The 56,385-nt window shown below is 67.6% G+C and carries 49 protein-coding genes (2 of these 49 only partly in view); 27 read left to right on the forward strand and 22 right to left on the reverse strand.

The features are described 5' to 3' along the window. The 6 genes in view from AC3WLC_RS21035 to AC3WLC_RS21060 are tightly spaced (at most 5 nt apart) and all read right to left on the reverse strand, a layout consistent with a single transcriptional unit that may run on beyond the window. Positions 1-595, reverse strand: the 5' portion of a protein-coding gene (locus tag AC3WLC_RS21035; RefSeq protein ID WP_493685860.1) for a 2-hydroxychromene-2-carboxylate isomerase. 17 nt of this gene lie to the left of the window's left edge; the window shows 595 of its 612 coding nt (coding positions 1-595); its start codon is at positions 593-595; its stop codon lies beyond the left edge, outside the window. 3 nt (positions 596-598) lie between these two features. Then, positions 599-2,206 (reverse strand): acyl-CoA carboxylase subunit beta, encoded by a 1,608-nt coding sequence (locus tag AC3WLC_RS21040; protein WP_493685861.1) that lies wholly within the window; start codon positions 2,204-2,206, stop codon positions 599-601. Between the two features lie 4 nt (positions 2,207-2,210). Next, complete coding sequence (locus AC3WLC_RS21045) at positions 2,211-2,708, reverse strand: acyl-CoA carboxylase biotin carboxyl carrier protein subunit (protein WP_493685863.1); 498 nt, start codon at positions 2,706-2,708, stop codon at positions 2,211-2,213. Between the two features lie 2 nt (positions 2,709-2,710). After that, entirely contained in the window at positions 2,711-4,207 is a 1,497-nt protein-coding gene (locus AC3WLC_RS21050) for an acetyl-CoA carboxylase biotin carboxylase subunit (protein ID WP_493685864.1), read from the reverse strand. After that, entirely contained in the window at positions 4,207-6,030 is a 1,824-nt protein-coding gene (locus AC3WLC_RS21055) for an acyclic terpene utilization AtuA family protein (RefSeq protein ID WP_493685865.1), read from the reverse strand. The genes AC3WLC_RS21050 and AC3WLC_RS21055 overlap by 1 nt, the downstream gene beginning before the upstream one ends. Before the next feature lie 5 nt (positions 6,031-6,035). Next, entirely contained in the window at positions 6,036-6,818 is a 783-nt protein-coding gene (locus AC3WLC_RS21060) for an enoyl-CoA hydratase-related protein (protein ID WP_493685866.1), read from the reverse strand. A 207-nt stretch (positions 6,819-7,025) separates the two neighbouring features. Here AC3WLC_RS21060 and AC3WLC_RS21065 point away from each other — a divergent pair, with 207 nt between their 5' ends. Continuing rightward, positions 7,026-8,279: an acyl-CoA dehydrogenase family protein gene (locus AC3WLC_RS21065; RefSeq protein ID WP_493685867.1), complete on the forward strand. Its 1,254-nt coding sequence runs from the start codon at positions 7,026-7,028 to the stop codon at positions 8,277-8,279. After that, positions 8,272-9,156 carry an SDR family oxidoreductase gene (locus tag AC3WLC_RS21070; protein WP_493685868.1) on the forward strand — a complete coding sequence of 295 codons (885 nt, stop codon included), beginning with the start codon at positions 8,272-8,274 and terminating at the stop codon, positions 9,154-9,156. Before AC3WLC_RS21065 ends, AC3WLC_RS21070 begins: the two co-directional genes overlap by 8 nt. 9 nt (positions 9,157-9,165) lie before the next feature. On the opposite strand, the gene AC3WLC_RS21075 is transcribed toward AC3WLC_RS21070, so the two are convergent. Beyond that, on the reverse strand, positions 9,166-9,900 hold the full coding sequence (locus tag AC3WLC_RS21075; RefSeq protein WP_493685869.1) for a TetR/AcrR family transcriptional regulator: 735 nt from the start codon (positions 9,898-9,900) through the stop codon (positions 9,166-9,168). Between the two features lie 307 nt (positions 9,901-10,207). On the opposite strand from AC3WLC_RS21075, the gene AC3WLC_RS21080 reads away from it, so the two are divergent. The 9 genes from AC3WLC_RS21080 to AC3WLC_RS21120 all read left to right on the forward strand — a co-directional run bounded on the left by AC3WLC_RS21080 (position 10,208) and on the right by AC3WLC_RS21120 (position 20,699). Beyond that, positions 10,208-11,170, forward strand: a complete 963-nt coding sequence (locus tag AC3WLC_RS21080) for an NAD(P)H-dependent flavin oxidoreductase (RefSeq protein WP_493685870.1) — start codon at positions 10,208-10,210, stop codon at positions 11,168-11,170. A gap of 334 nt (positions 11,171-11,504) precedes the next feature. Beyond that, entirely contained in the window at positions 11,505-12,344 is an 840-nt protein-coding gene (locus tag AC3WLC_RS21085; protein WP_493685871.1) for an ABC transporter ATP-binding protein, read from the forward strand. Beyond that, on the forward strand, positions 12,341-14,293 hold the full coding sequence (locus AC3WLC_RS21090; protein ID WP_493685872.1) for an AMP-dependent synthetase/ligase: 1,953 nt from the start codon (positions 12,341-12,343) through the stop codon (positions 14,291-14,293). The genes AC3WLC_RS21085 and AC3WLC_RS21090 overlap by 4 nt, the downstream gene beginning before the upstream one ends. 232 nt (positions 14,294-14,525) lie before the next feature. Then, entirely contained in the window at positions 14,526-15,413 is an 888-nt protein-coding gene (locus AC3WLC_RS21095; RefSeq protein WP_493685873.1) for a branched-chain amino acid ABC transporter permease, read from the forward strand. Between the two features lie 4 nt (positions 15,414-15,417). After that, entirely contained in the window at positions 15,418-16,491 is a 1,074-nt protein-coding gene (locus AC3WLC_RS21100) for a branched-chain amino acid ABC transporter permease (protein ID WP_493685874.1), read from the forward strand. Positions 16,492-16,528: 37 nt separating this feature from the next. After that, on the forward strand, positions 16,529-17,791 hold the full coding sequence (locus AC3WLC_RS21105; RefSeq protein ID WP_493685875.1) for an ABC transporter substrate-binding protein: 1,263 nt from the start codon (positions 16,529-16,531) through the stop codon (positions 17,789-17,791). Between the two features lie 52 nt (positions 17,792-17,843). Continuing rightward, positions 17,844-18,635: an ABC transporter ATP-binding protein gene (locus AC3WLC_RS21110; protein WP_493685876.1), complete on the forward strand. Its 792-nt coding sequence runs from the start codon at positions 17,844-17,846 to the stop codon at positions 18,633-18,635. Positions 18,636-18,644: 9 nt separating this feature from the next. Beyond that, complete coding sequence (locus AC3WLC_RS21115) at positions 18,645-19,877, forward strand: phenylacetate--CoA ligase family protein (protein ID WP_493685877.1); 1,233 nt, start codon at positions 18,645-18,647, stop codon at positions 19,875-19,877. Between the two features lie 33 nt (positions 19,878-19,910). Next, complete coding sequence (locus AC3WLC_RS21120; RefSeq protein ID WP_493685878.1) at positions 19,911-20,699, forward strand: enoyl-CoA hydratase/isomerase family protein; 789 nt, start codon at positions 19,911-19,913, stop codon at positions 20,697-20,699. On the opposite strand, the gene AC3WLC_RS21125 is transcribed toward AC3WLC_RS21120, so the two are convergent. Continuing rightward, a complete protein-coding gene (locus AC3WLC_RS21125; RefSeq protein ID WP_493685879.1) occupies positions 20,696-21,058 on the reverse strand; it encodes a hypothetical protein in 363 nt (120 codons plus the stop codon). The genes AC3WLC_RS21120 and AC3WLC_RS21125 overlap by 4 nt on opposite strands. Continuing rightward, entirely contained in the window at positions 21,058-22,635 is a 1,578-nt protein-coding gene (locus AC3WLC_RS21130) for an FAD-dependent monooxygenase (protein ID WP_493685880.1), read from the reverse strand. Before AC3WLC_RS21130 ends, AC3WLC_RS21125 begins: the two co-directional genes overlap by 1 nt. A gap of 168 nt (positions 22,636-22,803) precedes the next feature. On the opposite strand from AC3WLC_RS21130, the gene AC3WLC_RS21135 reads away from it, so the two are divergent. After that, positions 22,804-23,238 (forward strand): MarR family winged helix-turn-helix transcriptional regulator, encoded by a 435-nt coding sequence (locus AC3WLC_RS21135; protein WP_493685881.1) that lies wholly within the window; start codon positions 22,804-22,806, stop codon positions 23,236-23,238. Positions 23,239-23,354: 116 nt separating this feature from the next. After that, a complete protein-coding gene (locus tag AC3WLC_RS21140; protein WP_493685882.1) occupies positions 23,355-24,428 on the forward strand; it encodes an ABC transporter substrate-binding protein in 1,074 nt (357 codons plus the stop codon). Between the two features lie 29 nt (positions 24,429-24,457). Here the strand turns inward: AC3WLC_RS21140 and AC3WLC_RS21145 are convergent, their stop codons facing one another. Next, positions 24,458-25,168 carry an orotate phosphoribosyltransferase gene (locus AC3WLC_RS21145; RefSeq protein ID WP_493685883.1) on the reverse strand — a complete coding sequence of 237 codons (711 nt, stop codon included), beginning with the start codon at positions 25,166-25,168 and terminating at the stop codon, positions 24,458-24,460. Positions 25,169-25,407: 239 nt separating this feature from the next. Here AC3WLC_RS21145 and pyrC point away from each other — a divergent pair, with 239 nt between their 5' ends. Further along, positions 25,408-26,502: a dihydroorotase gene (gene pyrC, locus AC3WLC_RS21150; RefSeq protein ID WP_493685884.1), complete on the forward strand. Its 1,095-nt coding sequence runs from the start codon at positions 25,408-25,410 to the stop codon at positions 26,500-26,502. A 128-nt stretch (positions 26,503-26,630) separates the two neighbouring features. On the opposite strand, the gene AC3WLC_RS21155 is transcribed toward pyrC, so the two are convergent. Next, the gene (locus tag AC3WLC_RS21155; RefSeq protein ID WP_493685885.1) at positions 26,631-27,917 is read right to left on the reverse strand and encodes an amidase; all 1,287 of its coding nucleotides are present in this window, start codon (positions 27,915-27,917) and stop codon (positions 26,631-26,633) included. A 92-nt stretch (positions 27,918-28,009) separates the two neighbouring features. Beyond that, positions 28,010-28,957 (reverse strand): LysR family transcriptional regulator, encoded by a 948-nt coding sequence (locus AC3WLC_RS21160; RefSeq protein WP_493685886.1) that lies wholly within the window; start codon positions 28,955-28,957, stop codon positions 28,010-28,012. Between the two features lie 129 nt (positions 28,958-29,086). Between AC3WLC_RS21160 and AC3WLC_RS21165 the strand changes: the two genes are divergently transcribed. The 3 genes from AC3WLC_RS21165 to AC3WLC_RS21175 all read left to right on the forward strand — a co-directional run bounded on the left by AC3WLC_RS21165 (position 29,087) and on the right by AC3WLC_RS21175 (position 34,445). Further along, positions 29,087-29,923, forward strand: coding sequence for an alpha/beta hydrolase fold domain-containing protein (locus AC3WLC_RS21165; RefSeq protein WP_493685887.1), 837 nt, complete (start codon positions 29,087-29,089; stop codon positions 29,921-29,923). Between the two features lie 45 nt (positions 29,924-29,968). Then, on the forward strand, positions 29,969-31,186 hold the full coding sequence (locus AC3WLC_RS21170) for an efflux RND transporter periplasmic adaptor subunit (RefSeq protein ID WP_493685888.1): 1,218 nt from the start codon (positions 29,969-29,971) through the stop codon (positions 31,184-31,186). Positions 31,187-31,262: 76 nt separating this feature from the next. Next, complete coding sequence (locus AC3WLC_RS21175; RefSeq protein ID WP_493685890.1) at positions 31,263-34,445, forward strand: efflux RND transporter permease subunit; 3,183 nt, start codon at positions 31,263-31,265, stop codon at positions 34,443-34,445. Between the two features lie 51 nt (positions 34,446-34,496). Here the strand turns inward: AC3WLC_RS21175 and AC3WLC_RS21180 are convergent, their stop codons facing one another. Then, positions 34,497-35,795, reverse strand: a complete 1,299-nt coding sequence (locus AC3WLC_RS21180; protein ID WP_493685891.1) for a GNAT family N-acetyltransferase — start codon at positions 35,793-35,795, stop codon at positions 34,497-34,499. Positions 35,796-36,001: 206 nt separating this feature from the next. On the opposite strand from AC3WLC_RS21180, the gene AC3WLC_RS21185 reads away from it, so the two are divergent. After that, positions 36,002-37,102 (forward strand): ATP-grasp domain-containing protein, encoded by a 1,101-nt coding sequence (locus AC3WLC_RS21185; RefSeq protein ID WP_493685892.1) that lies wholly within the window; start codon positions 36,002-36,004, stop codon positions 37,100-37,102. A gap of 414 nt (positions 37,103-37,516) precedes the next feature. Further along, positions 37,517-38,326 (forward strand): DUF3108 domain-containing protein, encoded by an 810-nt coding sequence (locus AC3WLC_RS21190; protein WP_493685893.1) that lies wholly within the window; start codon positions 37,517-37,519, stop codon positions 38,324-38,326. A 33-nt stretch (positions 38,327-38,359) separates the two neighbouring features. Here AC3WLC_RS21190 and AC3WLC_RS21195 read toward each other — a convergent pair whose 3' ends face one another. From AC3WLC_RS21195 to AC3WLC_RS21210, 4 genes are read right to left on the reverse strand one after another with little or no spacing between them, the layout of a single operon-like run. Next, positions 38,360-39,625 carry an acyl-CoA dehydrogenase family protein gene (locus AC3WLC_RS21195; RefSeq protein ID WP_493685894.1) on the reverse strand — a complete coding sequence of 422 codons (1,266 nt, stop codon included), beginning with the start codon at positions 39,623-39,625 and terminating at the stop codon, positions 38,360-38,362. Between the two features lie 11 nt (positions 39,626-39,636). Further along, entirely contained in the window at positions 39,637-40,677 is a 1,041-nt protein-coding gene (locus tag AC3WLC_RS21200) for a phosphotransferase family protein (protein WP_493685895.1), read from the reverse strand. 47 nt (positions 40,678-40,724) lie between these two features. Next, the gene (locus tag AC3WLC_RS21205) at positions 40,725-42,125 is read right to left on the reverse strand and encodes a protein kinase domain-containing protein (protein WP_493685896.1); all 1,401 of its coding nucleotides are present in this window, start codon (positions 42,123-42,125) and stop codon (positions 40,725-40,727) included. A 9-nt stretch (positions 42,126-42,134) separates the two neighbouring features. Continuing rightward, complete coding sequence (locus tag AC3WLC_RS21210) at positions 42,135-42,875, reverse strand: metallophosphoesterase family protein (protein ID WP_493685897.1); 741 nt, start codon at positions 42,873-42,875, stop codon at positions 42,135-42,137. A gap of 292 nt (positions 42,876-43,167) precedes the next feature. On the opposite strand from AC3WLC_RS21210, the gene AC3WLC_RS21215 reads away from it, so the two are divergent. Both AC3WLC_RS21215 and AC3WLC_RS21220 read left to right on the forward strand, forming a co-directional pair. Further along, complete coding sequence (locus AC3WLC_RS21215) at positions 43,168-43,962, forward strand: phytanoyl-CoA dioxygenase family protein (protein ID WP_493685898.1); 795 nt, start codon at positions 43,168-43,170, stop codon at positions 43,960-43,962. A gap of 117 nt (positions 43,963-44,079) precedes the next feature. Beyond that, positions 44,080-45,672, forward strand: coding sequence for a CYTH and CHAD domain-containing protein (locus AC3WLC_RS21220; protein ID WP_493686101.1), 1,593 nt, complete (start codon positions 44,080-44,082; stop codon positions 45,670-45,672). 60 nt (positions 45,673-45,732) lie between these two features. Here the strand turns inward: AC3WLC_RS21220 and AC3WLC_RS21225 are convergent, their stop codons facing one another. Beyond that, positions 45,733-46,107, reverse strand: a complete 375-nt coding sequence (locus AC3WLC_RS21225) for a hypothetical protein (RefSeq protein ID WP_493685899.1) — start codon at positions 46,105-46,107, stop codon at positions 45,733-45,735. Positions 46,108-46,240: 133 nt separating this feature from the next. Then, on the reverse strand, positions 46,241-47,479 hold the full coding sequence (locus AC3WLC_RS21230) for an aspartate kinase (protein ID WP_493685900.1): 1,239 nt from the start codon (positions 47,477-47,479) through the stop codon (positions 46,241-46,243). Positions 47,480-47,628: 149 nt separating this feature from the next. Between AC3WLC_RS21230 and ubiG the strand changes: the two genes are divergently transcribed. Continuing rightward, positions 47,629-48,381 (forward strand): bifunctional 2-polyprenyl-6-hydroxyphenol methylase/3-demethylubiquinol 3-O-methyltransferase UbiG, encoded by a 753-nt coding sequence (gene ubiG, locus AC3WLC_RS21235; RefSeq protein ID WP_493685901.1) that lies wholly within the window; start codon positions 47,629-47,631, stop codon positions 48,379-48,381. 6 nt (positions 48,382-48,387) lie between these two features. Here the strand turns inward: ubiG and AC3WLC_RS21240 are convergent, their stop codons facing one another. Further along, complete coding sequence (locus tag AC3WLC_RS21240) at positions 48,388-48,750, reverse strand: DUF4180 domain-containing protein (protein ID WP_493685902.1); 363 nt, start codon at positions 48,748-48,750, stop codon at positions 48,388-48,390. 179 nt (positions 48,751-48,929) lie between these two features. Here AC3WLC_RS21240 and ccrA point away from each other — a divergent pair, with 179 nt between their 5' ends. After that, entirely contained in the window at positions 48,930-50,204 is a 1,275-nt protein-coding gene (ccrA, locus tag AC3WLC_RS21245; protein ID WP_493685903.1) for a crotonyl-CoA carboxylase/reductase, read from the forward strand. Here the strand turns inward: ccrA and AC3WLC_RS21250 are convergent. Beyond that, the gene (locus AC3WLC_RS21250; protein WP_493685904.1) at positions 50,171-51,406 is read right to left on the reverse strand and encodes an acyltransferase family protein; all 1,236 of its coding nucleotides are present in this window, start codon (positions 51,404-51,406) and stop codon (positions 50,171-50,173) included. The genes ccrA and AC3WLC_RS21250 overlap by 34 nt on opposite strands. 76 nt (positions 51,407-51,482) lie before the next feature. On the opposite strand from AC3WLC_RS21250, the gene AC3WLC_RS21255 reads away from it, so the two are divergent. Continuing rightward, positions 51,483-52,379: a LytTR family DNA-binding domain-containing protein gene (locus AC3WLC_RS21255; protein ID WP_493685908.1), complete on the forward strand. Its 897-nt coding sequence runs from the start codon at positions 51,483-51,485 to the stop codon at positions 52,377-52,379. A 10-nt stretch (positions 52,380-52,389) separates the two neighbouring features. Here AC3WLC_RS21255 and AC3WLC_RS21260 read toward each other — a convergent pair whose 3' ends face one another. Next, entirely contained in the window at positions 52,390-53,247 is an 858-nt protein-coding gene (locus AC3WLC_RS21260) for a YihY/virulence factor BrkB family protein (protein ID WP_493685909.1), read from the reverse strand. Between the two features lie 148 nt (positions 53,248-53,395). Here AC3WLC_RS21260 and AC3WLC_RS21265 point away from each other — a divergent pair, with 148 nt between their 5' ends. The 3 genes from AC3WLC_RS21265 to AC3WLC_RS21275 form a co-directional block, all read left to right on the forward strand. Then, positions 53,396-54,280 carry a DMT family transporter gene (locus AC3WLC_RS21265; RefSeq protein ID WP_493685910.1) on the forward strand — a complete coding sequence of 295 codons (885 nt, stop codon included), beginning with the start codon at positions 53,396-53,398 and terminating at the stop codon, positions 54,278-54,280. Positions 54,281-54,380: 100 nt separating this feature from the next. Continuing rightward, positions 54,381-55,148 (forward strand): fumarylacetoacetate hydrolase family protein, encoded by a 768-nt coding sequence (locus AC3WLC_RS21270; RefSeq protein WP_493685911.1) that lies wholly within the window; start codon positions 54,381-54,383, stop codon positions 55,146-55,148. 218 nt (positions 55,149-55,366) lie between these two features. Then, on the forward strand, positions 55,367-56,385 hold the 5' portion of the coding sequence (locus AC3WLC_RS21275) for an autotransporter assembly complex protein TamA (protein ID WP_493685912.1). The gene runs 952 nt beyond the window's last position; the window shows 1,019 of its 1,971 coding nt (coding positions 1-1,019); it begins with the start codon at positions 55,367-55,369; its stop codon lies off the right edge, out of view.

Genomic DNA, 56,385 nt, shown 5'->3' on the forward strand with positions numbered 1-56,385 from the left:
CGCCATGCTGCAGCCGCCAGGCGATCTGCGGCAGGCGGTCGGCGCCGAAGAAGCTCTCGCCGTCCAGCGTGACGAAGGGCACGCCGGTGATGTCAGCCGCACAGGCCTCGTCTATGGCTTCGACCAGGCGCTGGCGGCCCTCGGCCCCGTCGATCATGGCGCGGATCGCTTCCGGCGTCTCGCCTGCGAGGCAAGGCAGGGCGGCGAGCACGGCCGGGTCGGCGATATTCTCAGCCCTGGCGAAGAAGGCCTCGAAGATCTCGCCCGCCAGGCGCAAACCGTCCTGTGGCCGCATCGCGGTCCAGCCGTGATAGAGCCGGCCGGCGAGATGGGCGGAAATCTGCAGCGGCTCGGGGACACGGAAGGGCAGACCGAAGAATTCGGCCGAGCGGGTCACGTCCTCGAGGAAATAGCGCCGCCGTGCCGGCTTCTCCAGCGGGTTGACGACGCCCTGCTGCTTGAACACCGCCCAGAGCAGGATCGGCCTGAGATCCAGCGCCCGGCCATGCTCTTCCGCCAGTCGCACCAGCGGACGAAGCGCGAAATAGGAATAGGGCGAGGCGAAATCGAGATAGAGGCGCAGCGCTCCCGGCATCGATCAGAACCTGAAGACGCCGTAGCCGGGCGGGCCGAGCGGGGCGTTCAGCGAGGCCGAGATCGCCACGCCGAGCGCATTGCGGGTGTCGAGCGGGTCGATGATGCCGTCGTCCCAGAGCTCCGAGGTCGAGTGGTAGGCCGAGAGCTGCTCCTGATAGGCCTTGCGCGTCTCCTCCCAGAGCTGGTCGATCGCGCGCTGGTCGACCGTGCCGCCATTGCGCTTCATCTGGTTGGCCTTGACCTCGGCCAGCGTGTTCGCCGCCTGGTCGCCGCCCATCACGCCGATCTGGTGGTTCGGCCAGGAGAACAGGAACCGCCCGTCGAAGGCGCGCCCGCACATGCCGTAATTGCCGGCGCCGAAGGAGCCGTTGCACATCACCGTGAACTTCGGCACCCGCGAACAGCTCTGCGCCATGATCATCTTGGCGCCGTCCTTGGTGATGCCGCGGCGCTCGTATTCGCGCCCGACCATGTAGCCGGTGATGTTCTGCAGGAAGACCAGCGGCGTGTTGTTCTGGTTGCAGAGCTCGATGAAATGCGCGCCCTTGATCGACGAATCGTTGAAGAGCACGCCGTTATTGGCGAGGATTCCGACCTTGAAGCCCCAGATATTGGCAAAGCCGCAGACCAGGGTGGTGCCGTAGTTCGGTTTGTATTCATGGAAGCGGCTGCCGTCGACGACACGCGCGATGATATCGCGCATGTCGAAGGCCTTCTTGATATCGTCGGGCACGATCCCGTAGATCTCGGCGGGATCGTAGAACGGCTCTTCCGGCGCCTCGCGCTGCGCTTCCCAGCGCGGCTGCCGGTCCCATTGCGAGACGATGTCGCGGCCGATCTCGATGGCGTGCTCCTCGCTGTCGGCCGGGTAGTCGCAGGTGCCCGAGACGCTGGTGTGCATCTCGGCGCCGCCGAGTTCCTCGACCGTGACGTCCTCGCCGGTCGCCGCCTTCACCAGGGGCGGACCGCCGAGGAAGACCGCGCCGGTGCCGCGCACGATGACGCTGTAGTCGGAAAGCCCTGGGATATAGGCGCCGCCCGCGGTGCAATGGCCGAAGACCAAGGCGAGCTGCTTCACGCCCATCTTCGACAGCATCGACTGGTTGCGGAAGATCCGCCCGCCCATATAGCGATCCGGAAACAGTTCCGACTGGAGCTGCAGGAAGCCGCCGGCGGAATCGCAGAGATGCACGACCGGGAGGCGGTTCTCCATGGCGATGTCGAGGGCGCGGACGATCTTCTTGACCGTGAGGGGATACCAGGCGCCGCCCTTCACCGTCGGGTCGTCGGCCCGGATCACCACCTCGCGGCCTGAGACCATGCCGATGCCGACGATCGAGCTGGCCGAGGGCGATTCCCCGCCATAGGCCATATTCGCCGCGAGCGAGGACAGCTCCAGGAAGGGTGTGCCAGGGTCGAGCAGCATCTCGATGCGTTTGCGCTGCGGCATCTTCTGCTGGCGGGCGAGCCGGTCGAGGTCGCGCTGCGGGCGGGCGTGGCGCGCCGCCTCCTGCTTCGCCTTGAACTCGGCTACGAGGCGGCGGTTATGCGCCTCGTTGCGGCGGAAATCGGCGGAGGCGGTGTTGATCGAGGATTGCAATCTGGACATCGGGTCAGCCTTCCGCCGGAGCCGCGAGACGGGCGAGGACGGCGTCCTTGTCGAAGCCTTCGCCCTCGCGCGCCGCGATCTCGGCGATCTCGCCGTCGCGCGGCGCATCGAGCTTCATCTGCAGCTTCATGCTTTCGATGGTGACGACCGTTTCGCCACGCTGGACCTTGTCGCCGACGCGCTTGTGCACCACGACGACCGTGCCCGGCATCGGCGCGCGCACGACATTGGCGCCGCCACCAGCGGCCGAGGCTTCCGCGGCATCGCGCCGGCGCAGGGCGAAGCTGCGTCCGTCCAGCCGAATGATCGCGCCATCGGCGCTGCCGGCGCGGGCGAAGGCGACCGGCTCGCCATCGACAGTGAGCTGGCGACTGCCATCACCGGCTTCGTCTAGTGCTTCGACGACATGCCGGCGGCCATCGACCGAGAGGATGAGATGCGGCCGGCGCGCCAGGATGGTGACGTGGTGGACGGTGCCGTCGAGATCGAGCTTGAGGACCATGCTCAGTTCCTCCAGTGCCCGATCGAGGCCTGCGGCTCGGGCACGCCGAGGATGAGATCGCGGAAATCGCGCAGGCCGAGCGCCGCGGCGATCAGAACCTTGTCGCGTGTCGCATCATCCGGTTCGCCGGCGGTGAGCGCCGCCTTGTGCTGGGCGACGAAGCCGGTGTGCAGCTCGCCGGCGGCGAAGGCGGGGTGGCCGAGGACGCGGGCGAGGTAGTCGATATTGGTCTTGACCCCGAGCAAAGCGAGATCGTGCAGCGCCGCGATGGCGCGCTGCGTCGCGCCGGTCCGGTCCGGCCCATGCGCGACGAGCTTGGCCAGCATCGGATCGAAATCGGCGGTGACGCGCTGGCCGCGATCGAGCGCGTTTTCGAAGCGTAAGAATGCAGCCTGCGGCGCATCGAGATGCAGGATCGTCCCGGTCTCCGGCAGGAAGTCGCGCTCGGGATCCTCGGCGCAGATCCGGCATTCGATGGCGTGGCCATTGGCCGTGACTTCATCTTGCGCGAAGGGCAGGTCGCGTCCGGCGGCGATCTCGATCTGCATGCGTACGAGGTCGAGCCCGGTGATCATCTCGGTGACGGGATGCTCGACCTGCAGGCGGGTGTTCATCTCCAGGAAGAAGAAGCGGCCATCGGCGCCGAGGATGTATTCGACCGTGCCGGCATTGCGATAGTTCGAGGCCGCGGCGAGCCTGACGGCCGAGGCGCAGATCTCGTCGCGTAAGGCCACCGGCAGGTTCGCCGCCGGCGCCTCCTCGATGATTTTCTGGAAACGGCGCTGCACCGAGCATTCGCGTTCGAACAGATGGATCGCGCCACCCTTGCCGTCGCCGAAGACCTGCACCTCGATATGGCGGGGCCGCTCGACGAAAAGCTCGGCATAGACGCGTCCGTCGCCGAAATAGCGCTGCGCCTCGCTCGCGGCGAGGCGTGCCGCGCCCTCCAGCTCATCGGCCGAACGTACGATGCTCATGCCCTTGCCGCCGCCGCCTGCCGCTGCCTTGATCAGCAGCGGGAAGCCGATGGCCGTCGCCTGGCGAGTGAATTCGGCGAGGTCCTGCGTCGGCATCACCGAGGGCGCGACCGGCACGCCATGGTCGGCGGCGAACTGGCGTGCCGAGATCTTGTCGCCCATCAGCGCGATGGTATCGGCATCCGGGCCGATGAAGCTGAGCCCAGCCTCGGCCACCGCGCGGGCAAAGCGCGCATTCTCTGAGAGGAAGCCATAGCCCGGATGGATCGCGTCGGCCCCGACGGCGCGGGCGGCGTCGACGATCTGGGCGATGTCGAGATGGGCCGCGACCGGCGTCTCGCCGAAGATCTCGATCGCCTGGTCCGCCTCGCGCACATGCCGGGCGCGGGCCTCGACCGGGTGGTGGATCGCGACCGAGGCGATGCCCATCTCGCGCAAGGTCCGGATCACCCGGCAGGCGATCTCGCCGCGATTGGCGATCAGGACCTTGCGGAACGGCGGGTTGTCGTCCGGAGCCGTCATCATGCGTCGTCCGTGGTCTTGGAGCCGTGGAGGGGGCCGCCCGGTGCGAGCCAGGCGGCAGGGACGGGCACCGGCAGGCTCATCAGCACCTGCGCCATCGCCTTGCCCTGCGGGTCATGCCGCAGCGAGGCGATGCCGCCGCCGCCGAGCGCCCGATGCATGACGAGGTTGAATCCGACGAGGCCTGGCCAGTCGAAGCGCTCGACCTTGCCCGCGACATGGTGGACGAAGTGCTGGCTGACAGCCTCCGGCGTCAGCGCGCGCCGGAGCCAGGGCAGGAAGGCGGCATCGCGCGCGATCACGCCGATATTGGCGATGTCGCCCTTGTCGCCGCTGCGGCCGAAGGCGAGGGCGATGAGCGGGACGGTGACTGTCTCGCCGGTCGCCTCCACGACCTCTGCGTCTGCGCTGGCAGGCCAGGGCGCGTTCGCGATCGCCGCAGGAATATGCGCCGGCACCGGCAGGCTCGTCTCGCCGAGGCTCACAGTCGGGTTCAGCTCGGCCTTGTCGATCAGGAAGGAGAACAGCCGGATCACCGGCTGCGGCTCGGGCCGGCCACCGGCGAAGCCGGTCAGGCTCTGCGCCATCGCGGTCGCGGCCGGGTAGATCTCGCGGGCGAAGATCTGCAGCGCTTCCTTGGAAGGATGGCGCACGCCGATCTTCAGCACGACCTCACGCGTCGCCCGCGCTTGGCTCTGGGCGCCATAGCTCGCCTCGGCGCCGAGCGTCTCGACCGAAGTCTCGGCGAAGTCCGGGAAGCCGGCCTCGCGGATCAGCCGGCCGCAGCGGGCAAGGATCGCTCTCGCGACCGCTTCGGCCCGCTCGGCCGCCTCGTCGCCGACGATCATCATCGTCGCCGTGCAGCGATAGCCGTCGGCATAGGTGGCGCTGACCTTGTAGCTGCTGGACGGTCCCCGTCCGCGCGCACCGGAAACCCGGACGCGATCGCAGCCGGTCGCTTCGAGCCGCACCTGGGACCAGTCGCAGCAGACATCGGGCAGCATATAGGCGGCGGGATCGCCGACCTCGTAGACGACCTGCTCGGCGATGCTCGAAGGAATGACGCGCCCCCCGGTGCCTTCCGGCTTGCCGATTTCGAAGCTGCCATCGGCACGGCAATCGGCGACCGGGAAGCCCATATCGGCCCAGTCGCCGGCGACCTCGCGCCAGTCGGTGACGATGCCGCCGGTCGCCTGCGCGCCGCATTCGAGGATGTGGCCGGCAAGGCTGCCGGCCGAAAGCCGGTCATAGTCCTCCGGCGTCCAGCCGAATTCATGGATCAGCGGGCCGAGCACCACGGCCGAGTCGACGCAGCGCCCGGTCACCACGACATCGGCGCCGGCTGCGAGCGCGGCCGCGATCGGGAAGGCGCCGAGATAGGCGTTGATGCTGGCGATCTTCTCGGGGAAGGGCGCCCCGGAGAACATCTCGGTGACGCCGGCGGCGCGCAGCCGCTCGGCCTCGCCCGAGAGGTCGTCGCCGGTGACGACCGCGACCTTGAGGTCGACGCCGGCCTCCTTGAACGCGGCGAGCAAGGCGTCGCGGCAGGCTTCCGGATTGACGCCGCCGGCATTGGTGACGACGCGGATGCGCTTTTCCGCGATCTCGCGGGCGAGCGGCTTCATCACCAGCGAGACGAAGTCGGTGGCATAGCCGAGCGCCGGGTTCTTCGCCTTCATCCGGGCGAGGATCGACATGGTGATCTCGGCCAGATAGTCGAGCACGAGATAGTCGATGCCGCCCTGCCGGACGAGCTGGCGCGGCCCCTCCGGGCTGTCGCCCCAGAAGCCGGCGCCGCAGCCGATGCGGATGCTATCGCGCATGGCGCTCACCGCCCGGTCCAGGCCGGCGGACGCTTTTCCGCGAAGGCGGCGAAGCCCTCGCGTGCATCCTCGGTGCGGGCCATGTTGGCCAGCATGAACTGGGCGTATTCGAGCGCCGCGTCGGTCGACATCTCCCTGATCTTGGCGAGGCTCTGCTTGCCCAGGCGGATGCCGGTCGGCGACTTGTCGACGAGCCGGCCGACGAGCCAATCCGTCTTGGCATCGAGCTCGCCCGCCGGGACCGCGTAGTTGACGATAGCGCCGGCTTCGGGATCGCCCGCCCGAATGGTCTCGCCGGTCAGGCAGAGCTCCATCAGGCGGCGATAGGGCAGAACCCGCATCAGATAGGGCAGGATCATCATCGGGAAGAGCCCGACCTTGACTTCGGTCACCCCGAGCAGGGCGTCGTCGCGCGCCACCACGAGATCGCAGGCGCAGATCAGCCCGAAGCCGCCGGCGAGCGCGTGGCCGTTGACCCGCGCCACCAATGGCAGCCGGCAGGCATCCATCCGGCGCAGCAGCCGGGCGACGTAGTGGCGAGGATCGGCCGCCTCGATGGTGAAGGGCGTTCCGTCGGCGTTCGGCTTGAGGTCGCCGCCGGCGCAGAAGGCCTTGTCGCCGGCCCCGGTCAGGATGACAGCGCGCACCTCGGGGTCGGCCTCGGCCGCATCGAGCGCGGCGACGATGCCCTCGGCGACCGCCTCGTTCAGGGCGTTGCGGCGGCTCTCGCGATTGATCGTGACGACCAGCGCCGCGCCTTCGCGTCGGGTGATGACCTCTTCGCTCACGGTTCCATCCCTGCGTGGCTCGCTGAGGGAGCCTTCGCTGAATAAATGATTTCAATTCATTTGAGCTGTCAATAGCCGTTCTCGAAGCGGAGTATGTGAAACAGTGCTCAAATGGATTATCCGATTGTGCCGGGTCAGCCGTGCGTTGACAGCGTCGTGCGTCGCTGATGAAATAGGCTCAATAAGATCGAGGCACCGAATGGTGCGATGCCCGCACCGCTGCGTGACGAGGCGAGGGAGGAGATCGACGTGAACGCCGTGAACGGTAGCAACCGCGCCAATGCCTTCGGTCTCGACGAGGAGCAGAATGCGATCCTCGACGGCGCCGACCGCTATGCCCGCGCCGAGCTCTATTCGCTGTCGCAGCGCATGGACGACGAGGAGTGGTGGCCGGACGAGGCCTTCCGCCAGATCGGCGCCAATGGCTTCCTCGGCGCGACGATCCCCGAGCAATATGGCGGGGCGGGGCTCGACCTGCTTCAGGCCGGGCTGGTCCTGCAGGGTTTCAGCCGCTGGAACCACGCCATGGCGCTCTCGGTCGTCGCCCATGACAATCTCTGCGCCAACAACATCTATCGCAACGGCAACGAAGAGCAGCGCCGCCGCTATCTGCCCGATCTCTGCTCGGGCAAGACGATCGGCGCGCTCGGCCTGACCGAGCCGGGGGCGGGCTCGGATGCGCTCGGCTCGATGCGCACCACCGCCCGCCGCAAGGGCGACCACTACATCCTCAACGGCAGCAAGATCTTCATCACCAACGGCCCGGTCGCCGACGTGCTGCTGGTCTATGCCAAGACCGACAAGGAGCGCGGCGCCCACGGCATCTCCGCCTTCATCGTCGAGAAGGATTTCCCCGGCTTCAAGGTGGCGCAGAAGCTGGTGAAGATGGGCTATCGCGGCAGCCAGACGGCGGAACTGCTGTTCGAGGATTGCCGCGTTCCGGTCGCCAATCTCGTCGGTGCCGAGAACCAGGGCGTCGCCATCGTGATGAGTGGGCTCGACCTGGAGCGGGCGATGATCTCGCCGCTCTGCCTCGGCGTCGCCGAGCGGGCGCTCGAGCTCTCGATCGACTACGCCAAGACGCGCAAGCAGTTCGGCAAGCCGATCGGCGCCTTCCAGATGGTCCAGTCGATGCTGGCCGAGATGTATGTGCTGGTCGAGACCATGCGCAGCTTCAGCTACCGCACCCTGGCCGAGGCGGCGCCGCTCGAAGTCGGCGGCGGCGGGCGTGGTGATATCCATCGCCTGACCGCGGCCTCGGTGATGTATGCGGCGCAGGCCTGCCACGATGTCCTCGACAAGGCCGTGCAGGTCCATGGCGGCGCCGGCTATATCTGGGAATCGGAGATCAACCGGCTCTTCCGCAGCACCAAGCTGCTCGAGATCGGTGCCGGCACCACCGAGGTGCGCAAGATGATCATCGCCGGCGAATTGCTGAAGGGGATGGATCGCCATGGCTGAGCCAGTCATCGATCCCAGCGAGCTTGGGCTGGATGACGCCGATCTCGCCGTGTTGCCGACGGTCTATGGACCTGACGCGTTCGCCGGCAAGACCGTCCTGATCTCCGGCGGCGCCGGTGGCATCGGCCGCGCCACCGCCTGGCTGCTCGGCCGGATTGGTGCGCAGGTCATCATCGCCGGGCGCGACGAGGGCAGGCTGGAGGCGGCGGCTGAGGCGATGCGCGCCGCTGGCCTGAAGGCTGCGGGCAGGACAGTAAATGTCCGCGATCCCGCGACCATTGCAGCGCTGCACGACTGGATCGCCGGCGAATTCGGCGGCATCGACATCCTCGTCAACAGCGCCGGCGGCCAGTTCCCGCAGGCGGCCATCGACTTTTCGACGAAGGGCTGGAACGCTGTCGTCGACACCAATCTCAACGGCACCTGGTACATGATGCAGGAGGCCGCCCGGCGCTGGCGCGATGCCAAGCGGCCGGGCAGCATCGTCTCGATCGTGGTGGTGACGCGCCAGGGCCTGCACGGCGTCGCCCATACCATCGCGGCGCGCGCCGGCGTGGTCGGCCTGACCCAGGCTCTGGCGGTGGAGTGGGCGCCGCTCGGCATCCGGGTGAACTGCATCGCGCCGGGTGCGATCGAGACGCCGGGCTGGCGCGTCTATGCTCCCGAGCAGATCAAGGCCTATCCGCGCTCCAATCCGATGATGCGTACCGCGACGACTTGGGAGGTGGCGGAGGCCTGCGCCTATCTGTGCGGCCCGGCGGCCGCCTATGTCACCGGCGAGGTGCTCAATGTCGCTGGCGGCGCGCAGCTCTGGGGCGAGACCTGGACGATCCCGCGCCCGGCCTTCTTCGATGGCCCGGGCAGCACGGGCGGCTAGGTGATGATCTCAGCGCGGCCGAGCGGAAGCGGGCTTCGCCGGGATGATTCCGGCAGCAGCCTCGAGCCGGGCCGTCGCCGTCTCCAGCCGGGCGACCACGCTCTCCATCGGGGAAACCGGCTCATCGCCAAGTCCCAGGCCATGATGGACCAGGTTGGTGATCGCATCAGCCATCTCGGCCGGGTCGAAATCGCCTTCGCCACGCAGGAAGGCCCAGGTGCGATGCTCGATGCAGCCGAAGACGAGGTCGCGCACCAGGCTCGGCGAAGTCTCGGGCCGCAGGTCGCCAGCGGCAATGCCGGCTCTGACCACGTCGACCAGGCGATTTGTGTAGGCGCGGTTCAGCTCGAACAGATGCGAGCCGCGATAGTCGGGCGCCGGGCGGATTTCCTGGAACATCAGCCGCGACAGCGCCGGATCGCGATGGATCGAGGTCAGGTGCGTGTAGACGATGAAGCGGATCTGGTTCCAGCTGCCGCGCACCGCGGCGAACTGCTCGGCGTCGTCGCGCAGCATCTCCTCGAACCAGTGCTCGACGACCTTGACCAGCAATTCGCGCTTGTTGGCGAAGAAGCGATAGATGCTGCCTTCGACCACGCCGGCGCGCAGCGCGATGTCGGTGATCAGCGCGTCGTTGTAGCCCTTCTCGACAAAGACCTCCTTGGCGGCGGCCATGATGTCGGAAATGCGCCGCTCGGGCGGGAGCCGGTTGACCTGGCGCTTCAGGGCAGTGCGGGGCGGCATCGATGATCCTTGCTGAGACGAAGCGGCTGCGCGCTGGCGGGGCTCGTAGAACCGGTCGAGGGTGTTGCGCAAGGCCAAGCCGGCGCTACGCTAATAAATATCATTCATCACTATCGCGCCGCAAGCGGGAACGCGAGGTACGCCGGAAGGCCGGTCGGGGCATTGTCGGCGGAGATCCGGTTCGGGAGACGGTGCCGCGTTCTGTCGGCTGCGGCGTTCGCCGAGGACTTGATAAGTCGCATTCATTGATTCTGTGCCGCGCCGTCTTGCGTTGCGGCCGGATATCGCATCGCTAGGGGAGGGATCCTTGCCGCTGCCTGCCGCTTTTGCCGGACGCCTGCGCGTTCCCGTCATCGCTGCGCCGATGTTCCTGATCTCGGGGCCGGATCTCGTCGTCTCCTGCTGCCGGAATGGCGTCGTCGGCAGCTTCCCGGCGCTCAACCAACGGACCACGGCTGGTTTCGCCGACTGGCTCGACGAGGTCGCCGGGCGGCTGGATGGTGCGGACGGGGCTGCGCCCTTCGGCGTCAACCTGGTGGTCCATCGCAGCAACCCGCGGCTGGAGGCCGATCTTGCCGTCGTCATCGAGCGCAAGGTGCCGCTGGTCATCACCTCGCTCGGTCTCAATCGCGACCTGATCAAGGCCGTGCACAGCTATGGCGGATTGGTCTTCCATGACGTGATCAATCTCGCCTTCGCCGCCAAGGCGGCCGACGCCGGGGTCGACGGGTTGATCGCGGTCTCGGCCGGGGCTGGCGGCCATGCTGGGCCGCTCAATCCCTTCGCTGCATTGGCCGATATCCGCCGCATCTTCGGCGGCACGCTCGTGCTCGGCGGAGCGCTGAGCAATGGCGCGCAGATCGCGGCTGCCCGGATGGCGGGCGCGGACATGGCCTATCTCGGTACGCGTTTCATGGCGACGCAGGAGAGTCTGGCGCCGCAGGCGCTGCGCGGCATGCTGCTCGACGCATCGGCCGCCGACATCGTCTACACTCCCGCGATCAGCGGCGTGCATGGCAATTTCCTGCGCCCGAGCATCCTGGCGGCGGGGCGCGATCCCGACGATCTCAGCAAGCCGGCGAGCTATGATTTCGGCGCGACGGAAGCCAAGGCCTGGCGCGATATCTGGGCAGCCGGGCAGGGCGTCGGCGCGATCGATGACCTGCCTGTCGCGGCCGATCTCTGCCGGCGATTGGCCGACGAATACGAGGCGGCGCTGGCTGATGCCGCGCGCCTGTCGTGCCGGGCTGATACCGGGTTGGTGGGCTGAGTTGAATTCATTGAGTTGTTCGACGGGGATGGGTGTCAATGGTGGCGCACTGGCCGGCGCGAACGGGGTACTCCCGGGGTGCTCGTGCGAAAATTCGCAGCTGCCGACAGGGTGGAATCCGAATGTCCGGAGAGTTGACAGCAAGAGATGAATTCTATTCATTAGCTGTATCGAGCTGACGCCTATTGAGCCAACAAGCCAGCGCAGCCGGGGAGGATGCCGTGGGAGTCAACGCCGTACGCGCGGCGGCGCCGCATGCGCGCCGGGCGCCCGCAGATATCACGGTTGGGGTCGTCGATTGCGGCCTTCCGGCCGGCCGTTGCGGGTGTCTCGAATGAATGAGGTTCAATACCGCCCCGCCGCGAGCGTTGCAGGCGCGCCCGTCGCGCTGTCCTGCACAGGGATCGAGCGCGTCTTCGGTGGCCTGCGGGCGCTGAAGGGCGTCTCGCTCGACGTCCGCCAGGGCGAGATCCTCGGCCTCGTCGGCCCGAACGGCTCCGGCAAGACCACCATGGTCAACGTGATCACCGGCTTCTACCCGCCCAACGCCGGCAAGGTCAGCCTGTTCGGCGAGGACATCACCGCGCTGAAGCCGCATCGCGTTGCCGCCCGCGGCGTCGCCCGCACCTTCCAGAACCTGGCCCTGTTCAAGGGCATGAGCGTCCTCGACAACATCCTCATCGGCCGCCACACCCACATGAAGCCGAGCGCGCTCGGGTCGCTGTTCTACTGGTGGTGGGCGGAGCGCGAGGAGCTGGCGCACCGGCGTGTCGTCGAAGAGATGATCGAGTTCATGCAGCTCCAGGACATCCGCGACGAGCCGGTCGAGGTCATCCCGCTCGGCCTACAAAAGCGCGTCGAGCTGGCGCGCGCTCTCGTCGCCGAGCCGCGCCTGCTGATCCTGGACGAGCCGATGGCCGGCATGAACCAGGAGGAGAAGGAATACATCGCCCGCTTCATCCTCGATGCGCGCGAGGCGCACGGCGTCACCACCCTGATCATCGAGCACCACATGGATGTGGTCACCTCGATCTGCGACCGCGTCGTCGTCCTGAGCTATGGCGAGGTGATTTCGGAAGGCGAGCCGCAGGCGGCGATCTCGCATCCAAGCGTGGTCAGCGCCTATCTCGGCGAGCGCGCGGCCAAGCGCCATCAGGCCGGGAGCGCGGCATGACGGTGGCTCCGGGCAAGATCGGGGAGGGCGCCCATTGGCCGATCGCGGCCAATGGCGAGCCGGCGACGCTGATCGCAGCACTCGCCCGCAATGCCGCCGAGTTCGGCGATCGCGTCGCCTTCCGCGAGCGGCGCTACGGCATCTGGCAGGAACAGAACTGGCGCGAGGTCTTCGCGGAGATCGCCGCCATGGCGGCCGGGCTCGAGGAGGCCGGGCTGGTCGCGGGCGCCGCGATGACCGTGATCGGCGACAACCGCCCGCGGCTCTATTACGCCATGCTCGCCGCCAACATGCTGCGTGCCTTTCCCTCGCCGGTCTTTCCGGACGTGCCCCTGGAGGAACTGATCGTCGCGACCCGGCACGGCGCGCCGCCCGTCGGCATCGCCGAGGACCAGGAGCAGGTCGACAAGCTGCTGCAGCTCCGGGCCGCGACCGGGCGCGTCGCCACCATCCTCTATGACGACGAGCGCGGCCTCGACGGCTACGATCTGCCCGGGCTGATGTCGCTCGATGCGCTGGTGGCGAAGGGGCGCGAGCGGCTGGCGCGCGAGCCTAGTCTCATCAGGCGCTTCGTCGACGAACCGCAGGCCGACGACATCTCGGTGCTGCTGCATTCCTCCGGCACGACCGGCCTGCCCAAGGGCATCCCGCTGCGCCATCGCAACGTCACCGGCGGCCTGCTCAATGCCAGGGCGAGCGGCTATTTCCACAAGCACGAGGAACTCTACGCCTATCTGCCCACCGCCTGGGTCGGCGACTTCGTCTTCACGCTCGGCGCCGGCATGATGATGGCGGCGACGATCAACATCCCCGAGCGCCAGGAAACGGTGATGCGCGACCTGCGCGAGGTCTCGCCGACCTTCTATCTCGCCGCGCCGCGCGCCTGGGACCAGATGCTGACCCGCGTCCAGGTTGGCATGAAGAACTCGACGCCGTTCAAGCGCTGGCTGTTCGAGACCACGATGGAGCGCGCCGTCGGCTTCGAGCGCAAGCGCCTGTCCGGCGGCTCGCTGACGCTGACGGAGAAGCTGCTCGACGCGGTCGGCAACATCCTCGTCTATGCGCCGTTGCGTGACCATCTCGGGCTCGGCCGGGCCGAGCGCGCCTTCACCGGCGGCGAGGCGCTCGGCGAGGACACCTTCCTGTTCTTCCGGGCGCTCGGCATCAAGCTCAAGCAGTTCTACGGCCAGACCGAGACCTGCGCGCTGACGGCGGCGCAGACCGAAGGGCAGGTCAAGCTCCACACGGTCGGCCGCCCGATGGATGGTAGCGAGATCAGGATCGACGACAGCGGCGAGATCCTGGTGCGCTCCTCGTCGGTGGTCGACGGCTACTATGACGACCCCGACAGCAGCGCCAAGGCGCTGGTCGACGGCTGGCTGCACACCGGCGATGCCGGGCGCATCGACGAGGATGGCCAGCTCGTCGTGCTCGGCCGCGTCAGCGAGGTCGTGCGCACCGCCTCGGGCGAGCGCTACATCCCGAACTTCATCGAGAACCGGCTGAAGTTCAGCCCCTATATCCGCAATGTCGCGGTGATCGGCGCCGGGCGCGACCAGCTCACGGCGATCGTCTGCATCGATTTCGACGCGGTCGGCCACTGGGCCGAGGAGCGCGGCATCTCCTACACCTCCTATGCCGAGCTTTCGCAGCGGCCCGAGGTGCAGGCGCTGATCGGCAAGGTGGTCGGGCACGTCAACGGCACGCAGCCGGAAGGCCTGCGCGTGCGGCGCTTCTCCAATCTGCACAAGGATTTCGACGCCGACGACGGCGAGATCACCCGCACCCGCAAGCTGCGCCGCAACACCATCGAGACGACCTACGCCTCGCTGATCGAGGCGCTTTACAGCGGGGCGACCGAGACCGTGTTCGACGCCACCATCGCCTATGAGAACGGGGAGCGCGGCGTGATCCGACGGACGCTCAAGATCAGTGAGGTCGTCGCCTGATGGACTCTCTGCGCAACGCTGATCGCCCGAACTCCTCCCTTCCCCCTTGTGGGGAAGGGTCGGGGATGGGGGTGGTGCCGCTTGGTACCCGGCAGCAGGAAATGGAGGCTGGCAGCAGCGACGGTGCTGTGAAGCCCCGCCGATCGCTCCGGCTTTTCAACCCCCACCCCTGCCCCTCCCCACAAGGGGGAGGGGTTCTCGCGGCCGCTCGTCCTTCGCGGAGGAATCCCTGATGGACTGGATCCTGCTCGCGGAACTCTCGGCCAACGGCGTCTTTGTCGGCCTGATGTACGCGCTGGTCTCGCTCGGCATCGTGCTGATCTACAAGACCTCCGGCACCGCCAATCTCGCTCAGGGCGCGATCGCCATGACCGGCGGCTACGTCACCTGGGCGCTCGCCACCCTCGTCGGCCTGCCGATCTGGCTGGCTATTCCCGCTGCGCTCGTCGGCATGTTCGGCTTTGGCCTCCTGCTGGAGCGCGTCGCGCTGCGCCGGATGATCGGCCAGCCGGTGATCATGACGATCATGCTGACGCTCGGCGTCGAGATCATGCTGCGCGGGCTCCTGCCCGGCGTCTTCGGCGCGGCGGTGAAGCGTCTCGACATCGGCATGCCGCAGCAGCCGCTTTTCGTCGGCGAGCTCCTGCTCAATCGCTCGACGATGATCGGCGGCTCGATCTCGCTGCTGCTGATCCTGCTCTCTCTGTTCTTCTTCAATTCGCGCTTCGGCGTGGTGATGCGCGCCGTCGCCGACGACCAGACCGCCTCCTGGTCGGTCGGCATCAGGGTCGAGCGCGCGATCGCCGTCGCCTGGGGCCTCGCCGCCGTCTCCGCCACCGCCGCCGGCGTGCTCTGGGGCAGCACACAGGGCATCGACTGGTCGCTCTCGCTGCTGCTGATCAAGGCGCTCGCCATCGCCATCCTCGGCGGCCTCGACTCGATCCCGGGCGTGCTCGTCGCCGGCGTCATCGTCGGCGTCGCCGAGAGCCTCGCCACAGGCGTGCTCGACCCGCTGGTCGGCGGCGGCTCGCGCGACGTGGTCGCCGCCGTGATCATCCTGGTGACGCTCCTGCTCAAGCCGCACGGCCTGTTCGGCCGCCACCACATCGAGAGGGTCTGACGCCGTGTTCTATCGTCGCGCCGGCATCCGCCACACGCGCTATCAGGACGAGCGCCAGCTCTTTCCGCTTGGCTTCGACCGCGGCCTGATTGTCGCGGTCATCGCCATCCTGCTGGCGGCGCCCTTCCTGTTCGACCGGCTCTACGTCTCCGGCTACCTGCTGCCCTGGCTGATCTGGACCTCGGCGGCGCTCGGCCTCAACCTGCTGATGGGCTGGTCCGGCCAGATCCACCTCGGCTATGGCGCGGTGATGGGCATCGGCGCCTATGGCTCGGTGCATCTGGTCCGCCTTGGCGTGCCGCTCGAGCTCGCGATGATCTCCGGCGGCCTGCTCAGCGCCACCATCGGCACCATGTTCGGCGGCGCGGCCCTGCGCATGAAGGGCATCTATCTGGCGATGGCGACGCTCGCCATGCAGTACGTCGTCGACTTCGTCATCTCGCATTCCTCGGTGATCAGCGGCGGCTCGCTCGCGACCTTGCAGGTGCCGCCGGTGCGGTTCCTCGGCATCCCCCTGCAGGGCGATCTGCCGACCTACTACCTCGCTTTCGGCGTCTGCTTCGTCATCACCCTGTTCATGCTGAATGTCCGGCGCACCAGCTTCGGCCGGGCCCTGGCGGCGCTGCGCGAGAAGGACTATGCCGCCCAGATCCTCGGCATCTCGACCTTCCGCTACAAGCTGCTCGCCTTCTGGGTCTCGTCCTTCATCGGCGGCGTCGTCGGCTCGGTGCTGGCGGTGACCTATCTCAGGGCGATCTCGCCCGACCAGTTCCATATCGAGCTCTCGATCCAGATCCTGGCGATGATCATCGTCGGCGGCCTCGGCAGCGTGCTCGGCCCGTTCTTCGGCACGGCGCTGATCCTGTTCGCGCCGATCCTGCTCAACAACCTGCTCGGCTTCACCGCCGGAACGCTCGGCTGGTCGTTGCCGATCGACCTGCGCGCCCATCTGCCGCTGATGGCCTATGGCGCACTGGTGATCGGCTTCCTGCTCTACGAGCCGCTCGGCCTCGCCAAGATCTACGCCAATTTCCGCAATTACTTGCTCGTCTGGCCGTTCCGCCATGCCCAGCGGTGACGGTGTCTCGAACAACAAGAGGGCTGGAGGAAACAGGATGTCGCTCGATCGCCGTTCGTTCATCGCCGGCTCGGCCGCGCTGGCCGCGCCGCTCGCCTTGCCGATGCAGGTCTTCGCCCAGGAGAAGATTGTCCGCTTCTCGCTGCCGCAGGACTTCACCCGCATCTACACCTTCGTCACCTCGGAATATAACCAGGGCCAGCGCGACTACTTCACGCTGGTCAACGATCGCGGCGGCGTCGGCGGCTACAAGATCGTCGCTGATATCACCGACCATGCCAATGACCTGCCGCGCGCGATCGAGGCCTATGAGCGCGGCAAGCGCGAGGGCGCCGTCCTGATCGACCCGCTCTCGACCCCGGTGGCGCGGGCTCTGGTGCCGCGCGCGCTCGAAGACAAGATCAACATGATCACCGCCTATTCCGGGCGCAGCGACGCGGCCGACGGCAGCGCCTTCCCCTATGTGCTGCCGCTCTCGATCAATTACTGGACGCAAGCCGGCCTGATCATCGAGCAGTTCAAGAAGACCGAGAAGGGCAGCCTCAAGGGCAAGAAGATCGTCTTCGTCCACATCGACACGCCCTTCGGCAAGGAGCCGCTGCCGATCCTCAACGTGCTCGCCAAGAAGGAAGGCTACGAGCTCACCGCCTTCCCCTATACGCCGCCGGGCAACGACCAGTCGGCGATCTGGCCGCAGGTGCGTCGGGCGCGGCCTGATTTCGTGATCTTCTGGGGCGCCGGCGTCGGCCAGACGGTGGCGCTGACCGAGGCGATCCGCAACGGCCTGCCGATGGATCGGGTCTCCGGCAGCGTCTGGCTCTCGGAATCCGACATGGACGTGGTCGGGCGCGAGGCGGCCAAGGGTGTGATGAAAGTCGAGCCCTGCGTCGGCGGCCGCGAGCCCAAGGTGATCAAGGACATCCTCGCCGACGTCGTAGGCAAGGGCAAGGGCGCCGGCCCGGAGAACAAGGTCGGCACGGCCTATTACAACTACGGTGTCCAGATGGCGACGCTGATGGTCGAGGGCGTGCGCAAGGCGGCCGAGAAGGCGCCGAACGGCCCGGTCACCGGTCCCTGGCTCAACGAGGGCCTGCGTTCGATCACCAACTTCACCGCCGACGGCCTGCTGCCGCCGACCACGATCACCAAGGACGACCACCAGGGCGGCGGCATGGGCCGGATCGCGCGCTGGGATGGCGCCAAGTTCGTGCCGATCACCGACTGGTTCTCCGCCAACCAGGACGTGGTCTGGGAGGAGATCCGCAAGAACTCGGAAGAGTTCAAGAAGTCCGGGAAATGACTCTGCGCGGGCGGCGCGGGTCTTCCGCGTCGCCCCTTTTCGGATCGGGCCGATGACGTTGCTGGCGCTGAACAATATCGAGATCGTCTACGATCAGGTCTTCCTCGCCGTGCGCGGCGTCTCTATCGAGGTGCCCGAGAAGGGCCTCGTCGCTGTGCTCGGTGCCAACGGCGCCGGCAAGAGCACGGTGCTGAAGTCGATCTCGGGCCTGCTCAAGCCCGAGCGCGGCGCGGTCACGCGCGGCGAGATCAGCTTCGATGGCCGCTCGATCCTCACGGTCGATCCGCCGGAGCGCGTGCGCCTCGGCATCGTTCATGTGCTGGAGGGGCGGCGCGTCTTCGGCCATCTGACGCCGAAGGAAAACCTGATCGCGGCCGCGACCATGCATCGCGAGCGCGGCCATGTCACGGCGCTGATCGACCGGATGTTCGAGACCTTCCCGCGCCTCGCCCAGCGGGCCAAGGCCGAGGCCGGCTATCTCTCGGGCGGCGAGCAGCAGATGCTGGCGATCGCCCGAGCCTTGATGACCGAGCCGCGGCTCCTGATGCTCGACGAGCCGAGCCTGGGCCTCGCGCCCTTCCTCGTCGACGAGATCTTCGACATCGTCCGGCGGGTCAACGAGCGCGACGGCGTCGCCGTGCTGCTGGTCGAGCAGAACGCGACGGCGGCGCTGGAGATCGCCCAATACGGCTACCTGATCGAGAATGGCCGCATCCTGATGAGCGGCGAGGCTGCCGTGCTGAGCGCCAATCCCGACGTCGCCGACGCCTATCTCGGCGGCCACGAGAAGGTCGACTACCACGCGGTCAAGCACTACCGGCGCCGCAAGCGCTGGCTGGCTTGAGAGATCATCATGGCCACGCACTACGACCGCCTGGAAACTCGTGCGCCCGCGCGCCGCGAGGCCGATCTGTTCCGGCGCCTGCCGCAGGCGGTTGCGGCAGCGCAGCGGCTGCCGGCCTGGCGGAAGCATCTGCGCGGCGTCGATCCCGAGGCGTTGGCCGACCGGATGGCCCTCGCCAAACTGCCGGTGCTCCGCAAATCCGACCTGCCGGCGACCCAGCGCGGAAAGCCGCCCTTCGGCGGATTGTTGCCCGGCCGCCCCAGCGATTATCGCAGGCTGATGATGTCGCCGGGGCCGATCTTCGAGCCGGAAGGCCATGACGACGATCCCTGGCGGGTTGCGCGGGCACTCGCCGCGACAGGCGCCGGCTGGCGCGACATTGTGCTCAACACCTTCTCCTATCACCTGACGCCCGGCGCCTGGTGCTTCGATGCGGGGGCGCGCGTGCTCGGCTGCGCGGTGATCCCTGCCGGCCCCGGCAATAGCGACGCCCAGCTCGACTTGATCGAGGCCTACCGGCCGACGCTCTATGCCGGCGTGCCGGATTTCCTGAAGATCCTGCTCGATCTCGGCGCGGCGCGCGGGCGCGACCTGTCCTCGCTGAAGCGGGCGGTGGTCTCCGGCGCGGCCTTTCCACCCTCGCTGCAGGGCGAATTCCGCGCGCGCGGCATCGAGGCCTATCAGTGCTACGCCACCGCCGAATGTGGCGTCATCGCCTACGAGACCCCGGCCCGCGAAGGCCTCGTCCTCAACGAGGACATCATCGTCGAGATCCTGCGGCCGGGCACCGGCCAGCCGGTGGCGGAAGGCGAGGTCGGCGAGATCGCGGTCACCATCCTCGACCCGAAGAAGCCGTTGATCCGCTTCGCCGTCGGCGATCTCACCGCGGCGCTGCCCGGGCTCTCTCCCTGCGGGCGCACCAACCAGCGCATCCGCGGCTGGCTCGGTCGGGCCGACCAGTCCGCCAAGGTCAAGGGCATGTTCGTTCGGCCCGAGCAGGTCGCAGCCGTCGCCGCGCGCCATCCGGAGCTCGGCCGCTGCCGGCTGGTGGTGATGCGAGCCGGCGAGGCCGATGCGATGTGTTTCAAGGCCGAGGCTGCGGCGCCGAGCCCGGGGCTGGCCGTAGCGGTGAAAGCTTCGGTGCGTGACGTCCTCAAGCTGAGCGGCACGGTCGAGCTGGTAGGGCCGGGCACGTTGCCGAACGATGGCAAGGTCATCGACGATACGAGGGCGCCAGGTTGAGACTTGCGGCGCAGGCGAGATGAGGACAGCACGATGAGCGATGCGGCAGGCGAGGTGGTGATCACGGAGCGGCACGGGCCGATCCTTATCGTGACCATGAACCGCCCCAAGGTGCTCAACGTCCTCGACGAGGCGATGGCCGATGCCTTGGTCGCGGCCTTCTCGGGGCTGGCGGCAGATGCATCGATCCGCGCCGTCATCCTCGCCGGGGCAGGGCGCTCCTTCATGGCGGGCGGCGATCTCGCCCGCTTTCAGGCCGATCTGCCCGGCGCGCCGCAGACCGCGGCGACGCTGATCGACCGCTTCCATACGCTGATGCGGCTGCTCAAGGCGATGCCGCAGCCGGTGATCGCGGCAGTGCAGGGGCCGGTCGCTGGCGGTGGCGTCGGCCTCGCATTCGCCTGCGACCTCGTCGTCGCTGCGCAGGATGCAAGCTTCCTCTCCGCTTACACCAAGCTCGGCACCAGCCCTGATGGCGGTACCACCTGGACGCTGACGCAGTTGCTGGGCCCGCGACGGGCGCTGGAATTCGTGCTGCTCAACGAGGCGGTGAAGGCCGAAACCGCGCTCCAGCTGGGTCTCGTCAATCGGGTCGTCCCGATTGGCGAGCTGATGGAGACCGCCCGCGCCATGGCGGAAAAACTCGCCCGCGGCAGCGTGGGCGCGCAAGGGGCAAGCAAAGCGCTGGTCCAGGCCGCGACTCATGGCTCCTTCGATGCGCAGCTCGACCTGGAGAAGCGGAACTTCGTCGCCAATGCCGGCACGGCGGATTTTCGTGAGGGCATCGCCGCCTTCTTCGAACGCCGGCCGCCGAAATTCTAGCCGCGAGGCGCGCGCCAGGCGGCAACCAGCCCGGCGATGAGCACGACCAGCAGGAGGCCGTGGAAGGCCTTGTCCGCCAGCGTCTGCGGCCCGACGCCGACGGCGATGGTGAAGACACCGACCAGCGTGCCGAGCAGCGCGAAGCCCTGCACGGCAAGGGCGGTCGCCCGCGTTGCCGTCGGTCTGAGCAGGCAGATGACCAGGCCGAGAACGAGCACGGCTCCGATCACGCCTTCCGCCGTCCTGGCCTGACCGTGCTCATAGCCGCCGATCAGGACGCCGGCATGGACCAGCGCGGCTCCGGCAAACAGCAAGATCTCGATGGCTAGTATCGTGATCAGCGTCGCGGAAGGTTTCATCAGACCTCTCCGCCAGCCTCGGCGCGCAGACCGATCCGGTCGAGGACGCCGAGCAATGTGGTCTTCCGATCGTCGGCCGGCTCCAGCGTCCGCCACGCCACGAAGCCGTCCGGGCGGACCAGAACGGCGCCTCGGCTGCCTATGCCGTAGCTGGCGAGCGTGTCCTCTGCGCCGGGGCTCCAGTTGGCGAGCGGCAGGCTGTATTCCGCCCGGATCGCCTCGGCAGCCGCGTGCCAGGCTGGATCGCGGCTGAGCAGAACGAAATCGCGGTCGAACAGGTCGAGCAGCGAAAGCGCCTTGCCCTCATGCTCGATCTGATGATGCGGCGCGCGCGTCCCCGGCTGCCCCGATAGTGTTGCGAAAGCTTCGAAGGGCGCTTCGGGCGGCGCGCCTTCGTGAAGGATGGCTCCGGCATCGTAGCGTTGGCCGAAGATCACGTCGTAATCGGCCAGGATCGGCGGCGGTTTCGGCAGGCGCCCAGCCGGGTCGCGGAACCAGGCCTGGAGCCGGGCGAGCGCCTGCGCCAGCGTCGCTGCGATCACCGGGCGGCGCTCCCGATCATAGCTGTCGAGCAATTCCGCCCGTGCCTCGCCCCGCATGACCAGGGCCAGCTTCCAGGCGAGGTTGTGCGCATCGTGAATGCCGGAATTGCCGCCGAAGGCGCCGGTCGGCGGCATGAGATGCGCCGCATCGCCGATGAGGAAGCAACGGCCTTCGCGAAAGCGCTCGGCGATCTGGGCGGCCAGCGCCCAGGGGCGCGCATCGACCAGTTCCGCCTTGACCTCCGGGCGCCCGGCGCCCTGAACGACCAGTTCGTGGCAGCGGCGCGCGTCGAAATCCTCCGGCTTGTCGCCATTCTCCGGAAAATACTGCAACGCCAGCAGCCAGCGCCCTTCGCGGCGTGGGGTGAGCGTGGCGTTGAGGTCGGTGACAAAGCAGGAGGTGAAGCGCTTGCCACTGAGGGTCGGCGGCAGGTCGGTGTCGAAGATCAGGTTCATCCAGTGTTGCAGCATGCCAGGACCGCTCACGCCGATGCCGAGGCGCTGGCGCAGCGAGCCGCCGGCGCCGTCCGCGACGATCAGATAGTCGGCGGCGACGGTCTCCTCGGCTCCGCTGGCCCGGTCGCGAATCCGGGCGCGGACCTGCCGTTCGTCCTGTTCGAGGCTCTCGAACTCGGTGTTGAAGCGCATGGTCGCGCCGAGCCGCTCGGCATGGCGCCGCAGGATCGGCTCCAGCACGTTCTGGTCGCAGGTCGCAGGCTGAGTCGGGCTGTAAGGCGTGGCGTCGGGCCAGCCGATCTCGCTCCATTGCACCTCGGGATCGGCCAGGTTCTTCGCCCGGGCGATGCCGCCGCTTTGCTGGTCGCCGGTGCGCCGGGCGCGGATTTCCGCTTCCAGCCCGAGGCCGCGGAAGATCTCCATGCTGCGTGGCGAGATCCCGGTGAACTTGTACTGGATCGAGGTTTCGGCATGGCGCTCGACAACCATGCAGTCGATGCGATGGTGGGCGAGCAGCGCGGCGGCCGCGAGACCATTCAGGCCGCCACCGACAATGAGGACTCCAGTGCTGGTGCTCATGATGATTTCCTCTGGAATGACAAAGCCTTCACGACCTGCCGCGGGACGGAGGCTCCTTGCGGCGTCACGAGGCCGCGGCATGGAAGTTATTTTGATAAGTCAAAATATTTGATATATAAAAGTATGTCAAGACACCAAGGTCCTGAGCCGATGACGCCAGATGCGATGATGCCATTTTCCGAAGACCCGGCCGCCGGGGCTGCCGAGGCCTGGCAGCTGATGTTCGGCTTCCTGATGCGCTCAGCGCCCGAGCGATTGCTGGCTCAGCAGGAGCGGGGGCTGACGCCGAACGATGCCCGTGCGCTGTTCACGCTCGGAGAGGGCGACAAGCCGATGGGGGCGCTGGCGAAGGAATGGACCTGCGACCCCTCGACCGCAACCTGGCTGGTCGACCGGCTGGAGCGCGCGAGCCTGGCCGAGCGCGTCGCTTCGGCTGCCGACCGGCGCGTGAAGCTCGTGCGGGCGACGGAAAAGGGCAGGGCGGTCATCCAGGAGCTGATGGCGGCTTATTACCGGCCGCCCGCCGAGCTCGCCCGGCTGGCGCAAGGGGATCTGGCCGAGCTCATCCGCATTCTGAGGTTGCTGCAGCCGGGCGAGGCATGACCGTCGCCGGATGCCCATGCGAGGCATTCTTGGGTGCGCTGCACTCGCGCTACTGACGCCCATCGGCGCGATCCCGGCATAGTGCGACTGAAACGTCGCCCGGGAGATGCCGACGCATGACCACGCCCATCCGGATCGGCGCCCTGGTGCCGCTGTCACCGCCCGGCTGGGTCGAAGCCGGCCGGCATCTGCTCGCCGGGCTCGAACTCGCCACCGCCGAGGTCAATGACGCGGGCGGGATTGCTGGGCGGCCGCTCGAGCTGCTCGTGCGCGACACTGCCGCCGATCCGCAGAAGGCGATGGCGGCAGTCGATGAGCTGGCCGAGATGGGCATCGTCGCCCTTGCCGGGGAATATCACAGCGTCGTCGCTCGCGCCGCTGCGGCGAGGGCCGATGCGCTCGGCTTGCCATTCCTCTGCTCCTCGGCGGTTCTCGATGGGCTCACCGAGCAGCCGACGGATTGGGTCGCGCGCATCGCCCCGGCGCAATCGCGCGGCTGGCGGCTCTATGCCGACTTCCTGCTCGATGCAGGCCATCGGCGGATCGTCGTGGCAACCGTGCCGAGCGTCTACTGGGCCTCCGGAACGCGTATCCTGCAGGACTACATCGCGCCACGCGGGGGAAGCGTCACGGAGTTCGAGATGAACTCGCTCACGCTTGCTGCGCTCTGTGACGAGCTTGCCGGGGAGGGCGCCACGGCCCTGCTGCTCCTGGTCGGCCATCCCGAGCCGGCGGTGTCGATCGTCAAGGCCGTCCGCACCGATCCGCGCCTTGGTGGCGTCCTGATCGGCGCGCCGGCCGGGCCGCCGGAGCTGCCCGAATGGCTGGCCTTGCTGGGCGAGGAGGGCACTGCGATCCCGTTCCTGCGCTATCTGCCGGAGCAACTCCCTCCGCTCGGCACGCGCGTTGAGGCAGCCTTGCGCGAGCGACTGGAGCAGGCCCCATCCTTCGTCGCCTTCGAGGGCTACGACACGATTACCGTCCTTGCCGCGATGCTGCGGTCCCATGGTGCAGAGCCGGGACGGCTGGCGCAGGCCTGGTCTGAGGTGTCGGTCGAGGGCACGCGCGGGCCCATCCGCTTCTCGCGCGTGCCGGGCATCAGCGTCTGGCAATGGGCCTGGCCGCCGATCCAGGTGGTCGACCGGGACCCGGTGGCGCCCGATCGCTTCAGAGTCCTGCACGCCGGCTGAGAATCTGCCCAGCCGGCCGGCTTTCGTCCTCAGCCGGTCTTGGCCTGGTTGAAGTCCGAAATGCCGCCATGCGCCGCCGACCATTTGGCCGGCTCGTTGAGGAAGCGCTCGACCTCGTCCAGCACCTTCGGCTCGAAATGGCCGCTCGCCTTGGCGACCTTGAGCACGTCCCACCAGGTGGTGAGATAGTGCAGGCCGACGCCGATCTCCTGCATCATCGCGCGACCCTGCGGGAAGATGTCGTAGTAGAACAGCACGAAGCAGTGATCGACCTTGGCGCCGGCGTCGCGCAGCGCCTTGCAGAAATTGACCTTGCTGCCGCCATCTGTGGCGAGGTCCTCGACCAGCAAAGTGCGCGCGCCCTCGACGACCTCGCCCTCGATCTGAGCATTGCGGCCGAAGCCCTTGGGCTTCTTGCGGACATATTGCATCGGCAGCGACAGCCGGTCGGAGATCCAGGCAGCGAAGGGGATGCCGGCCGTCTCGCCGCCAGCGACGATGTCGATCGATTCATAGCCGATGTCGCGCACGATGGTGGTCGCGGCGAAGTCGATCAGCGAGGAGCGCAAACGCGGGAAGGAGATGATCTTGCGGCAGTCGATATAGACCGGGCTCGCCCAGCCCGAGGTGAAGATGAAGGGCTTGTCGCTGTAGAAGTGGACCGCCTTGATCTCGAGCAGCATCTTGGCCGCTTCGAGCGCGATGGTCTCCCGGTCGACCGGCATGTAAAGATTGGACATGGTCTCGTTCTCCAGGGCCAGCGCGCGCCAGCCTTCGCCGTTTGCAGGCGTTGGCGCGGCTCGGATCGAATTCGCAAACGGCCCCTTCTCGACAGGTTGCCGGTGAAGGTCAATCCCCGCCATGCGCTGTCCCCGGCATGATTGCATGGAGATGCTCGCATGGCCTGGGCAAGGCGGTTATGGAAAGGCCAGCCCCTCGGTGGATTCGCTCGGCGGGCAGGTGAGCACAGGGGCAGGTCATGAGCGTCACGGAACTCTTCGGCAGCACGGAAGCCAAGGCGGCCGGCACCTTCGAGACGCTGACGATCCGCCGGCCCGACGATTGGCACGTGCATCTGCGCGACGGCACCATGCTGAAGGCGGTGCTGCCCTTCACCGCGGCGCAGTTCAGACGCGGCATCATCATGCCGAACCTGGTCCCGCCGGTGACATCGGTCGATGCGGCATCAGCCTATCGCGAGCGCATCCTGGCGGCCCGACCGGCGGGCAGTGACTTCACCCCGCTGATGACCTGCTATCTCACTGATACGACGTCGCCCGACGAGATCGAACGTGGTTTCCGCGAGGGCGTCTGGGCCGCGGCCAAGCTCTACCCCTCGGGTGCGACGACCAATTCCCATCACGGCGTTACCAGCATCCCCAAGCTCGCCCCGGTGCTGGAGCGGATGGAGAGGATCGGCATGCCAGTCCTCGTCCATGGCGAGGCGACCGACCCCGCCGTCGACATCTTCGACCGCGAAGCGGTGTTCATGGAGACCGAGATGCTGCCGCTGCTGAAGCGGCATCAGGGGCTGAAGGTCGTCGTCGAGCACGTCACCACCGCCGAGACCGTCGAGCTGGTGCGCGCCCATGCCGGCCGGGCGGCCGGCACGGTGACGCCGCATCACCTGATCATCAACCGCACCTCGATTTTCCAGGGCGGGCTCCGGCCGCATCTCTATTGCCTGCCGGTCGCCAAGCGCGAGCGCCATCGCCTCGCTCTGCGCAAGGCGGTCACCTCCGGCGACGGCAATTTCTTCATCGGCACCGACACCGCCCCGCATCTGCGCAGCGCCAAGCAGGCCGAATGCTGCTCGGCCGGTGTCTTCGGCGGCGCCACCGCGCTGCAGACCTATGTCCAGGTCTTCGATGAGGAGGGGGCTCTTTCGCATTTCGAGGCCTTCGCCTCGGAGAACGGTGCGCGCTTCTACGGCCTGCCGCTGAACGAAGGCACGATCACGCTGGAGAAGCGGCCCTGCCGGGTCTCGCCGACCGTGGCGGTCGGCGAGGAAGACGTCGTCATCTTCCGCGGTGGCGAGGAGCTCCCCTGGTCGCTGGGCGAGGTGAGGGGCTGAACCTCGACGTCATGCTCGCCCTTGTGGCGAGCATCCACGTCTTGAACACCGAACGCGAATAATGGGCGAAGACGTGGATGGTCGGGACAAGCCCGACCATGACGGGAAGCGCGTCAGTGCCCTGACACTCAGCCCGCCGCAGCGGTCTCGATCAGCTTCGCAATGCTGAGCAACTGCCGGTCCCGTCCCGCGACCGCGCTCAGCATCAGCCCGCCGGAGAGCTTGTCGCCGAGCGGCATCGGCAGCGAGATCGAGCACAGGTCGAACAGGTTGCCGAAGGCCGGGTTGCGCAGGATCAGCCGGTTCGCGTTGAAAAAGGCCTCGTCACCGGCCTCCATCGCGGCGATCGTCGGCGCCTCGATCGGCACGGTCGGCGCCAGGAAGCCGTCGAGCCCGTCGAGCTGGGCGGCGAGCCGGGCGATCAGCGTCCGGCGCTTCTCCATGGCGATGATGTAGTCGGCCGCTTTGCAAGGCACGCCGATGGCGATGCGGGCCGCGACGCGCCGGTCATAGGCATCGGCCTTGCTGGCCAGCAGGTCGCGATGCACTGCAGCCGCCTCGACCGTGACGAGCGGCACGGGGGCGACCGCCAGCATCTCCTTGTAGAACCCGTCGAGATCGATCGGCTCGACGGCGATGCCGAGCCGCGTCACGCGCTCGATCGCCGCCTCATAGGCCTTGGCGACGGACGGATCAGCCTCGGCGAGGAAGCCGCCGCGCGCTACGCCGAGGCGGATGCGGGCCGGCGAGAGTCCGTCCGCGAGGTCGAACGGCCGATCCGCCAGCACCGAGAGCAGGCGCGCGCAGCCGGCGACGTCCTTGGCCAGCGGGCCGATCGAATCGAGGCTCGGCGCCAGCGGGAAGCAGCCCTCATCGGGAACCGTCTTATGCGTCGGCTTCATCCCGGTGATGCCGTTGAAGGCGGCGGGGATGCGGCAGGAACCACCGGTATCGGTGCCGACCGTCAGCTCCGACGAGCCTTCCGCCACCGAGACCGCCGCGCCGGAGGAGGAGCCGCCGGGGATGCGCGCCTTGTCGACGGCGCTGCCCGGCGTGCCGAAGGTGGTGTTGAGGCCGATGCCGGAAAAGGCGAACTCGGTCATGTTGGTCTTGCCGATGATCACCGCGCCGGCTCGGCGCAGCCGCGCCACCGAGGGCGCATCCTGCGTCGCGGCAGGCGCGCCCTTCAGCGCGCTGGAGCCGGCCCAGGTCGTGATGCCCTTCACGTCGAGCAGGTCCTTGACCGAGACGATTGTGCCGTCGATCGCGCTCAGCTGCAGCCCGGCCTCGCGGCGGCGATCGGCGGCGTCGGCTTCGGCGCGGGCGGTGTCAGTGAGAAGCTTGGTGAAGACCGGGGCGCCGTCGCCGATGCGGGTAAGGGTGGCTTCGAGCTTGTCGCGGACGCTGCGGGACATCGGGCGGACCTGGCTTGAGAGGAGACGGCGCGCGGCGCATGCCGGCTCCTCTGGTTAGCGCATTCCGCCCTTGATGAAACCCCGCCTCCGGCTCATGCCGCCGTATCGTGCATCGCGGGCGTAGCGAGCCGGCGCTGGATACGTTCGTCCCGGGCGAACAATTCTGCCAGCCAGTCGACGAAGACGCGGACCTTGTTCGAGAGGTGCCGGTTCGGCGGATAGATGATGTGCAGCGGCCGCGGCGCCAGACTCCACTCGGGCAGGATCGGGACCAGCCGGCCGGCGGCGAGATGCTCATGCCCCATGAACAGCGGCAGCTGCATCAGGCCTAGCCCGGCGAGCCCGGCGGCGAGATAGCCGCTGCCTTCGTTGACCGAGACGATATAGGGGCAGTTGATCTCCACCGCCTCCTTTGGACCGACGAAGTCGAAAGGCAGGAGGCGGTTCATGCCGGCGGAGCGGTAGCCGATTGCTATATGGCCGGTCTCCAGCTCGTTCGGATGCCGTGGCGTGCCGTATTGTGCGAGATAGCCCGGCGTCGCGCAGGCGATCAGATGCATCTCGCCGATGCGTCGTGCGATCAGGCTCTGGTCCTGGATCGCGCCGGCCCGCAGGGCAAGGTCGAGATTCTCCCCGATCAAATCGGCCGGGCGGTCCGACAGGCCCATGTCGATCTGGATCTCCGGATAGCGTGCATGGAAGCGCGGCAGGGCCGGCAGGATGATCTCGGTCGCGAAGGGCAGGCTGACATCCATGCGCAAGCGCCCGCTCGGCCGGGCCTGCGACGAGGCCATGCTCTGGTCGAGTTCGTCGATCTCGCCGAGCAGCCTGAGCGCCCGTTCGTAATAGGCTGCGCCGTCCATCGTCACCGTGACCCGCCGCGTCGTGCGGTTGAGCAATTGCGCGTGGAGATGGGCTTCGAGCTGCTGGATCAGCTTGGTCACGGTCGGCTTCGGCAGGTCGAGCAGTTGCGCCGCGCGGGTGAAGGTGCCGACTTCGACGACGCGCACGAAGGCGCGCATGGCGGTGAACTGGTCCATCGATCAGGCCTGGGCTGTCTCACTGATTGTTTCTATATGGAAACAATGTATGAGCATATGGCTAGTTTATTAGCGTAGCAGCATCATCTAATTCTGACCGCATCGCAACACCCGCAAGGCGCTCCGCCGATGCTCGCTCCGCTCCTCCCCGAAAGCCGCTATCGCCGCTCCGTCTTCTGGCGCGAGCAGAGCGTCGCGGCCGGGCGCGAGAAGCTCGCTGGGCGGCTCTATGCACCGGCTTCCGTGCCCGATGATGCCGGCCTCGTCTTCCACCTGCATGGCGGCCACTTCAACAGCGGCTCGCTCGCGGCGGGCGAGGCGGTCGCGACCACTCTAGCCGAGGCCGGTGCGATCGTGATCTCGCTGCCTTATCCGCTGGCGCCGGAGCATCGTTTTCCGCAGGCGCTGGAGACCGCCTATGCCGCATTGGAGCGGATCGGCCGCGACAAGGCGCGTTGGGTCGCCAAGCAGGCGCCCTTCTATGTGGCGGGCGAGGAAGCCGGCGGCAACCTCGCCGCAGCGCTCGCCATGATGGCGCGCGACCGCCGCGGCCCGGCGCTCGCCGGCCAGATCCTGTTTTCGCCGATGCTCGACGCTTGCCTCGGCACTTATTCCTTTCGCGAGGCCGAGGCCGGCGCCTGCGGCTGCCCCTGGGCCGATGGCTGGCAGGATTATCTCGGCTCACCCGATAAGGCGGCGCACCCTTACGCCGCGCCGGTCAACGCCAGCAGGCTTTCTGGGCTCGCGCCGGCGCTGATCGTCACCGCCGAGGATGACCTGCTGCGCGACGAGAGCGTCATGTACGGCAATCGCCTGAAGGCGGCCGGCGTCGACACCACCGTTCGCATCATCTCCGGGCCGAGCCGCTGGCCGGTCGCCTTCGCCGAAGGGCCCTGCGACGGCTCCTGCCTCTGTTCGGCCTGTCACCATGTCAGTGAGTTCCTCACCGTGACCGCGCCCCGCTAGCGCGCTCGCCACCAAGAATTTCCATCTCCGGAAAGGACTAGACCCATGATTCTGGGAACGATCCGTCATGCCCTGTTGGGCGTTGCTGTTACCGCCGGCGTCTCGCTCGCCGCGCTTGCCGTAGCCGTCCACGGCTCGAACACGGCGCAGGGCGACACTGCCCCCGCCGCTGCGGCACCGACTCCTGTTTCCGTCGCTCTGGTCGAGCAGCGCGAGCTGGTCAGCTGGGCCGAATTCTCCGGCCGGCTCGAGGCGATCGAGCGCGTCGAGATCCGCTCGCGCGTCTCCGGCGTGGTCGAGCAGGTGCACTTTTCGCAAGGCGCGCTGGTCAGGCAGGGCGATCTGCTCGTCAGCATCGACCAGGCGCCCTATCAGGCCGAGTTCGAGCGCGCCCAGGCGCAGTTGCTCGCCGCCGAGGCCCGCGTCGCGCTCGCCGCCAATGAGCACGAGCGCGGCCAGAAGCTGATGTCGACGCAGAACGTCTCGCAGCGCGATCTCGATGCGCGGCTGAATGCGCTGCGTGAGGCACAGGCCAACGAGCGCGCCGCCCGCGCCGCCCTGCAGTCGGCTAGGCTCAACCTCGACTACACCCAGATCCGCGCCCCGATCGGTGGCCGCATCGGCCGGCTGGAAGTCACCGTCGGCAATCTCGTCGCCGCCGGCGCCAATGCGCCGCTGCTGACGACGCTGGTCTCGGTCGATCCGGTCTATGCCGGCTTCAACGCTGACGAGGGCTCGCTGCTCAAGGCGCTGGCGACCCTGCCGACGGAGCCCGGCAAGCCGCGCGACCTCAAGCGCATCCCGGTGCAGATGACCACCGCGACCAACGAGGCCGCGCCGATCTCCGGCCATCTCAATTTCGTCGACAACGGCATCGACGCCGCGACCGGCACGGTCCGCGTCCGGGCGATCTTCGACAACAAGGACGGCGCGCTGATGCCGGGCCAGTTCGTGCGCCTGCGCATGGGCCAGGCCAAGTCCGAGCCGGCGCTGGTGATCAACGAGCGCGCCGTCGGCACCGACCAGAACAAGAAGTTCGTCTTCGTCGTCGGCAAGGATCACAAGGCGGTCTGGCGCGAGGTTACGCTCGGCACCGCCGCTGAAGGCCTGCGCATCGTCACCAGCGGGCTGGAGGCCGGCGAGCAGATCGTCGTCAACGGCCTGCAGCGCATCCGCCCGGGCGCGTCCGTCGCCCCCGAGCAGGTGCCGATGGCCGAGCGCTCCGAACTGAAGAAGCCCAAGACCGAGCTCGCACAGCGCTAAAGCGCGCGAGCCCTCCATTTCCCGCCCCGCCGGCCGCTTCGGGACCGGCGGGGCCGCCGCCTTGAAGGGGCACCCCATGAACCTCTCGAAGTTCTTCATCGACCGGCCGATCTTCGCCGGCGTCCTCTCCGTCCTGATCTTCCTCGCCGGCCTCCTGGCGCTGCGCGCGCTGCCGATCTCGGAATATCCCGAGGTCGTGCCGCCGACCGTGGTGGTGCGCGCGCAATACCCCGGCGCCAATCCCCGCGTCATTGCCGAGACCGTGGCGACGCCGATCGAGGAGCAGATCAACGGCGTCGAGGGCATGCTCTACATGTCGAGCCAGGCGACGACCGACGGCGTGATGACGCTGAACGTCACCTTCAAGCTCGGCACCGACCCGGACAAGGCCCAGCAACTGGTCCAGAACCGGGTCAGCCAGGCGGAGCCCCGCCTGCCGGAGGAGGTGCGCCGCCTCGGCGTCACCACCATCAAGAGCTCGCCGGACCTGACGATGGTGGTGCACATCACCTCGCCGAACGGCCGCTATGACATGACCTATCTGCGCAACTACGCCGTCCTCAACGTCAAGGATCGGCTGGCGCGCATCGACGGCGTCGGCCAGGTCCAGCTCTTCGGCTCGGGCGACTATTCGATGCGCGTCTGGCTCGACCCGCAGAAGGTCGCCGAGCACGGCCTCTCGCCCTCCGACATCGTCCGCGAGATCCGCGCCCAGAACGTCCAGGCCGCGGCCGGCGTAATCGGCGCCTCGCCGAGCGGGCCGGGGCTCGACCTGCAGCTCTCGGTGAACGCGCAGGGCCGCCTCGCCAGCGAGGAGGAGTTCGGCGAGATCATCGTCAAGACGGCCCCGAGCGGCGCGGTCGTGCGCCTGAAGGACGTTTCCCGCATCGAGCTCGGCGCCGCCGAATACGCGCTGCGTTCGCTGCTCAACGGCAAGTCGGCCGTCGCGGTGCCGATCTTCCAGGCGCCGAACTCGAACGCCATCGCCATCGCCGACCGTGTCCAGGAGACGATGCGCGAGATCAAGCAGAACATGCCCGAGGGCGTCGACTACTCAATCGTCTATGACACCACCCAGTTCGTCCGCGCCTCGATCAAGGCGGTGATCTCGACGCTGCTCGAGGCGATCGCGCTGGTCGTGCTCGTCGTCATCGTCTTCTTGCAGACCTGGCGCGCCTCGATCATCCCGCTGGTGGCCGTGCCGATCTCGGTCGTCGGCACCTTCGCGGTGATGTATCTCTTCGGCTTCTCGATCAACGCGCTCTCGCTGTTCGGCCTGGTGCTGGCGATCGGCATCGTCGTCGACGACGCCATCGTCGTGGTCGAGAATGTCGAGCGCAATATCGAGAACGGCCTCAGCCCGCGCGAAGCGACCTACAAGGCGATGCGCGAGGTCTCCGGCCCGATCATCGCGATCGCGCTTGTCCTCGTCGCGGTCTTCGTGCCGCTCGCCTTCATCAGCGGCCTGACCGGCCAGTTCTACCGCCAGTTCGCGCTCACCATCGCGATCTCGACGGTGATCTCGGCGATCAACTCGCTGACGCTGTCGCCGGCGCTCGCCGCGCTGCTGCTGCGCGGCCATGATGCGCCCAAGGATGCGCTCACCCGTGGCATGGACTTCCTGTTCGGCTGGTTCTTCCGCGGCTTCAACCGCTTCTTCAACCGCTCCTCGCAGGCCTATGGGGCTGGCGTCACCCGCATCCTCGGCCGCAAGACGGTGATGCTCGTCGTCTATGCCGGCCTCGTCGGCCTGACCGTCATGCTGTTCCAGAAGGTGCCGTCGGGCTTCGTACCCGGCCAGGACAAGCAATACCTCGTCGGCTTTGCCCAGCTTCCCGACGCGGCGACGCTCGACCGCACCGAGGACGTCATCCGCAAGATGGACGAGATCGCCCTGAAGCATCCCGGCGTCGAGAATGCGATCTCGTTCCCGGGCCTGTCGATCAACGGCTTCACCAACTCGTCCAATGCCGGCATCGTCTTCGTCGGCCTGAAGCCCTTCGACCAGCGCAAGGACCCCTCGCTCTCGGGCAACGCCATCGCCATGCAGCTCAACAAGGAGTTTGCCGGGATCAAGGAGGCGTTCATCGCGATGTTCCCGCCGCCGCCCGTCCAGGGCCTCGGCACCATCGGCGGCTTCAAGCTGCAGATCGAGGATCGCGCCGGCCTCGGCTACAAGGCGCTCGACGAGGCGACCAAGGCCTTCATGGCCAAGGCCGCGACGGCGCCCGAGCTCGCCGGCATGTTCTCGAGCTTCCAGGTCAACGTTCCCCAGCTCTATGCCGACATCGACCGCACCAAGGCGCGCCAGCTCGGCGTTCCCGTCACCGACGTCTTCGAGACGCTGCAGATCTATCTGGGATCGTCCTATGTGAACGACTTCAACAAGTTCGGCCGCACCTACACCGTGCGCGTCCAGGCCGATGCCCCCTATCGCGCCTATCAGGAGGACATCGGCAAGCTCAAGGTCCGCTCCAACTCGGGCGAGATGGTGCCGCTCTCGGCCGTGCTCAATGTGCGTACCGATTCCGGCCCCGAACGTGCCATGCGCTATAACGGCTTCCTCAGCGCCGACATCAATGCCGGCCCGGCCCCGGGCTTCTCCTCGGGCCAGGCGCAGGACGCCGTCACCCGCATCGCCGCCGAGACCTTGCCCAAGGGCTTCGCCTTCGAATGGACCGAGCTGACCTATCAGGAGATCCTGGCTGGCAATTCCGCCATGCTGGTCTTCCCGGTCGCGATCCTGCTCGTCTTCCTGGTGCTGGCAGCGCAGTATGAGAGCCTGACCCTGCCGGTTGCGATCCTGCTGATCATCCCGATGGGCCTGATGGCGGCGATGGCCGGTGTCTGGTGGAGCGGCGGCGACAACAACGTCTTCACCCAGATCGGCCTCGTCGTCCTGGTCGGGCTATCGGCCAAGAACGCCATCCTGATCGTCGAATTCGCGCGCGAGCTCGAATTCGAGGGCCGGACGCCGGTCGAGGCCGCGATCGAGGCCAGCCGCCTGCGCCTGCGGCCGATCCTGATGACCTCGCTCGCCTTCGTCATGGGCGTGGTGCCCCTCGTGCTCTCGACCGGGGCGGGCGCCGAGATGCGCCAGGCCATGGGCATCGCGGTCTTCGCCGGCATGATCGGCGTCACCGCCTTCGGCATCTTCCTGACGCCGGTCTTCTACGTGCTGATGCGCAAGCTGTCGGGCAACAAGCCGCTGCGCCAGCATGGGGTGGAGGAGAAGGAGCACCTCGCCGAGGCGGCGTAACGGATGGCGTTTGCCGCGCCGTGCTGAAGTTAGCTTCGGTCCACGGCGCGGTCACATTTTTGAGTGCCAACCACGCCAATACGCGCGCATGCTGTCGCGCGCAGCCTTCAGCCAGCTTCGTCCGCGACGATACGCTAGTTCGACGATCATGAAGAGCGTGCCCGAAACGGAGCCGCCGCGGCGGGCGTCGATGACGACGTCGACCAGTTCGAGCCGCTCCGGCCAGATCGCGGCGTGAAACGAGGTCTCCGAGCCATTGCAGCTGTCGAAGCTCGCCAGCACGGGATCGGCCAGGAATGTCGCCGTCACCCGTTCCGAGAGTTGGCGCCCGGGCCCGAAGCTGGCGAACGCCTCGTCATAGGCCATCTTCCAGCCGAAGGCGCGTGAACCGGAGCGAAGCCAGATCGAGAAGGCAATCCAGCGCTCGCCCTGCCGCAAGCCCTCGATGCTCGCGCATCCGGCTCGCACCAGACCTTCGATCATCTCCGTCGCGAACGGCTCCAGCGCCGGATCGAGCCGTATCGCCCAGCCGCTGTGCTCCATCCGGCCCTTCCAGCCGCTCGCCTCGATCTCGAGGAAGGCCCGGAACGCCTCCGCGATCTCCGAGCCGCGCGCCAGGGCGACAGGCTCGATGCCGGCCTCCGCCAGGCGTCTGCTTCTCCTGCGGAAACTCTGCCTCTGCTTCGCGGAGGTTTCCTGAGGCCCTGAGATTTCTCCGTCGGCTTGACGCGTCAGAATGGCTCGCCGCCGCCGTCCCACCACCATGGCGCGGGAGCGCCGCCGGGCGAGAACGTCGCGCAGGCAGGGTAGCAATCGCTCGTCCGCATTCAGATCGGACGCGACGATGGTCCCGGGAAGGTTCGGCTGGTCGGCGATGGCGTCCAGCAGCTTGTCGAGAACATCCGGGGCTAGGCTCGCATCGACGACGGGCGTCCCCGCGAAGACGAGCCGGTTCAGCGCCGTATCGAGAACCTTGAAGAAGCCGCGCCGCTCTGCGAATTCGCCCAGAAGCCAGGCGCCGACGAGCACGCGCCGGAGCCCGGATAGTCGCCAGACCAGCGCAACGATGACAGGCCGCCCACCATGCCGCTCGGCTGCGAGCGCGACGGCGGGGTGCATGTAGACGTTTGGGATCAGGGCGCGACGGACGAGATCGTCCCAGTCATCCCGATACCGCGCGAAATCCGAAGCGGTGACGATCTCCGATTCAAGCCGCTCGGCCTGGTCCAGCCTTGGGACAGGATGGCCTCGGACTGCCCCGTAGGAACGCGGCAGGCGGGAGGTCTGGTCGCCGCGCCATACCGTGCCCGACTGCCTGTCCAATCTGTCGAGAGGGTTGGCCTCGTCCACCCGCGCCCCCTTGGACCGAATGCGATGCCTCATGATCTACGAAGGCCTCGCGCCTTCCAGAGATCAATCGGCTTAACACTATTGGTTCGTGGGCAGATCGGTTGCGGCGGGGTGACAAGCAGGCAAATATGGGGAGATACGATAAACGAAAAGAATTTTGAGATGTGCTCCATTCTCATTTGGCGCCCGCAGCGGGAGGTCGAGCAATGAGCGGCCGCGCAGTCCTTTTGGCGGATAGGTTTCGGATGGAGTATAGGATACTGAAAGCAGTATCCTCATATTTCGACGATATTCATATCATCGGAACTGGTGATGGGGCTTGGCTCAAGCATTCCAGACACTGCTATGCCTTTCATGATTTGGGAAAACCGTTCGCACTTGCCGGTCCTGGCGAGGCGTCCGCGATCGATCGATACGCGAAAGATCATCAAATCTCCTGCATCCTCCCGACTTGCGGCCATACCACGCGTTTTCTTGCGACCTATCCGGACAGGTTCGAGACACCGTGCTTTCCTGTTCCTGCCGGGGAGGCATTCGATCTGCTGAACAACAAGCTGACCTTTCATCGGCTCTGCCGCGACCTCGAACTGCCCGTGCCGGGCACGAAACTCTTCGAGACCTGGTCCGAGCTGCGCGCCGCCGCCGCGACGGGAGCACTGAGCTACCCCTTCATCGTCAAGCCGGCGAACCTCGATGGCGGATGGGGGGTACGCAGGATCAACGGGCCGGAGGATCTGCGCGGGCGGATCGCCTACAGCCCGATCCTTGTACAGGACTTCATCCCCGGCCGGGATCTCTGCGTCTTCTATCTGTGCGAGCGCGGAAAGATCACGGGCCAGGTAGCCTACACCTTTGCGCGCCATGGTATTCGTTTCGTTCGACGTCCCAATGTCGATGCTTTCAGCAGGGTCGTCGCGGCGCATCTTCGGCTCGATGGGGTGATCGGGTTCGACCTGCGCGAACGAACGGATGGCCAGGTCTTTTTCATCGAGAGCAATCCGCGCTTCTGGTTCCGGATGGACGTCATGGCGCTCGCGGGCCTGGATTTCGTCCGCGCGGCCTTGACGAAGGAGCCCCTGGGCAACGGGCCGGCGGACGGGCTGGAGTTGAGGAATCGCGGCCGCCTGTTCAAGGCGGCCGTGCTGCCCTGGCGGCTCAACTGGCTGGAGCGGCGCGTCATTCGTGAACTCGCCCGCGATCCGTTGCTGCCGCTCCTCGAAATGCTGGGCAGAACGAAACCCGCCGGTCCGCCTCTGCCGCGGGATCAAACCATTGTGACGATCCCGGCGAATGTCACGCCGTACTGACCGGACGTCGCTGCCAGCGTGTTGCCGTCGGTTTCCTGATCTCGGCGGGGGCGCTGGCGTGCAGGGGCTGGGCCCGCCGATGGAGCGAGGCGCTCGGCCAGAGGAGTCGCTGAAGGACGGCGTCACGTTTTCGAAGAGCCCGCCGGCACCGAGGCCCTGCATAACCCGATCCGCGACTGCGACGCGTCGCGCCTTCGTGCATGGCGGGGCTCTCCTCGTCCGCGCTACAACGGCACATCGCCTCGGCCCTATGACACCGGGCGGTCACGCGGGGGGAAGGGACCTGCCGGTCCTGTGCGGGATGATGCGGATGCTCGGGCGCGACTTCGATAGGGACGACGCCGAGGGGCTGCGAGGCTGTGCAGTCTCGCCGGCGACGGCGATGCTGCCTGAGCGCGGCGAGAGGGCAGGTCCTTGACCGGCATCGCATCGAGACAGGCAAGGGCCATCGCGGCAGGCGTCCTGATCGCCGGCGCGCTTGCCTGCGCCGCGCCCTCGGCCGCTTCGGCGCGCGAGATGCGCCTTCGCTACGATGTCACGGTGCTGGGCGGGGTCACGCTCGGCGAGATCGAGGTGACCTCGATGCTCGACCGCGCCAGCTACCGCATCGAGATCCGCACGCGGCCCTACCGGGCGGCCCAGCTTGTCGGGGCGGCCGAGCAGTCCGGCAAGGTGGAAGGCCGCTGGGGCCGCGGCGGCCCCGAGCCGCGGCTCTATCAAGCGAACGGCTCCTGGCGGGGCCGGGCCTATGTCAGCGAATTGCACTATTCGCGCGGCGTGCCGACGATCCGGCGGCAGGAGCCGTCGAACGAGGATCGCGAGGCCGTCCCGCCCGAGCTGATCCGCGGCACGGTCGACTCGCTCTCCGGCGTCGCCGGGATGCTGAAGAAGGTGGCCGAGACGGAAGGCTGCGACGGCTCGACGGCGATCTATGACGGTCGCCGCCGCTCGCTTGCGGTCATGACCTCATCGGCCAAGGTGCAGGTGAGCGACCAGGGCCCGTTGAACGGCCGCGGACTGACTTGCGGCTTCACCGTCCGGACCATCGCCGGCTTCCGGCATGACGATGACCGCGAGGCGGCGATGCGACCGTTGAAAGGCTCGGTCCTGATCGCACTGCGCGAGGGCGGCGAGTTTCCCGTGCCGGTGCGCTTCGAGGTCGAGACGCGCTGGTTCGGCACGGTCGCGGTCCAGCTCGCCGGACCGCCTGTCACGGCTGATTGAAGGCCTGCGCTCGGTCGATCGGAGTGGCTGCCGCTACCCCTTCACATGCGGCCGTACCACCCCCTGTTCCGCGAAGGTGCTGCGGTTGCTCTCCTTGCGCTTCTTGATCTCGGCGCGGGCGATGGTGCGCAGATGGACCTCGTCCGGCCCGTCGATGAAGCGCAGGGCCCGGCCCCAGGAGTAGATGAAGGCCAGCGGCGTGTCGTTGGAAAGCCCGCCGGCGCCAAACACCTGCATCGCCCGGTCGGCGATCTTGGTTTGCAGCCGCGTCGCCGCAACCTTGATCGCCGAGACCTCGGTGCGCGCGGCCTTGTTGCCATGCTTGTCCATCATCCAAGCGGCGCGCAGGCAGAGCAGGCGGGCCTGGTCGATCTCCATCCGCCCTTCCGCGATCCAGTCCTGGACATTGGCGTAGTCGGCGAGGTTGCGGCCGAACGCCTTTCGCTCCAGCGCGCGCTCGACCATCAGTTCGAGCGCGACCTCGCATTGGCCGATCGTGCGCATGCAATGGTGGATGCGCCCTGGCCCAAGCCGCGCCTGCGCCAGCGCGAACCCTGCGCCTTCCTCGCCGAGCAGGTTCGCCGCCGGCACCCTGACCTCGCTGAAGTCGGTCTCGGTGTGGCCCTCGATCGAATAGTGGTTCAGCAGCGGCAGATTGCGCATCACCGTCAGGCCGGGCGAATCCATCGGCACGATGATCATGCTGTGGCGCTTGTGCGGGTCGGCATCGGGCCGCTGGTCGGACAGGCCCATGACGATGCAGAATTTCACCTTGGGATGCAGCGCCCCGGTCGTCCACCATTTGCGGCCGTTGACGACGTAATGGTCGCCGTCGCGGATGATGGTGGTCTGCAGGTTGGTCGGGTCGGAGGAGGCGACGCCGGGCTCGGTGATGCCGACGCAGGAGCGGATCTCGCCATTGAGCAGCGGGTTCAGCCAGCGTTCGCGCTGCCCGGGCGTCGCGAACATGTGCAGGATTTCCATATTGCCGGTGTCGGGGGCGTTGCAGTTGAACACCTCCGAGGACCAGTAGATCCGGCCCATGATCTCGGCGAGCGGGGCATATTCGAGGTTGGTCAGCCGCGTGCCGGGCTCGTCGGCCTTGAGCGCCGGCAGGAAGAGGTTCCACAGCCCTTCCGCCTTGGCCTTGGCCTTGAGGTCGTCGATCAGCGCGCTCGGATAGCGCCCGGCCTCGACCTCGTGCTTCCAGGCGGCGTCGGCCGGCTGGACATGGGCGTCCATGAAGGCTTGTAAGCTGGCGCGCAGTTCCTCGACCCTGGCCGAATAGGCGAAATCCATGGCATCCCTCGTCAGTTCGTCTGGTCGATCAGCGTCTGCGCGCGCTCGGCAAAGCTCTCCGCCATCGCGCCGACCGCGACGGCGTTCTCGGCGGCGGCGTTCCCGGTCTTCGCCCGCGCCGCGATGCCGTCGAGGATGACGGCGAAGCGGAACAGCGAGAAGGCGAGATGGAAGCGCCCCGGCCCCTGCGCTCGCCCGGCGGCGGCGCAATAGCGGGCGATGTATTCGTCCTGTGTCGGTATGCCGAGCGCCTCGCAATCGAGCCCGACGATGCCGGCATACATCGATGGCGTCGAATGCCAGGGCAGGCAGGAGAAGGCGACGTCGGAGAGCGGATGGCCGAGCGTCGAGAGCTCCCAGTCGAGCACCGCGACGATCCTTGGCTCGTTCGGCGCCAACATCAGGTTGCCCAGGCGGAAGTCGCCATGGACGATGGTCGTGTCCGGCGTCTCGTCGAGGTTTGTGCCGAGCCAGTCGATCAACCGATCGATCGCGGGGATCTCGCGCGTTCGGGTCTCGCGCCATTGCCGGCCCCAGCGCGCCAGCTGGCGGGCATAGTAGTTGCCGGGCTTGCCGAAATCGCTGAGGCCCGCGCCCTGCCAGTCGAAGCCGTGCAGCGCCGCCAGCGCCTCGGCCATGGCGAAATACATCGCGCGCCGCTCGTCCGGCGCGACGCCGGGCAGGGCGGTGTCGTGGAAGACGCGGCCCTCCAGCCGCTCCATCAGGTAGAACGGCGTGCCGACAACGTCGTCCGCCTCGTGCAGCAGCAGCACCGGCGGCACGGGCACGGACGAGCCGGCGAGCGCCTTCAGGATGCGGTATTCGCGCTCGACGGCATGGGCCGAAGGCAGGAGCGGCCCCGGCGGCTTCTTGCGCAGGACGAGCCGGGTGCCGGCATCGGGATAGGAGACGAAGAAGGTCGGGTTCGACTGGCCGCCGCTGATCCGCTCGATGTCCATCTGCCCCGCAGCCCGGCTAGGCAGGGCCGAACGCAGGAAGGCATCCAGCCGGGCGGGGTCGAATTCGGGTGGGACGGAGGGAGCAGCCGGCATGGCCGGCATATTCGAAGGCGAGGGCGGAGAGGTCAACGCGCCATTGCTCACGCCTCGCTACCACCCTTCACCCGGACCACCGAGACCGAGCAGTGCGCCTCGGCGACGACCTTGGTCGAGACGCTGCCGAGATGGCGGCGCACTGCCGAGGAGGAGCGGGCACCGAGCACGATGTGGTCGATGTCGTTGTGCTCGGCATAGCGCAGGATCGCATCGGCGGCGCTGACCGCCTCGATGACATGGTAGCTGACCCGGTCCTCCGGCAAGTGCAGCGGGCGCGCCCAGTCCTTCAGTGCCACCAGCCGGCCGATATAGAGCGAGCGTCCCTCGGCATCGACGGTCTTGGTCTCGCCGATGATCTCGGTCTTGAGCACGGTCAGGCAGGCGAGGGTGGAATCCGGCCGAACCGCGAGCAGCCGGCTGGTCTCAGCCAGGATCGCCGCCGCCAGCGCGTCCGGGCCGTCAGTGAGATCGACGGTGGTGAGCACGATCGAGGGGCCGGCCTTGCGCCGCGCCACCGTCGACGCGCCGGTGACCTCGGCTTCGTCGCGCTTCTGGAACAGGTCGACCAGCCGCTTGCCGAGGCTGCGCTCCTCCGCGGTACGGCGCTTGCGCGAGACCGTGACCTGCTCGGGGTGGCGCAGGTCGAAGGCGAGCTTGGTGGCGTCGGCATAGCGCCGGCCGCGATCGACCTCGAGGCAGCGGGAGACGATCTCCTCGAGCCAGGCCGGTACCTGCTCATTGATGGCGCGCAAGGGCTTGGGTGCGTGATAGAGCCGCCGCTTCATGCCGGGCACGGTCCTGGGCCGGCCGAACGGCTCTTCGCCGGAGGCCATCTGGTAGAGCAGGCAGCCGAGCGCGAAGAGGTCGCTCGCTGGATCGGAGCGCTCGCCCAGCACCTGCTCGGGAGCCATATAGGCGGCCGTTCCCATCGGCTCGGAGCTTTCCTCGCCGAGCAAATCCGGTAGCTCGGCATGACGGGCGAGGCCGAAATCGAGCAGCACCGCGCCCTTCTCGGTCAGGATCACGTTCTCCGGCTTGAGGTCGAGATGGACCACGTTCTGCCGATGCAGATCGGCCATCGCCGTCGCGATCGCGATGCCGATGCGCTGGACCTCGGCGAAGGGCAGGGGCGCCTGCTTGATCCGCTCGGCCAGGCTTGTCCCGGGGACGAAGTCCATGGCGATGAAGGGGATGCGGCAGAGATCGCCCGAGGCGACGAAGCGCGGCACATGCGGGCCCGACAGGCGCTTGTGGATCAGCACCTCGGTCTCGTAGCCGACGATGGCCGAGACGTCGGCGCCAGGGTCGAGCACCGGGATCTTCACGACGAGTGGGCCGGGATGATCGGGATGGCTGGCGCGCCAGAGCATCGCCATGCCGCCGGCCTTCAGCCGCTCGCCGAGCGTGAAGCCGTCGATGACTGATCCGGTCTTCGGCCGTTCCATCCCGTCCCCCTATCTGCCGATCTGCAGGCGCAGGCCGAGCCAGTCGGGCAGGCCGGCCGCCCTGATCTTCCGCGCGGTGTCCTGGCTGTCATAGGGTACGCGCACCATCGTGACCTCGCGCGCCTGCGTATCGAGCAGGGCGAAGCACGCCGCCGGATCGCCATCGCGCGGCTGGCCGACGGCGCCGACCACGACGACATGGCGGTGCACGGCCGAGAGCGGCGCCGGCACGTTGCGCAAGGGGATGAAGGCCACCGGCTCGCGTCCCGCCCTGGCATAGAAGATCGTCGGCAGATGGGTATGGCCGCAGACCACCGTCGCGGCATCCGTTGCTGCCAGGCAGGCCTCGGCGCTGTGGAGATCGCGAACATAGTGCCAGGTGGCGGGGTCGCGGGCGCTGGCATGGACGAAGAGCACGCCGTCGAGCTCAGCGGTCAGCGGTAGGTCGGCGAGGAAGGCGCTCTGCTCGGCGTTGAGCTGCGCGCTGGTCCATAGCGCTGCTTCGTGCGCGTTCGGCGTCATGCCGGAGGGGCCGTGCACGGCGGCTTCGTCATGGTTGCCGCGGATGCAGATCGCACCGGCCGCGACGAGCTCTCGCACCGCATCGACGCAGAAGCCGGGCTCGGGGCCGTAACCGACGATGTCGCCGAGCAGCACCAGCCGGTCGGGCGTGAGTCGGCGCGCCGCTTCCAGCACCGGCTCGAACGCCTCGCGGTTGGCATGGATGTCGGAGAGGATGGCGATCCGCATTCAGTTCCGGGCCCGAATCCGGGAAGGCCCTCATCGTGGCAGCGCCGCAGCCGCTTTGGCCAGCGCGCCTTTCGGCTCAAGTGTCGGTGTTCGGGTTGATCGTGCGGAAAACGGCTGCGATACTGCCCGAGCCATGATGATGTTCGCTGTCTTCCTCGCCTGACCTTCCTGCAGTCCCGGCTGCGCTTCTCGCTCCGGCCCTGCAAAACGGGTGCCCCGCATCCGAAGGTCCCTTGCCAGCCTGCCCGCGCGGCGGGCGCTTCGGCTGGCCGATAGCGAAAGACATCTCTCAATGACTCACCCTGAATTCGGTGCGCGCGTCCTCGACGACGCGCAGATCACCCATTTCGTCGAACGCGGCTTCGTCCGGCTCGATCATGCCTTTTCGCCTGTTCTCGCGGAGGAAGCCCGCGCCATTCTCTGGCGCGACCTCGGCTGCGATCCGAACGATCCGGCGAGCTGGACCAAGCCGGTGATCCGGCTCGGCATGTACGCCGACACGCCCTTCGTCGCGGCGGCGAACACGCCACGCCTGCATGGCGCCTTCGACCAGCTCGTCGGTCCCGGGCGCTGGCTGCCCTGCCGCGCCATGGGTACCTTCCCGGTGCGCTTTCCGTCACCGGAGGATCCGGGCGATGCCGGCTGGCATGTCGATGTCAGCTTCGGCTTCGACGAGCCGGATTTCATGAACTGGCGGGTCAACCTCGCCTCGAAGGGCAGGGCGCTGCTGATGCTCTTCCTGTTCTCGGATGTCGGCGAGGACGATGCGCCGACCCGCATCCGAGTGGGCTCGCACCAGGACATTGCCCGCCAGCTCGCGCCGGCTGGCGAGGCCGGGCTGTCGCTGCGTGAGCTGGTTGCCGATGACTTCGCCGGCAGTGCCGAACGCGAGGAGGTACTGGCGACGGGAGAGGCCGGCACGGTCTATCTCTGCCATCCCTTCCTGGTGCATGCCGCGCAGCCGCATCGCGGCAAGACGCCGCGCTTCATGGCGCAGCCGCCGCTGCTGCCGCGCGAGCTGCTGACCCTCGACCGCGGGGATGGCCTCTATTCGCCAGTCGAAGCCGCGATTGTTCGCGCGCTTTGATCGTCTAACCACTTCACCCGGGTTCACATCCGGGCGGAGTGGTGCCAAGTTGCCGCCAGCGACACTGCCGTCACCATTCCGTCACGCACCGCCCAGTGGAGAGAAGCCTTGGACGCCGTGCCGAATCAGGAACCTGCCGCATCCGCGCAGGACCAGTCCCCGGCACCGGCCACGGGCGGCCCTCCGCGCGAGATCGAACTGAAGCTGGCCGCCTCGCCCGAGGCACTGGAGGCGCTGCGCGGCGCCGATTTGATCACGCGCCACGCCCGCAATCAGGGCGTCACCCGCCGTCTCGATGCGATCTACTACGACACGCCCGACCGTCTGCTCGACCGCCACGGCCTGTCGCTACGCGTGCGCCGTAGCGGCAAGCGCCATGTCCAGACGCTGAAGCGCTCCGGCTCGGGCGATCCACTGGCGCGCGACGAATGGGAGGTCGCGCTGCCGGACGGCGCGCTCGACCTGTCGCTTCTGCCGCTTGCCGAGATCGGCGAGCCCTTGGCGAGCCTCTCGGCCGGGCAACTCGCGCCGGTCTTCGCCACACGGATCAGGCGGCGCCTGCGCCGGCTCGATTATGCCGGCGCGCTGATCGAGATCGCCTTCGACGACGGCACGATCGAGGCCGGCGAGACCAGCCTGCCGGTCAGCGAGGTCGAGCTGGAGCTCAAGGAAGGCGAGGCGGCGGCGCTCTACGAGCTGGGGCTGGCCATGCTGGATGTCGCGCCGCTGCAGGTCGCGACGCAGAGCAAGTCGGCCCGCGGCTATGGGTTGGCTTTTGCGCGCTTGCCACGGGCGGTGAAGGCAAAGCCGGTCGAAATCGCCGGTCACGACAACGCTGACGCGGCGATCGCGGCGATTCTCGGCAATACCTACAAGCAATTGCTCGCCAATCTCGCGCCCGTCACTGCCCAATCCGGCCCGGAGGGCGTGCATCAGATGCGGGTGTCGCTGCGCCGCCTGCGCTCGGCGTTGTCGGTGCTGAAGCGCGAGATCGCCTCGCCCGCCTTCGCCTCGATCGGCCAGGAAGCGAAACGCCTCGGCCATGTGCTCGGCCCCGCGCGCAACTGGGACGTCTTCATCACCCAGACCGTTGCAGCCATCGAGGCGGACGGGCTAGGCGATGCCGGGCTGCCGGCGCTGCGTAAGGCGGCCGAGCCGTTCCAGGCCAGGAGTTATGAGGCAGTGCAGGAGCGGCTGGCGGATCCGCAGACCAGCCGCTTCCTGTTGTCGTTCGGTGCCCTGATCGAACGGCGCGGCTGGCGCAGCGGCCTGCCCAGCGAGGCCATGACGGTGCTGGCCGAACCGGCCGAGGATTTTGCCGGGCGGGTACTGGCGCGGACGCATCGCCAGGCGCTGAAGCGCGGCCGCGGCTTCGGCCGCCTCCACCCCGAGCAGCGCCACCAGCTGCGGCTCGCCTTGAAGAAGCTGCGCTACACCGCCGAGTTCTTCCTGCCGCTGCATGACGGTGCGGCGGCGCGCAGATATCTCGGCCGGCTGTCGCGCTTGCAGGAAGCGCTCGGCCTCGCCAACGACGCGGCGACGACGCAGCACTTGCTCGCCGAGCTGCGTGGCGGCAAGGCGCCGGGGCCGGAGCTGCATTTCGCTGCCGGCGCCATCCATGGCTGGCAATCCCGCCATACCATCGAGGCCGGCCGCAAGCTCAAGAAGCGCTGGCGGAGGTTCGAGGCGGCGAGCCCGTTCTGGACATGATCCGCTCCGGGCTCGCTGCGCGTTCCTGATCTTACTGCACGCGAGCCAATTTCGGCCCGATCAGCTTGTCTTCCTGGTGACGATCGTTAGTTCGCCCTCGTTGCTGACCTGGGCCAGCACGACGTCGCGCGTCGAGAAGCCCTTCGCCTCGACGGCGGATTTGACGGCGGGGGCCTTCTCGATCGCCTGGCGCAGCTTTTCGAGCTCGTCGGCGGTGCGGGTCGCCACCAGCTGGTTCACCTGCGCCTTGCTGGCATCGGGCAGCTCGTCGATCTCGACGACCTTGACCGAGGTGATCGTCGGGGCGCCTGCGGGAGCTTCCTGCGACGAGGCGGGCGGCTTGGCCGCGGGGCGCTCCGTCGACGGCGCCTGGGCATAGGCGGCGCCGGCCAGGATAACGGCGGTGCTCGCGGCGGCGATCGTGATCATACGCATGGCGTGTCCTTCCATCGGTTGCGGAAGGACAATTCGACACCACGAATGGGATCTGAGGCTGAACGCGATCAGGTCATTTCGTGACCATAAGGCGGCGCTGACGAGGCGATGAGCCCGCGCGCCGCCATGAAAGTCAGGCCGCGTCGAGGCCGTAGAGCGAGTGCAGCGTGCGGACCGCGAGCTCGGTATAGGCGGCGTCGATCAGCACCGAGAACTTGATCTCGGAGGTGGTGATGGCGCGGATGTTGATGCCCTTCTCGGCCAGCGCCCGGAAGGCGCGCGCCGCGACGCCGGCATGGCTCCTCATGCCGACGCCGATCGCCGAAATCTTGACCACGTCCGTCGCGCCCTGCAGCGTCTGGTAGGCGATGGCCTCGTGCTTCGATTCGAGCAGGCCCTTGGCGCGCTCGTAATCGGCGGTCGGCACGGTGAAGGTGATGTCGGTGGTCGCCTGGTCGTCGGAGACGACCTGGATGATCATGTCGACATTGATGTTGGCGTCGGCCAGCGGCCCGAAGATCGCTGCGGCGACGCCGGGCTTGTCGGCCACGCGCCGGAGCGTGATCTGGGCTTCGTCGCGCGAAAACGCGATGCCGGTGACAATCTGCTGTTCCACGATGTCGTCCTCGTCGCAGATGAGGGTGCCTGGATTGGGATTTTCGGGGTCGTCGAAGGAGGAGCGCACATAGGTCGGCACGCGTTGGACCATGGCGATCTCGACCGAGCGCACCTGCAGCACCTTCGAGCCGAGAGAGGCCATCTCCAGCATCTCTTCGAACGAGACTTTGTCCATGCGCCTCGCCTTCGGGACGATGCGCGGATCGGTGGTGTAGACGCCATCGACATCGGTGTAGATGTCGCAGCGATCGGCCTTGAGGCCGGCTGCCAGCGCGACCGCGCTGGTATCCGAGCCGCCGCGGCCGAGCGTGACGATGCGGTGGCTGCGCGGGTTGATGCCCTGGAAGCCGGAGCAGACTGCGATTTCGCGGTTGCGGTCGAAGCCGGCGAGGATGCCGGCGCCGTCGACGCCCTCGATCCTGGCCGAGCCATGCGCGTCCGAGCCGTAGAGCGGGATCTGCCAGCCTTGCCAGGAGCGCGCCGGCAGGCCCATTTCCTGCAGCGCGATCGCCATCAGCCCGGAGGTGACCTGCTCGCCCGAGGCGACGACGGTGTCGTATTCGGCCTGGTCGTAGACGGACGAGGCCTCCTTGCACCAGGCGACCAGCTCGTTGGTCTTGCCCGACATCGCCGAGACCACGACCGCGACCTGGTTGCCGGCATCGAATTCGCGTTTGACGTGGCGGGCCGCGTTCTTGATGCGCTCGACAGTGGCGACCGATGTGCCGCCGAACTTCATCACCAGACGGGCCATAGCGTCTAAAGGCTCTCTAATCTGCGCCCGGCCGGGCCGGGACGAAACGTCCCCTCGCGCCTAGCGAAGGGCGCGTGTAGATGACGGGAGGTGCGGGCGCTGTCAATGCAGCCATGGTCTGCGCGAGCATAAACAGGGTATCAGAAGCGATGACGGCAGCGGCACGCGAAGGCTCCACCATCGATCCGGCCGAGGTCGCGCGCTTCGACGCGCTGGCCAAGAGCTGGTGGGACCCGAAGGGGCCGATGGCGGTGCTGCACAAGTTCAATCCGGTGCGCCTCGCCTTCATCCGCGACCTCGCCTGCGAGCGCTTCGGTCGCGATCCGAAATCGCTGCAGGCGCTGAAGGATTTGAGCGTCGTCGATATCGGCTGCGGCGGCGGCGTGCTGTCCGAGCCGCTGGCGCGGTTGGGAGCTGAGGTAACCGGACTAGACCCGGCAACGACCAATATTGCCGTGGCGCGCGCCCATGCGGGGAAGGCGGGCATCGGCGTCGATTATCGCGAGGAGACGATCGAGGCGGTCGTGGCGTCCGGCGCGCGCTTCGACATCGTGCTCGCCATGGAGGTGGTCGAGCATGTCGCCGATGTCGATGCCTTCGTCGCCTCCTGCTGCGCAGCGGTGAAGCCGGGCGGGCTGCTCGTCATGGCGACGCTGAACCGCACGCTGAAATCCTATGCGCTGGCTATCGTCGGCGCCGAATACATCCTGCGCTGGCTGCCGCGCGGCACGCATGACTGGGAGAAGTTCGTCACGCCGGACGAGCTGGAAGCGGCAATCGAGACCGGCGGGCTCTCGGTCTTCGCCCGCGAGGGCGTCGCCTACAACCCGCTCGCCGATCGCTGGTCGCGCTCGCGCGATCTCGACGTCAACTATCAGCTGGCGGCTGGGCGCCCCGCTTGATCGCCCTCAGGCTGCGAGCTTGGCGTCGAGCGCCGCGATATCCTGGACGAACCAGAGCGCCTGGCCCTGGTTGCTCTCGTAGACGAAGTCGCGCAGCGCCTTGCTCTGTGCGCACTGGGCGCTGATGTCGCCGATGATGGCCAGGCGCACCCGGTAGTTGACGAATTTCTGCGCGACCTCGCCGGCAAGTCGCGTCGCGAGCTGGAAGAAGGCGGGATCGAGCCGCGCGACCGGGATCGCCACCATCGTCGCCTCCGCCGCCCAGGCGGCGCCGAGGAAGTCGTTGATGTCGCGCTCGGCCGCCAGCGTCGGGCCTTCTTCGGCGCAGACCAGCACGGTCGTGCCGTGAAGCTCTCGAATCATATCCATGGCGGCGGTATCGTCGCTCCTTCGGCATGAGACAAGCGGCGAGGGAACTTTCCGCCTTTTCCTCTTGTTTTTTGCGCTGCGGCATAATTCGATAGGAGTATGGCGCAGCGCAGCAATGGTCTGCATGATGCCGGTAACGCCACCGGATCAGCGGCGTGGCGACAAGGGAGAAAGAGCCGATGGCACAGCTGCAATCCGTCGCGAAGCCCGCGTTGAAGGATCTCTACGAGCTCGGCGAATTGCCGCCGCTCGGCCATGTCCCGGCCAATATGTATGCCTGGACGATCCGCCGCGAGCGCCATGGCCCGCCGCAGGACAGCTTCAAGGTCGAGGTGGTGCCGACCTGGTCGATCGGCGAGGAGGAGGTGCTGCTCCTCGTGATGGCCGGCGGCGTCAACTACAACGGCATCTGGGCCGGCCTTGGCCAGCCGATCTCGCCCTTCGACGTGCACAAGGGCCAGCTTCACATCGCCGGCTCCGATGCCTCGGGCATCGTCTGGGCCGTCGGCTCCAAGGTGAAGCGCTGGAAGGTCGGCGACGAGGTCATCGTCCACTGCAACCAGGACGACGGCGACGACGAGGAGTGCAATGGCGGCGACCCGATGTTCTCGTCGTCCCAGCGCATCTGGGGCTATGAGACGCCGGACGGTTCCTTCGCCCAGTTCTGCCGGGTGCAGTCGCGCCAGCTGATGCTGAAGCCGAAGCACCTCTCCTGGGAGGAATCGGCCTGCTACACGCTGACGCTGGCGACCGCCTATCGCATGCTCTTCGGCCACGCCCCGCACACGATCAAGCCGGGCGACAACGTGCTGATCTGGGGTGCCTCGGGCGGCCTCGGCGTCTTCGGCGTGCAGCTCTGCGCGGCCTCGGGCGCCAATGCGATCGGCGTCATCTCGGACGAGAGCAAGCGCGACTACGTGCTCGGCCTCGGCGCCAAGGGCGTGATCAACCGCAAGGATTTCAAGTGCTGGGGCCAGATGCCCACGGTGAATTCGCCTGAATATGCCGAGTGGACCAAGGAAGCCCGCAAGTTCGGCAAGGCGATCTGGGACATCACCGGCAAGAAGGATGTCGACATCGTCTTCGAGCATCCCGGCGAGGCGACCTTCCCGGTTTCCTGCCTCGTCGCCAAGCGTGGCGGCATGGTGGTGTTCTGCGCCGGCACCTCCGGCTTCAACATCACCTTCGATGCCCGCTATGTCTGGATGCGGCAGAAGCGCGTGCAGGGCTCGCATTTCGCCCATCTGAAGCAGGCGAGCGCCGCCAACCAGTTCGTCATCGACCGGCGCGTCGATCCCTGCATGTCCGAGGTCTTCCCCTGGGACAAGATCCCGCTCGCCCATCACAAGATGTGGAAGAACGAGCATGCGCCGGGCAACATGGCCGTGCTGGTCTACGCCCCGCGCACCGGCCTGCGCACCTATGAGGACGTGGTCGAGGCGCTGGAGGGCTGAAGGCCTGAAGCGGACAGGCGTTTGCGCCTGTCCGCCGCGATCCCGAACAGCGGTCTCAGCCAGCCGACGCGCCGGGCGATCTCATAGCTCGCGGCGCAGCTCAGCGCCGTGATGGCGATGACCAGCGACGCCTCCTGCGCGGCCGGCAGCGCGAGCGGCTTCAGCCAGTGCGCCGCGAGAATGATCGCGGTCTGGTGGACGATGTACCAGCAGAACACGGCGTCGACGAGATAGCGCCGGACTGGCCCATCACGCCGGGAGAGGTGCCGGCGGGCGAAGCCGAGGATGGCAACGATCCAGCACCACTGGTCGAGCCCGTAGACGAATGGCCCGACGAGGCGGCGCAGTTCGAGGGGCGGCTGCGCGCGTAGCCAGAGCATTGTGATGAACGCCGCGACGGCGAGGACGAGTGCCAGCCAGCGCAGTTGCTCGGTCCGCTCGGCCACCACCTGCGAGCGCGCGACGAAAAAGCCGAACAGGAAGCAAAAGCCGTAGAGGACATGCTGGTACCAGTCGCCGACAACGATGTGGCTCGGCGGGAAGCTCGGAAAGACCAGCAGGCGATTGAACGCGAGCAACAGTGCCGGTCCGAACAGCAGAAGCAGGCCGGGTAAAGCGCGCTCCAGCAGCCGCTCGCCGCGTGTAGCCAGACTTGGCGCCAGCGCGATCAGCCCGGCGAGCGCCATGGTGTAAAGCCAGAGATAGGCGACGAACCAGAGATGGTTCCAGGTCGGCAGGATGATGCAGCTTTGCCTGCCGTTCTCGATTCGGCAGAAGCTCTGGTCGAAGGCGAGATAGTGCCCGAGCCAGAAGTCGAGATAGCTGCTGGAGAAGCCGAGCTTCTCGACCAGTTCCGCGAAGGATTGCGGCGGCACCACCACCAGCATGCCGAAGGCGAGGGGGATCAGTAGCCGCGCCGAGCGCCGTCTCCCGAAGGCTCCGACCTCGTATTTGCTCAGCATGAAGCGCGTCGCCGCGCCCGAGACCAGGAAGAGCAACGCCATCCGCCAGGGATTGAGCAGCAGCATCAGCGGCTCAAGCTCGCGCAGCCGGTGGGCGCTCTTCACATGGAAGCCCCATGACACATAGAGCATGCCGACATGGTAGAGGATCAGCAGGCCGAAGGCGCCGATCCTGATCCAGTCGAGATCGAGCCGGCGCTCGGCGCTCTGTGGTGACGAATGATCGGTTTGCGCAGGCATGGCGGCTGTCCCTTGCTCGCCCCGAGCAGGCCGGCATGGCTGCGCAAAGGTCGAGACGGTGCGGGACGAGCAGCCGATGCTGCGTGACGAAAGCCAGCGGGCCGGGATGAGTGGTGGCGAAGCCGTGACGAATGGTGGCGAGCGCGCGCCGCGCGACGGCGCCGTCCGTTTGCCGGGCTGGCTGCCCTATCTGGCGATCGCGCTCGGCACGGCCGCAACCTGCCTCGTCAACGCCTTCTCGACCTCGCACGATCTTGCTCGCCTCGGCCGCGCCGTGCCGCTCTGGCAGCCCTTGCTCTGGGAAGCGTCGAGCGGTGTCGTGATTCTCGCGCTGACGCCGCTGGTCCGGCGACTTGTGCTTGTGTCGCTGGCGCGGGCCGCTCGGCCCCTACAGCTCGCGGCGCTGCATGCCGGCGCGATCCTCGCCTTCTCGGCGCTGCATGTCGGCGGCATGGTTCTGTTGCGCAAGCTCGGCTACTGGGCCGCCGGCGCTGGCGGCTACAGCTTTGGCGTCTCCAGCGGCAACCTGTTCTACGAACTGCGCAAGGATATCCTCGTCTATCTACTGCTCGCTGCCGTTTTCTGGGTGTTCGAGCTCTGGCGGCGTCATCCACAGCCGCAAACCACCGCTGTCACGGCCGCTCCGTCTTCGGGCTTCTGGCTGCGTGACGGGACCATCAATCAGCGGCTGGAGCGGGCTGATGTCGTCGCGGTGGTCTCGGCGGGGAATTATGTCGAGTACTGTCTGGCGAGCGGCAAGCGCCACTTGATCCGCGCGACGCTGCAAGCCGAGGAGGAACGCCTGCGCCCGCTCGGCTTTTCCCGCATCCACCGCACCCGGTTGGTCAATGCCGCCCGCATCCGGCGCATCGCCGGCAAGCCGTCGGGTGATTTCGACGTCGAGATGGATACGGGCGAGAGCTTCGCCGGCAGCCGTCGTTACCGTGACGGTCTTGCTGATCTCACACCTTGACGGCGAAAGCTCACAGCGAGCTCAGCACGTCCCCGGCTGACTTGTCCGGCGCCCGGTGCAACGCGATCGCGGCGTTGAGCTCGGCGCCGTAGAGAAATACTGCCGCCAGCCAATAGAGGAAAACCAGCGCGATCATCGCTGTGGCGAGGCCGGCATAGGTGGTGACATAGGCTCCGGCGAAGGAATCGAGATACCAGCCGAAGCCGATGCCGCCGAGCAGCCAGACCACCAGCGTCATCAGTATGCCCGGCCACAGCGCGCCGATATGCGGGGCGCGGGCCGGCAGCAGCCGGTGGGCGACGCTGAGCGCCAGGATGATCAGCACGGTCGCGCCTGCGATCCGCAGGAAAGCGAGCAGGAAGCCGAGCGGGGCCAGCGCCGGCGCGAAGCCGACGACGCCGCGCCAGATCAGCGGGCCGAGCACGACCAGCAGCGAGAAGGCCAGCATGAAGATCGCGCCGCCGATCACATAGACGATCGATTCCAGCCGCGTCTGCCACCAGCTGCGCCATTCATAGGCCTCGTAGGCGCGGTTGAGCCCGATCCGGACCGCTTCGACTCCCGAGGAGGAGAAGTAGAGCGCCAGGATCGCGCCGAGTGTCAGCGCGTCGGTCCGCACCGCCGACAGCACCGAGTGCACCTCGCGGGCGATCGGCTCTGCGATCTCGCGCGGCCAGGCCTGAAGCAGCAATTGCGCCGCCTCGTCCGCTGCCGCCTGCGAGCCGAACAGGCCGCCGAGCGCCGTGACGAGGATCAGGAACGGGAACAGCGACATCAGCACCGAGAGCGCGATGTGGCTGGCGATCGCCCAGCCGTCATGGGCAATGAAGCGCTCGAAGGCGAGGGCGGGAACTGAGCGCAGCGACATGCAGGTCTCGGGCGGGGCAGGGCGGTGATTGTCGCTGGTTCGGGGCTTCTGGCAAGACGGGAGCGCGCGACAGACATGGCCTCACAGCGTCCGCATGCGGCGACAACTGCCGCTATCCGGCCTATCAGGCCCGTAGAAGGCCGCCGCCATGTTCGATTCTCCGCTCTTCCTGCGTCTGTCGCCGGCGCTGTTCGTCTTCCTCTGGTCGAGCGGCTGGATCGTCGCCGGCTATTCGGCCCGCTATTCCGACGCACTGACCTTCCTCTCGGTCCGCTTCGGCTGCGCCGGCCTCGCGCTCGCCGTGCTCGCCTTCGTTCTCCGTGCGCCCTGGCCGAAGACGCGACGCGCCCTTTTCGACTGCGTCGTCGCCGGCATCCTGCTGCACGCCATCTATCTCGGCGGCGTTTGGTGGGCGGTGCGCCATGGCTTGCCGGCCGGCGTCTCCGGCCTGATCGCAGGGTTGCAGCCGGTCCTGACCGCATTGTTCGCGCCGCTCATCATGCGCGAGAGCATCTCGCCGATCCGCTGGCTCGGCATCGTCTTCGGCTTCGTCGGCATCGCGCTGGTGCTGGAGCCGAAGCTGGTCGGCGTCGCGCCCGAGGCGCTGCATGCGGTGGCGCTGCCGATCATCGTCAACGTCGTCGGCATGCTGTCGGTCACGCTCGGCTCGTTCTGGCAGAAAGCCCGTATCGTCGAGGGCGATCTGCGCACGGTGACGGCGGTGCAGTACATCGCCGCCTTCCTGTTCACGCTGCCCTTCGCCTTCCTGCTCGAGCCGATGCGGATCGAGTGGAACCTGACCATGGGCCTGGTTCTGGCCTGGTCGGTGCTGGCGCTCTCGCTCGGCGGAATCGGGCTCTATCTCGTGATGATCCGCCGCGGCCAGGTCTCTCGCATCGCGACCTTCCTTTATCTCGTGCCGCCTGCAGTCGCGATCGAGGCCTGGATCCTCTTCGGCGAGACGCTGACCGCAGTCCAGCTCGTCGGCATGGCGGTCGCCGTGCTCGGCGTCGTGCTCGCCAGCCGGAAATAGTCCTTGGCCCGATGCTGGGTTCCCGCAAGCCGGTCGATGCTGTAGCCAGAGAGCATGAGGCGGCAGGAACCTGCCTGCTGGCGACAGGGACGAGACGACCATGGCTGTGACGACCGAGACTCTTGCTGGCGCCTTCATCGCCGCCCGCCGCGGCCACAAGCTGGTCGATATCGCGACCCTGCCGGTTCCCGCCGACGTCGATGCCGGCTTCGCGGCGCAGGCCGAGGTCAACAAGGGCATGGGCTATCCGCTCGCCGGCTGGAAGGTCTCGCTCGGCGAGGGCGGCCGGCCGATGGCTGGGCTGATGCAGGGGCCCTATCTCAAGTCCGGCGACACCTATCGCGGCGTGCACGGCGCCGAATTGCGCGTCGAGATCGAGCTCGCCATCCGCCTTGGTCGCGACATGCCGCTGCGCCCCGGCCAGCCCTATACCCGCGAGGAGCTGATCGACCATTGCGACGCCGCCCTGGTCGGCATCGAGATCGTCGAGAGCCGCATCGCCGACTGGACCAATGTGCCGTTCCCGCTCTGGCTGGCCGATGCGATGGGCCATGGCGGCTATCTGCTCGGCCCCGAGGTTCCTTTCAGCATCTTCGACGACGTGCCGGCCCTGAATTGCACGGTCGAGCTCGACGGCGACGTGCTCTATGACCGCCAGGCCCTGCATGCCAATGGCGATCCGCTGGTCACGGCGCTCGCCTGGGCCAACCGCCCGGTCGAGGGGCCGCTCGGCCCGCTCAAGGCCGGCCAGATCATCACCACCGGCAGCCTCTGCGGCGGCGTGCTGGCGCCGACGGTCGGCCCCGTGATCGCCCGGCTCGACCCGGTCACCGCGATCTCGTTCGCGCTGGCGGAACAGGGCGATTGAGCGAGGGACGCAATCAGTTTGCTGCCGTTCAACAAAGCGCGGATGGCGAACGATTCGTTCAGATTTTCGGTTGACGGTAGCCTGATCCCGAGCGTCGAATTGTGATCAATCGGAGGCGCGATCACAAAATCAACGCATTCGCTGCGTTCTAGTTGGGTTGCGTTGGAGGTTTGATGCGGTCATGGCGAAGGGGCAGGATCGGCATTGCCGGCGGAGGCTTGGTTGCTTTCGCGGCGATGCTTGCCGGTGAGATTTCGCCGGCCCGCGCCTTCGACCTGTCGTCGTTCGACGTCTTCAACCTCTTCGGCAGCAAGGACAAGCCGCCGCCGGTCAGCGAGACGACGCTGCCCTATGAATTGAAGTTCGAGCTCGGCGACGTGCCCGATGCCAGCGCGCTGAAGCGCAGCATGCAGGACGCCTCGCTGCTCTATCGCCTGCGCGAGGATGCGCCGCCCGACGGCGAGACCTTGGCCCGCCGCGCCGCCGCCGACATCAATCCGCTGATCGATGCGCTCTGGGCCCAGGGCTATTTCAACGCGCAGGTCGCGATCGCGGTCGATGGCGTCGCGGTGACGCAGGCCGGCGAGCCGCCGCCGGGGCTCGCGCCCGCGGCCGAGCGCTACCGCAACCGCGCACCTGCGCCGATCGTCGTCACCGTCGATCCAGGGCCGCAATTCTCGCTGCGCAATATCGACATCGTGGCGAGCGGGCGCCGCGATCCGTCGACGGTGATCTCCGACCCCGGCAAGGTCTCGGGCCTCGTGCCCGGCGCGCCAGCGCTCTCCTCCTCGGTCCGGGCGGCGCAGGTCGCGCTGGTCGATTACTGGCGCAACAAGTCCCGCCCGCTCGCGCGCGTCGTCGAGGTCCGCCCGGTCGTCGACCACGCCGCCAAGACCATGGACGTCTCGCTCCTCGTCGATCCCGGCCCGGTGGCCGGCTTCGGCGACGTCTCGATCACCGAGACCGGCGACATCCCGCCTGAGGTGATCCGCTCCTTCATCTACCTGGAACCGGGCGAGCCCTATTCGCCCAAGGCGCTGGCCGACACGCGCAAGTCGATTGCGACGATTCCCGCCGTCGGCTCGATCCGGATCCGCGAAGCCAAGGGGCTGGATCAGACCGGCAACCTGCCGATCTTCGTCGAGGTCAACGAGCGCCCCAAGCACCTGCTCGGCTTCTCCGCTCGCTATTCGACGATCGACGGCCCGGCGGTGAAGACCTATTGGGAGCACCGCAA

This window comes from Allobosea sp. GW821-FHT03A12 (assembly GCF_058986765.1).

Excerpts from the sequence above, each read along its gene's own strand:
- AC3WLC_RS21195 (WP_493685894.1), bottom strand. The coding sequence starts at position 39,625 with ATGGATTTCGCCTATTCGGCCAGGGTCGAGGAACTGCGCGCCAGCTTA.
- AC3WLC_RS21120 (WP_493685878.1), top strand. The coding sequence starts at position 19,911 with ATGAGCGATGCGGCAGGCGAGGTGGTGATCACGGAGCGGCACGGGCCG.
- AC3WLC_RS21090 (WP_493685872.1), top strand. The coding sequence starts at position 12,341 with ATGACGGTGGCTCCGGGCAAGATCGGGGAGGGCGCCCATTGGCCGATC.
- AC3WLC_RS21075 (WP_493685869.1), bottom strand. The coding sequence starts at position 9,900 with ATGCCGCCCCGCACTGCCCTGAAGCGCCAGGTCAACCGGCTCCCGCCC.
- AC3WLC_RS21260 (WP_493685909.1), bottom strand. The coding sequence starts at position 53,247 with ATGTCGCTGCGCTCAGTTCCCGCCCTCGCCTTCGAGCGCTTCATTGCC.
- AC3WLC_RS21115 (WP_493685877.1), top strand. The coding sequence starts at position 18,645 with ATGGCCACGCACTACGACCGCCTGGAAACTCGTGCGCCCGCGCGCCGC.
- AC3WLC_RS21185 (WP_493685892.1), top strand. The coding sequence starts at position 36,002 with ATGAGCGGCCGCGCAGTCCTTTTGGCGGATAGGTTTCGGATGGAGTAT.
- AC3WLC_RS21240 (WP_493685902.1), bottom strand. The coding sequence starts at position 48,750 with ATGGATATGATTCGAGAGCTTCACGGCACGACCGTGCTGGTCTGCGCC.
- AC3WLC_RS21265 (WP_493685910.1), top strand. The coding sequence starts at position 53,396 with ATGTTCGATTCTCCGCTCTTCCTGCGTCTGTCGCCGGCGCTGTTCGTC.
- AC3WLC_RS21110 (WP_493685876.1), top strand. The coding sequence starts at position 17,844 with ATGACGTTGCTGGCGCTGAACAATATCGAGATCGTCTACGATCAGGTC.
- AC3WLC_RS21145 (WP_493685883.1), bottom strand. The coding sequence starts at position 25,168 with ATGTCCAATCTTTACATGCCGGTCGACCGGGAGACCATCGCGCTCGAA.
- AC3WLC_RS21270 (WP_493685911.1), top strand. The coding sequence starts at position 54,381 with ATGGCTGTGACGACCGAGACTCTTGCTGGCGCCTTCATCGCCGCCCGC.
- AC3WLC_RS21040 (WP_493685861.1), bottom strand. The coding sequence starts at position 2,206 with ATGTCCAGATTGCAATCCTCGATCAACACCGCCTCCGCCGATTTCCGC.
- AC3WLC_RS21140 (WP_493685882.1), top strand. The coding sequence starts at position 23,355 with ATGACCACGCCCATCCGGATCGGCGCCCTGGTGCCGCTGTCACCGCCC.
- ccrA (WP_493685903.1), top strand. The coding sequence starts at position 48,930 with ATGGCACAGCTGCAATCCGTCGCGAAGCCCGCGTTGAAGGATCTCTAC.
- AC3WLC_RS21255 (WP_493685908.1), top strand. The coding sequence starts at position 51,483 with ATGCTGCGTGACGAAAGCCAGCGGGCCGGGATGAGTGGTGGCGAAGCC.
- AC3WLC_RS21165 (WP_493685887.1), top strand. The coding sequence starts at position 29,087 with ATGCTCGCTCCGCTCCTCCCCGAAAGCCGCTATCGCCGCTCCGTCTTC.
- AC3WLC_RS21225 (WP_493685899.1), bottom strand. The coding sequence starts at position 46,107 with ATGCGTATGATCACGATCGCCGCCGCGAGCACCGCCGTTATCCTGGCC.
- AC3WLC_RS21095 (WP_493685873.1), top strand. The coding sequence starts at position 14,526 with ATGGACTGGATCCTGCTCGCGGAACTCTCGGCCAACGGCGTCTTTGTC.
- pyrC (WP_493685884.1), top strand. The coding sequence starts at position 25,408 with ATGAGCGTCACGGAACTCTTCGGCAGCACGGAAGCCAAGGCGGCCGGC.
- AC3WLC_RS21170 (WP_493685888.1), top strand. The coding sequence starts at position 29,969 with ATGATTCTGGGAACGATCCGTCATGCCCTGTTGGGCGTTGCTGTTACC.
- AC3WLC_RS21105 (WP_493685875.1), top strand. The coding sequence starts at position 16,529 with ATGTCGCTCGATCGCCGTTCGTTCATCGCCGGCTCGGCCGCGCTGGCC.
- AC3WLC_RS21135 (WP_493685881.1), top strand. The coding sequence starts at position 22,804 with ATGCCATTTTCCGAAGACCCGGCCGCCGGGGCTGCCGAGGCCTGGCAG.
- AC3WLC_RS21250 (WP_493685904.1), bottom strand. The coding sequence starts at position 51,406 with ATGCCTGCGCAAACCGATCATTCGTCACCACAGAGCGCCGAGCGCCGG.
- AC3WLC_RS21230 (WP_493685900.1), bottom strand. The coding sequence starts at position 47,479 with ATGGCCCGTCTGGTGATGAAGTTCGGCGGCACATCGGTCGCCACTGTC.
- AC3WLC_RS21130 (WP_493685880.1), bottom strand. The coding sequence starts at position 22,635 with ATGAGCACCAGCACTGGAGTCCTCATTGTCGGTGGCGGCCTGAATGGT.
- ubiG (WP_493685901.1), top strand. The coding sequence starts at position 47,629 with ATGACGGCAGCGGCACGCGAAGGCTCCACCATCGATCCGGCCGAGGTC.
- AC3WLC_RS21065 (WP_493685867.1), top strand. The coding sequence starts at position 7,026 with ATGCCCGCACCGCTGCGTGACGAGGCGAGGGAGGAGATCGACGTGAAC.
- AC3WLC_RS21050 (WP_493685864.1), bottom strand. The coding sequence starts at position 4,207 with ATGACGGCTCCGGACGACAACCCGCCGTTCCGCAAGGTCCTGATCGCC.
- AC3WLC_RS21085 (WP_493685871.1), top strand. The coding sequence starts at position 11,505 with ATGAATGAGGTTCAATACCGCCCCGCCGCGAGCGTTGCAGGCGCGCCC.
- AC3WLC_RS21070 (WP_493685868.1), top strand. The coding sequence starts at position 8,272 with ATGGCTGAGCCAGTCATCGATCCCAGCGAGCTTGGGCTGGATGACGCC.
- AC3WLC_RS21055 (WP_493685865.1), bottom strand. The coding sequence starts at position 6,030 with ATGCGCGATAGCATCCGCATCGGCTGCGGCGCCGGCTTCTGGGGCGAC.
- AC3WLC_RS21155 (WP_493685885.1), bottom strand. The coding sequence starts at position 27,917 with ATGTCCCGCAGCGTCCGCGACAAGCTCGAAGCCACCCTTACCCGCATC.
- AC3WLC_RS21125 (WP_493685879.1), bottom strand. The coding sequence starts at position 21,058 with ATGAAACCTTCCGCGACGCTGATCACGATACTAGCCATCGAGATCTTG.
- AC3WLC_RS21175 (WP_493685890.1), top strand. The coding sequence starts at position 31,263 with ATGAACCTCTCGAAGTTCTTCATCGACCGGCCGATCTTCGCCGGCGTC.
- AC3WLC_RS21200 (WP_493685895.1), bottom strand. The coding sequence starts at position 40,677 with ATGCCGGCTGCTCCCTCCGTCCCACCCGAATTCGACCCCGCCCGGCTG.
- AC3WLC_RS21160 (WP_493685886.1), bottom strand. The coding sequence starts at position 28,957 with ATGGACCAGTTCACCGCCATGCGCGCCTTCGTGCGCGTCGTCGAAGTC.
- AC3WLC_RS21210 (WP_493685897.1), bottom strand. The coding sequence starts at position 42,875 with ATGCGGATCGCCATCCTCTCCGACATCCATGCCAACCGCGAGGCGTTC.
- AC3WLC_RS21205 (WP_493685896.1), bottom strand. The coding sequence starts at position 42,125 with ATGGAACGGCCGAAGACCGGATCAGTCATCGACGGCTTCACGCTCGGC.
- AC3WLC_RS21045 (WP_493685863.1), bottom strand. The coding sequence starts at position 2,708 with ATGGTCCTCAAGCTCGATCTCGACGGCACCGTCCACCACGTCACCATC.
- AC3WLC_RS21215 (WP_493685898.1), top strand. The coding sequence starts at position 43,168 with ATGACTCACCCTGAATTCGGTGCGCGCGTCCTCGACGACGCGCAGATC.